Raw genomic sequence first — 57,032 nt, forward strand, 5'->3', positions numbered from 1 at the left:
TGTGGACATTCGGGGCACCGGATCCTCGGGCGGTCAGTGGAGCATCCTGCAGCCGCAGGAGCGGGAGGACTCCAAGCGGGTAATCCATTGGGCCGCTGGATTACCCAACTCGACCGGCGAGATCGGCCTCTGGGGCCTGTCGTATCTCGGGATGAGCGAACTGCTCACCGCCGGTGTGCTGGAACCGGATTCGCCGGTGAAGGCGCTCTTTCCGCTGATGCCCGGTAACCATGCGTTCCAGGATCTGCTCGACCACGACGGCTTCTACAACATCGCCTTCCTGGCCTCCATGCTGCAGTTCCCGATCACCCTGCTGCCGCAGCTCGATCCGATCCTCGGGCTGTATCGGGAGCCGGACAAGCTGGCCAGCGTCTTCGTCGACCACCTGATCTCGCACTTCCGGGCCGATGGCACCTGGCACTCGGTATTCAACGCGCTGCTCGACGGCGACAAGGCCTACAACAGCCCGTACTGGGAGTCGCGCGCGATCGACAATGTGGTGGAACAGATTGCGGCGAACGACATTCCGACCTACCTGATCGGCGGTCAGTACGACCTGCTGCAGGACGGAACGCCGCGCACCTTCGCCGGACTGCAGAACGCCTACGCCGGACGCTCGCGCAACGGTCCGATGCCCGCGGACGCGCCGTCCAGCGGCCGCTTCCAAATGCTCACCGGCCCTTGGTTCCACGTGCAGCCCGGCGTGCAGCGCAACACCGATATCGACATGCACGCCATTCAGCTCGCCTGGTTCGACCGGTGGTTGAAGAACGACCGCAACGGCATCGACGAGACGAAGACGCCGCTGCACGCCATCGATGTCAACGGCAATGTGCTCGAGAGTGCCACCTATCCGATGCGGGAAACTCCCACGCAGAACCTGTATCTCGAAGCCGGAGGCCGCCTGTCGCCGGATCGTCCGGTGGCGCAGTCGGGTTCGGACCGGGTGACCTTCAGCCCGGTCAACGGCGGCACCATCTGCAACTCCTCGTTCTCCCGCAACTTCTCCGGGGTGTACGAGCTGCTCACCACGATGGCCGGCCTCGACGATCCCTGCGGGCAGGTTCCCGCGCACCCGGATGTGCCTGGGCTGCTGGACAATCCGCAGTACACGACCGACGCGTTCACCGAGCCGACCGTGCTGGGCGGGCCGATCGGCGCCACGCTCTTCGCTACCTCCAGCACGCCCGCCTCGGCGTTCAGTGTGACGGTGCAGGACATCGCGCCGGACGGCACGGCCACCGCATTGACCGATGGTCAGCTCGCCGGAAACTTCCGCGCGTTGGACGAAGACCGGACGTGGCGGGCACCGGACGGCAGTGTGCTCGGCGCGTTCCATCCCGGCACGCGAGAGTCGATGCTGCCGGTGGTCCCGGGCCAGGTGACCGAGTACAACGTCAAGGTCCGTCCGGCCTTCCATGTGTTCCAGCCCGGCCACCGCTTGCAGGTGACCATCGGCTCCGGCGACGCGCCGACCCACATCTTCAACCCGAAGGACTATCCGGCGCTGCTGGGTGGCGTCTACGACATCCAGCGCACCGAAGGCGCGGCCTCGTTCCTCACGTTGCCGCTGGCAAGCGCCTCGGCGCCGCACCGCTGAGGCGGCGCCCGCTTGGCATTGCCGCACCGGAATCTCTACGGTCGGCAGCGTGCCTGTGATCAGATGGTTCGCGTGCCAAGAAAAACAGCAGGTCGGGTCCGGGACGGTGTGAGATGACCGGACCGACCGACCGCCCCCAGCGGTGGAACCGGCTGCTCGAACTGCTTGCCGAATCCGGGCGGCTCTCCGTGGAGGAGGCCGCCGAGCGCCTCGGCGTGTCCTCGGCGACGGTCCGCCGCGACTTCACCGCCCTGGCCGAACAACAGCTGGCGACCAGAACGCACGGCGGTGTCGTGGCGACCTCGGTCGCCTACGACCTGCCCGCCCGCTACCGGCAGACCGGCGGCGAAGCCAAGCAGCGGATCGCGGAACACGCTGCGTCACTGGTGGATCCACGCGCGGTCATCGCGATGAACGGCGGCACCACCACCACGGCGGTAGCTCGGGCACTGGCCGGTCGCACCGACCTCGGCATGACCGGCGACGAACAACTGACCATCGTCACCAATGCCCTGAACATCGCGGGCGAGATGGTGCTGCGCCCGCACATGCGCACCGTCGTGCTCGGCGGCGTCGCCCGCCGCGAGTCCTACGAACTGCACGGCCCGCTCGCGGAACGCGCCCTCGCCGAACTCCGCCTGGACGAGCTGATCCTCGGCGTGAACGCCATCTCCGCCGAGGGCGGCGCGCAATGCAGGCACATCGACGAGGCCGGCGTCACCACCGAAATGGTCCGCCGCTCCGGCCATGTCATGGTCGTCGCCACCGCCGACAAACTGGAACGCACCGCCCTGGCCCGAATCTGCAGCATCGAACAGGTCCACGTCCTGGTCACCGACACCGACGCGGATCCGGTCGCAGTGGCGGCGATCCGCGCGACGGGCGTGCGCGTCGACGTCGTGTAGACACGCCCAACGCGCAGTCGCCCACGCCGGTTTGAAGATGGTCGCGCCGGGCATGCACCTGGCCATGACCACTGAACCCGGTACCGACCGTTCCGATGACACCGAAGTGGACCGCGACGACATCGATCAGCCGGATGCGACCGACGACGCTGCGGCGACCACGGAAGATCAGGCGGCGGATATGGACTACGAGGGCGATACACCCAACTGACATTTCCACCTCCCCGATCCCCGAACACACGCTGATCGAGGGCGGCTGGACGACGGCCCGACCCATCCATGACGCCGCTGGATACGAAATAGTGTTGATCGAACCCTGATGAAGATTGAGCCGGATGCCAGGCCGCCCTTTCCGGCGGCCGCACGTCAACCACGGTCCAGCGGTTCATCTTTCAGAGAATGGGGACGATATGGCTACGAATGCCATTTCCAGGATGGCAACTCTCGCGGTGTCCTGCTTGATCACCGCCGCAGGTTTGGCCGCGCTGGCACCGGCGGCCCAGGCTGCCGCGAATCCGGAGTACACCTGCGACACTCTCACCGGCGAAAGCGATTGGGGGCCGGCCAAGGCCACCGGTCATTGCAAACTGAGTGATGGCAAAGGACCGAAGTCAGGGAAGATCATGTCGGCGTTCACCGTCGTCAACGCGGTCGGCGGCGAACAGTTGACCTGCAGATACGACGGAAAGAACGCGGCCGGTACCGCCGACCTGCCCAAGGAGGTAGTCGGCACCAGGTGCAGGTTCCAGCAGGCGCCCGGCTAGTCGCGCCGACGGGGCAGTTCGTCGGATCTGTGCTTCACCAGCAGCCCGGTAGGCCATCTACGGCCTACCGGGCTGTGCTGTTTTCGGCTAGGTCAAGCGATGGTGTTCACCCATTGACCGAGTCACCGTGTCTCACTAGTCTGAGTGGGACAGCACGTCCCATGTAAGTGTGTAGGCAAGGTGAGCCCGCTATGGCCGATGTTGATTCCGTTGAACCTGTCATTGATTCGAAGTTGCATCCGCCCCGTTGGGCGCCGACGTTCATCCGATGGCACAACACCCCGGTGACCTGGTGGGAGTCGGTGAAGTTGTCGGTGGGGATTCTGCCGAGGGTGCGCGATCACACGGTGTTGGATTACGTGACGAACTTTCCGGGGCAGGATGACGTGCTCGTTGCCCGGGTGCCGTTCGCGAAGTTCGTCATCGTGCGTAGCCCTGAGTTGGCCCGGCATGTGCTGGTGACCAATCAGAACAACTACACGAAGAGCCCGGATTACGACATGCTCGCGGTGGCGTTCGGGCGCGGGCTGGTGACCGATCTGAATGATGAACTGTGGCAGCGTAATCGGCGGCTGGTACAGCCGATCTTCGCCAAGCGCAACGTGGATGGGTTCGCGCCGGTGATGGTGGAGGCGGCGCGCGATGCCGTCGCGCGGATCCGGGAGCTCTCGGCGAGCGATGGCGTGGTCGATGTCAATGCCGAAATGAACCGGCTCACTTTGGATGTCACGTCGCGGACGATGTTCGGCACCGACATCACCGGACCGATGTCGGAGGTGGTGCTGTATCGGCTGCTGCGGTTCTTCGGCCGCGGGTTCATGACCAACCTCAGTCATCCGCTGCACCACATCGCGACCTGGCTGCACAAGCGTGGGCGGCACCGCGACGATGCCGGGAATTCGCGGTTGCCGATGCGAGTGATGCGGGCCGCGGGCTGGGTGATCGAACCGCGCAGCATGCGCGACCTGCGGCACGCCGAGGGCGTGGTCGACGGCTTGATCGCCGATCATCGCGCGGGCCGGATCACCCGCAAGGACAACCTGCTCGCCGCGCTGATCGACGCGTCCGATCCGGAAACCGGCTACCAGTACACCGATCAGGAGATCCACGACGAGCTGATGACGTTCATCGGCGCGGGCATGGAGACCACCGCGACCGCGCTGGCCTGGGTGTGGCAGATGCTCGCCGAGCACCCCGAGGCCCGCGATCGGCTGCGCGACGAGGTCACCTCGGTGCTCGGCTCGCGCCCGGCCACCGCCGCCGATCTCGATCGGCTGCCGTGGACGCAGGCCGTTGTCGCCGAGACCATGCGGGTGCTGCCGCCGGTGGTCGGGCTGGCCAGGACGGCGAAAGCGGCTGACGCACTGGGCGGTTACCGGATCAAGCCGGGTACCACGGTGATCACGCTGATCCACGGCTCGCATCACAACCATCGGGTGTGGGATCGGCCGGACGAGTTCGATCCGAGCCGCTACCTGCCGGAAAACGTTGAGCGCGAACACAAGCGGGCCACCATGCCGTTCGGTGCGGGTAAAAGGATGTGTGTCGCTTCGGGCTTCGCGAGCATGGAGGCCGCGCTGGTGGTCGCCACCTTCGCGCAGCAGCTGCAATTCGACGCGGTGTCGAATCAGCGCGTGCGACGGCAGATCTCGTTCACCGGCGGTCCGGACGGCCCGCTGCCGATGCGGCCTCGGTTCCTGCCGGAACTGGAGCGCGCGGACACCGCCGTATAGTCGGATCCGTGAAACCGCCCGCCCACATGCGCAGCCATCGCAGGCGCTCGGGCGGTCAGCGCTGGGACGAACACAATTCGACCAGGCAGGCGCAGATCCTGTCGGCGGCCGTCGCGCTGATCGAGGAGCACGGCCCGACCGCCGAGGTGTCGATCCAGCAGATCGCCGAGCGCGCCGGACTGGCCCGCTCGGTGGTCTACCGGCAGTTCGACAATCGGGAAGACCTGGACGCCCGGGTGCGCGAGTACATCCTGGATCACTATGTGGCCGAGGTGGAGTCGCTGTTCGTGCTCGACCCGACCAAGACCGCGGAGGAGATGTTCCTCGAGATCATGCGCCGAGTGGTGAGCTGGGCCGCGGAGCATCCGAACATCTATCACTTCGGCCAGAACGGGCCGGTGCACGGGCACTCGACGGGCGAGACCACCCTCACCATCGGCAGGCACCGGGTCGCCGAGACGCTGTGGCAACAGTTTTCGTCGTGGACCGGCATGCTCGCCATTGATGTCGAACCGTATCGACCGCTCGTCTACGGGCTGGTCGGACTGGTGGAAGGCATTGTCACGCAGTACATCGGCACGCCGGAGGCCGAGCGTCCCGAGCAGGAAGCCATCTCCCGCATGCTCACCGCTTCGGCCTGGCACCTCTTCGCGGGTCATGCTGCCGACCGCGGCTATCACTTCGACCGGTCCGCCAATATCGCGGAGACGCTCGCCAAGCTGTTCGCCGAGGCCGCGGCGCCGCGAGACTGACAGTGGTCGAAACTCACCCCGAGGCGGTCGATCGGGTCGCCGACATCATGCTCGACGGGCTGCGCGCCCGCTAGTGCGTCGCGGCCAGCGACACGGTGTCGGGTGTGGTCGCCGGGCGAATGCTGCGCATCCAGACCACGAAGCCCCAGGCCACGAAGCCCGCGTAGACGAAGTACAGCGTCGCCGACGGGTAGTAGCCCGCTTTTACCAACAGCGGGATGCCGACGATATCGACGGCGACCCAGATGAGCCAGAACTCGGCGAGCCCGCGCGCCATCCCGTAGGTCGCCAGCACCGAGCCGGTGAAGATCCAGGCCTCGGCCCACGGGCCATAGGAACCGATCAGCGCGAAGATCTGCGCGAAGGCCACGGTGCCGACGAGCATCGCGGCGACCAGAACGAGGCGTTCACGATTGCTTGCCCAGCGCGGATCGACGCCGCGATGTTCGAGACCGGTTTCGTTGGCGTGGCGATGCCAGCTCCACCAGCCGTAGACGCTGACCGCGACGAACATCAGCTGGCGTCCGGCCTGGCCCGCCATGTTCAGATGCTGCGGGGTATTGAAGACCCCGCCGACGAAAACGGTGAACAGCAGGGCGTTCCCGGCGATGCCGATCGGCCACGCCCAGACGCGCCGCCGCATGCCGCCGAGCGCGGAGGCGAGGCCGAAACCGTTGCCGATCACCTCGCGCCAGAGGATCTCCGAGCCTGCGATGTGCAGCTTGGCGTCGAGCAGCGAGATGATCGGGTTCACCTGTGGTGCAACCAGCGCGCCGGCCGATGTCATCCACCGGCCGGATATCGGCTCGGGCTGATCGAAAAACCGGCGGGCACGCGGGTTCGCGTAACGATTGCGAAATCTGGGGTCGCGATTCGCAATATCTGTGCAACGGACCCCTTCTAGGGTGACGTTCATGAGTGCGGAAAGCAGTACCGGGGGGACCGGAATCCACATCAGTGGGTTGACCAAAACCTTCAGAGTCGGTCGCAAGACGGTGGAGGCGCTGGACTCCGTTGACCTGCACACCGAACAAGGAACGTTCCTGTCGCTGCTCGGCCCGTCCGGCTGCGGCAAGTCGACCGTCCTGCGCATCCTCGCGGGACTGGAAACACCGAGCGCGGGCAAGACGCTCATCGACGGTCAGACGCCCGCCGAGCTGATCCGCAGGCACGAACTCGGCATCGCGTTCCAGGACTCGGCGCTGCTGCCGTGGCGTTCGGTCGAGTCGAACATCAAGCTGCCGTTGCAGGTGGCCGGCCTCACGCCGGATCCGGCGCTGATTGCGGACCTGATCCAGCTGGTCGGGCTGGAGGGATTCGAGAAGGCTAAGCCCGCGCAGCTCTCGGGCGGTATGCGCCAGCGCGTCTCGATCGCCAGGGCGCTGGTGGTGAAGCCCACCGTGCTGCTGCTCGACGAGCCGTTCGGCGCGCTGGACGACATGACCAGGCAGCGGCTCAATCTGGAGCTGCTGCGGATCTGGACGGAGAAGCCGGCGACCACGCTGATGGTCACCCACGGCATCGCCGAGGCGGTGTTCCTCTCCGATGTGGTCGCGGTGATGAGCCCGCGACCAGGCCGGGTGCTCGAACTGGTGGAGATCGATCTGCCGCGCCCGCGCACCCCGGAGATGATGCGCACCCCGGAGTTTCACAAGCTGCACGACTATCTGTCGGAGCTGCTGTTCGGCAAGTCCGGCACCGGCGGCGCCCTTGGCACCGCCGCGGGGAAGTCGAGCACGGGCGCGGTGCAGGCATGAACGGACAACGACCGGCGCGCTGTCAGTGGCAGGCGCGACCGGGTTGGCAGCGGATGCGGCCCCATGGACAGTCGATGCGGTCGGTCGCGATCTGCGTGCGGCGTGGCCGGGGAGGTCGGGCATGAAGCGAATCGGCGGCTTGCTCGGCGTCGCCGGGTTGATCGGGGTGTGGTGGCTGCTCGCGGCGCTCGGTGTCGCGGGTGGCACCGTGCCGAGCCCGTGGACGGTGCTGCACACCATGTACACCGACGGGTGGGGTCTCTACGGGCCGAACTTCCGGATCACGGCGCTCGGCGCGCTGAAGGGATTCCTCTGGGGCAATGGGATGGCGATCGCGTTGGCGATCCTCATCATGCTGATCCCGCAGATCGAATCGTTGGCGACGCAGTTGGCGATTCTCAGCTACTGCACGCCGTTGCTCGCCCTGGGGCCGATCATCCTCGTCGTGTTCGGCGGCCGCACCCCGACGGTGTTCCTTGCCGCGATGTACTGCTTCTTCACCACCATGGTCGGCACCGTGACCGGATTGCGCTCGGCCGATCGAACAAGTCTCGACCTGGTGCGCGCCTACGGCGGCGGGCGCTGGCAGCAGCTGTACCGGGTGCAGTTGATCTCGGCGCTGCCGAATACGTTCGCGGCGTTGAAGATCGCGGCCCCCTCGGCGGTGCTCGGCGCGATCATCGGCGAATACCTCGGCGGCGTGGACAGCGGCATCGGTGTCGCACTGACCGCCGCCCAGACGGCCTACAACGTGCCACGCACCTGGGGTATGGCCCTCGCCGCCGCCGCGCTGGCCGGCCTCGGCTACGCAATCGTCGCCCTAGCCGCCCGCGTCGTCGCCCCCTGGACCACCCAGGCGGCGCGATGACCACCGCACCCCCGCGTCCCCGCGCACGAATTCGCATGGTGCGCACGAATTCGCCAACGAATTCATGCGCGGCTGGACGAGATGCGCACGACGCACCAATCCGTGCGCGGCGGGTGCGCTGCGCACGGATTGGTGTGGCGCGTAAGGATTTGCCGACGGATTTGTGCGCAGCGGGACGAGATGTGCGCGGCGGCGCGGAGGAGGGGCGATGAAGGTTGTCTGGCGGATCGGGAAGTTTTTGTTCCCGTTGTTCACTTCGCTGTTGTTGATGTTGGTGATCTGGTATGTCTTTTTGAAGGCGTTTCCGCAGGTTGGGCCGCGGGTGGGGAAGTCGCCGGAAGACGTCTGGCGCTATTTGGTGACCTCGCCCGGGGCGAGTGCCGCGCGTGAGGTGATCATGGACGACTTGCAGATCACGTTGCGGGACGCGGCAATCGGGTTCGGCCTCGGCATGGTGGCGGCGCTGGTGGTGGCGGCGCTGTTCGTGTCGTTCGCTGCGGTGGAGCAGACCTTCCTGCCGGTGGCGATGCTGCTGCGGTCGGTGCCGCTGGTGGTGCTCGCCCCGATCATCGTGCTGGTGTTCGGCCGCGGACTCGGCGGCGTCGCGGTGCTGGCCGCGATCGTGGTGTTCTTCCCGGCGCTGGTGATGATCATGGCCGGGTTGCGCAACGCGCCGCGGGAGGCGCTGGACCTGGTGGCCGCGTACGGCGGGTCCACATGGACCGGCTTGCGGATGGTCGCGGTGCCCGCCGCGCTGCCCTCGGTGTTCGCGGCGGCGCGGATCTCGGTGCCGGGCGCGCTGATCGGCGCGCTGCTCGGCGAATGGCTCGGCAGCGGAACGGGGCTCGGCGCCAGCCTGATTCGGGCCATCCCGACGTTCCAGTACAACCAGCTGTGGTCGTCGATCGTCATCGTCACCATCGTTTCAGTGCTGCTCTACGCGATCGTGGGCGTGATCGAGAATCTGGTGCTCGCCCGCTTCGGGGCCGAGGCCGGTAGGTCGTGAGCCCCCGTCTTCTGCCCGGAAAACGCGGTGAAATTCGAGCAAATCAATATCCGGAACGTCAAAGTAAAGAAAATGAAACGCAATCGACCTAGATTCGGCGCATGACACCCGTGCAACGCTCTTCGTTCGGGCCGACACTGAACCGACGGTCTCTCCTTCGTTACTCCGCGCTGGCCGGCGCCGCCCTCGGCGGTACCGGCCTGCTCGCCGCGTGCGGCGGCAGCTCCACCGACGCCTCGGGCGGTTCCACCGCGGACGGCTCGAAATACGGCACCGTGGCGGTGCAGCTGTCCTGGCTGAAGAACATCGAATTCGCCGGTGAGTACTTCGCGGACAGTAAGGGCTATTTCAAGGAAGCCGGTTTCGGCTCGGTCAACCTCATCGCGGGCGGTGCGGCCAGCACCTCGGTGGAGGCCGGGCTGGACACCGGAAAGATCTGGCTCGGCCTGTCCGCCCCGCAGACCACCGCCAAGGCGGTGCTGGAGGGACTGCCGGGCAAGATCATCGCCACCACCTATCAGAAGAACCCCTTCGCGATCGTCAGCTCGGCCGCCAAGCCGATCAAGACGCCCGAGGACATGAAGGGCAAGAAGATCGGGGTGCAGGACACCAACCAGCTGATCTTCAACGCCCTGCTCACCGCGAACGGCCTGAAGCCCAGCGATGTCACCATCGTGCCCGCGCAGTTCGACCCGTCCCCGCTGGCCAACGGCGAGGTCGACGGCTGGGTCAGCTACGTGACCAACGAGCCGATCACCTTGACCGCCAAGGGATTCGCCAATACCCACTTCCTGTTCGCCGACTACAACCTGCCGCTGACGGCCGAGACGCTCACCGTCAAGCAGTCCACCATCGACAAGGAGCGGGACAAGCTGAAGGCGTTCCTCGTCGCGGAGATCAAGGGCTGGAAGGACGCGGTGGCCAACCCGGCCGAATCGGCCAGGCTCGCGGTCGAGGTGTACGGCAAAGATCAGAAGCTCGATCTGGCCGAGCAGACGAAGGAGGCGCAGGCGCAGAACGATCTGGTCACCTCCGCGGACGCGACCGCCAACGGGCTGCTGACCATGACCGACACGCTGATCGAGCAGAACATCACCGCGTTGAAGGCGGCCAAGCTCGATATCAAGGCCGATCAGCTGTTCGATCTGTCGGTACTGCGTGAGGTATACGCGGAGAACCCGGGCCTGAAAGCTTAGTTATTCAGTCCGACAACGGTTTTCAGTGGGGGCTGAGTGCTGTTGTGCAGCGAGTGCCGCCCGGACTGTTCGGTCTTGGCGGCAATCAGCTCGGCGGCGATCGCGACGGCCATCTCAGTGGCGGTCCGTGCGCCGAGGTCGAGTCCGGCGGGGGAGTGCAGGCGGGCGAGGGTCGCTTCGGTGAAGCCGCCCGCGCGTAGGTCTTCCATGCGCTGGGTGTGCACGGTGCGCGCACCCATGGCGCCTAAGTAGCCGAGCTCGGGTAGTCGCAGCGCGACGGTGAGCAGCGGGATCTCGAACTTCGGATCGTGCGAGGTGACGACAATGCCTGTGCTGCCGTCGATTTCGCCCGCCGCGGACAGCGTGTTCAGGTACCGGTGCGGCCAGTCGACGACTACCTCGGCGCCGGGGAACTTCTCCGGTATCGCGAAGTTCTCGCGCGAGTCGCAGATGGTGACGCGGTAGCCGAGCAGCCTGGCCTGCACGGTCAGCGCCGCGGCAAAAGAGTTGGCGCCGAAGATGATCAGCCGTGGCGGCGGGGCGAACGACGCGACGAACACATCCGAATCCGGCAGCGCGAGCAGCTCGGTGCCGTGCTTCTTGTCGGTGACCAGGTGCTGGCCGATCAGGTCCGCGTCGGAGTTCCACACGACGGTGAACACGGTGATCCGCCGGTGCGCCGCGATCTCCGCGGCGACGAGGGGAAACTCGGGAAAGTGCCTGCGCGAGAACGGTTCGGTGAACACGTCCATGGTGCCGTCGCGGTCCGTCGCGCCTTCCGCACCGGTAGCCACACCGTAGCGGTGCATCGCGCGCCGACCCGTGCGCGCGGCCTGCAGCACGGCCTCGTAGGCGATCTCCTCGAGCCCGCCGTCGGTCACCGCGCCGTAGACGCCACCGTCCGGATCGACCAGCATCGCCGAGCCGATCGGTAAGGACGCGGAGCCCATCGTGCGCACTATGGTGGCCAGCCCACCGGTCCGCCCGGAATGCCAAACCCGCAGTAGGTCATCGACGATGTCCCGCATCAGCTCGCTCCGATCAGCGTGCGGACGAGGCCGGGTAATCACGATCGACGCCCGTCGCCAAATCGTCGCACGTGACGCACACCATATCTGTCTTGCGTGACAAATAGTTGCGCGCGCCCGAATCTCCTACGGCCTCCTGACATATCGAGGTCCAGTGCTTGTGAGCGAGCACAACGGGGTGCCCCGGTGTGCTGTGGAACACAGCGCGGGCGAGGCCGCTGGACGAGTCGAAGGCCGCGGCGGTGACCCGGGCGACCACATCGGCGCCGACGTCCGGGGTATCCACGGGCATGATCGCGGCGTAGCGCGCCGGGGTGCGCGCGGCGGCGATGAGCCCGGCCCGGACGGACGCGCCGAGCCCGGTGGCCCAGTCCGCCGCCCAGACGTGGTGGACGCCGGCCGGGAGGTCGAGCAGGGCCGGATCGGGCCCGGTGGCGCCGAGCACCACGATCACCGGATCGCACCCGCCGTCGCGCAGCGCGGCCACCGCGCCGCGCAGCCAGGAACCGCCCTCGGCCAGGGCTTTGGGCCGTCCGTAGCGTGTTCCGGCGCCCGCCGCGAGCACGATGCCCGCGCAGACGGGCGGGACGGCCGGGCGATCGGGTACAGCCATGGTGACGACGGTAGTCCGGAACCGTTGTCCGCGCGTGTCGGAAGAGTGCCGCTCGCGGACCTGCGCGGCCGCTTTCGTTGCGGCGACACGCCGGGGGTGATCTATCTCTTTCGGGTGGCGGCCGGGCGGGTCGTATTCGATGCTGGTCCGATGACAGACGACCGGGCGGGCCTGGTGGGGTTCGACGCGATGTCCGACGGCGCGGCCACCGAGGCATTGCTCGCGTGTTGCTCTTCGCCCGAGTGGGCGCGGGTGCTGGTGGCGGGGCGGCCCTACCCGAGCGTCGACGCGCTGCTGGACGCGGCCGACACCGTGCTGGCCGGGCTGCCGGAGTCCGAGATCGACCGAGCGCTGGCCGGGCATCCGCGGATCGGCGAGCGACCGGACACGGCGGCCTCGGCGCGGGAGCAAGCCGGGGTCGCCACGGCCGAAGACGCGGTACGGTCGGCGCTCGCGGCCGGAAACCGGGCCTACGAGGCGCGGTTCGGTCATATCTATCTGGTGTGCGCGAGCGGTAGATCGGGCAGCGAGCTGCTCGCGATCCTCGAGGAACGACTCGGCAACGAGGCCGAGACCGAAAGGCGGGTCATGCGAACAGAACTGGCGAAGATCAATCGAATCCGGTTGCGCGCGTTGCTGGCGGCGGCCCGATGAGCTCACTGAGCACGCACGTGCTGGACGCGGTGCGTGGCGCGCCCGCGCAACACGTCGCGGTGACGTTGTATCGCGGTGCCGAGCAGCTGGATTCGGGTACGACCGACACGGACGGCCGGATCGGCGCGCTGGGCGGCGCGCTCCCGGCGGGGACCTATCGGCTGGTGTTCGCCACCGGAGCCTACTTCGCCGGACAACAGGTCGACACCTTCTACCCCGAGGTCTCGGTCTCGTTCGCGGTCACCGAGGAGCGGCACTACCACGTCCCGTTGTTGCTGTCGCCCTTTGCCTTTTCCACCTATCGAGGGAGCTGAACCAAGCATGGAACTGACCGGGCCGATCGTGCTGTCCGACCACCGATACGGCAAGGCCGAGAACCGGATCGTCCGGATCTGGCGACAGCGCGCGCGCCATGAGATCCGCGACGTGAACGTGTCCACCGTGCTGCGCGGCGACTTCGCCGACGCCTACGTCGCCGGTGATCAGCGCAAGGTGCTACCCACCGATACGCAGAAGCAAACCGCGTACGCCTACGCGAAACAGCCTGGGCTACAAACAATCGAGGACTACGCGCTGGCGCTGGCGGGTCATTTCGTCGACGACGTCGAACCGGTGACCAGCGCCCGGATCGAGATCGACGAGTATGCCTGGCAACGGGTTTCGGTCGACGGCCGCGAACATGACCACACCTGGGTCCGGCAAGGCCCCGAGGTGCGTACCGCGGCGGTCACCGTGGCGGGTAAGGGCGCCGACCGGCAGGCCTGGGTGATCGGCGGGGTGAAGGACCTGACGATCCTGAAGTCGACCGGCTCGGAGTTCGCCGACTTCCTGACCGACGAATTCACCGTGCTGGCACCGACGCACGACCGGATGCTGGCCACCTCGCTTGTCGTGGCATGGCGTTTCGCGGGCAGCACCGACATCGCCTGGGACGAGGTGTACGCGGGTGTCCGGACGCGGTTGGTCGAGACGTTCGCGACGCAGCACTCGAAGGCGTTGCAGCAGACGCTGTTCGAGATGGGCAAGGCCGCGCTGGAGGCGTACCCGGTGCTCGCCGAGATCCGGCTGGCCGCGCCGAACAAGCACCACTTCGACTACGACCTGGCGCGCTTCGGCATCGAGAACAACGGCGAGGTATACCACGCCGCCGACCGCCCGTACGGCCTGATCCACGCGACCGTGCAGCGGGCCGACGCACCGGAGGCAGGGCCCGCATGGACACAGTGACAGTCATCGAGGGCTGTGCCGTCGCGACGGTCGACGCGGCAGGCACCGAATATCGTGACGGCTATGTGGTGTTGCGCGGCAACAGGATCGAGGCCGTCGGCGCCGGCGCGGCACCCGCCGTCGACGGCCAGGTACACCGCATCGACGGCCGTGGTTGTCTGCTGACCCCCGGTTTGGTGAACACGCACCATCACCTCTACCAGTGGATCACCCGGGGTCTTGCCGCGGACAACACGCTGTTCGAATGGCTTACCACGCTCTATCCCATCTGGGCAGGCATCGACGAAGAAGCGGTCCGGATCGCGGCAACCGGCGGGCTGGCCGCATTGGCCAGGACCGGCTGCACCACTACGACCGACCACCACTATGTGTTCCCGCGCGAGGGCGGCGACCTGCTCGGCGCCGAGATCGCCGCGGCGGCCGAGGTGGGGTTGCGCTTCCATCCGTGCCGCGGCTCGATGGATCTCGGCGCCAGCGCGGGCGGACTGCCGCCCGATCACGTGGTGCAGACGCTGGACGACATCCTGGCCGACAGCGCGGCGGCCATTGCCCGGCACCATGATTCGTCGTTCGACTCGATGCTGCGGATCGCGCTGGCCCCCTGCTCGCCGTTCTCGGTGACGCCGGAGCTGCTGCGGGAGTCGGCCGTGCTGGCGCGCGAGTCGGGCGTGCGGCTGCATACCCATGTCGCCGAGACGATCGACGAACAGGACTACTGCGCTGAAACATTCGGCTGCACGCCGGCGCAGTACATGGAGCAGCTCGGCTGGGTCGGCTCGGACGTCTGGTGGGCGCACGCGATCCACCTGGACGACTCCGCGATCGAAACCATGGCGAAAACCGGTACCGGAGTGGCACATTGCCCCACCTCGAACGCGCGGATCGGCGCGGGTATCGCGCGCACCGCGGATCTGGTGCACGCCGGTGTGCCGGTCGGTCTCGGGGTGGACGGCGCGGCGAGCAACGAGTCCAGCTCGATGATCGAGGAACCGCGCAATGCCCTGTTCTTCGCGCGCAACAAGGGCGGTCCGCGGGCGATGACCGTGCGAACGTCGTTGGCGCTGGCCACCATCGGCGGCGCGCGGGTGCTCGGCCGCGCCGCCGAGATCGGTTCGATCGAGCCGGGCAAGCTCGCCGACCTGGCGTTGTGGCGGCTGGACACCCCGGCGCACGCGGGCATCGACGATCCGGTGACCGCGCTCGTACTCGGCTCGGCGCCACCCCTCGCGGCGCTGATCGTGCACGGGCGCGAGGTCGTTCGCGACGGTCGGCTGCGCACCGTCGACGAGGACGTCGTCGGGACGCAGGTGGCCAGGGCGCAGGCCGCACTGGTGGCCAAGGCGGGTTAGCGCGTGGTCGAAAACCGCACTCGGGCAGCCTGATCGGGCCTATGCGGCGAACGATGACGCGCCGTGTATCAGCGCCCAGGTGGACCTGAGTCGATCGTCGGAAAGTTCGCAAGGTGCGTCCGGTTCGGACGCCTCAGGCGCCCGCAAGGCCAGCAGGATCATGATGTCGTGCAGGGTGCAGCCCAATTCCATCGCGTGCACGTGCGCGATCTCCTGATCGAAACCGGCCGGGTGCGGCTGGTCGAGCAGGATCATTTCGGCGAGCACCATACCGGTCAAGGCCTGGTTCCTGGTCAGTCGCCGATTGGTCGGCAGATAGGACAGTACCCATTTGCCCCGGTCCGCCTCGGGCAGATCGACCCGGAATGCCGCCTCGTGCGCGATATCGCTGGTGATCAGCCAGTCGGTGGCCCTGATCGCCATCGCGGGACCCCCTTTCGTCCGCAGCGCCTGGTCACATTGTCCAGGCGACTCCCTTGATGGTGCCAGTTCGTTTCGGCGCGGCGCGATCCCAGCGGGCGTAGCGTTTTATCGGGTCGGCCCAATTACTTGACCTGGGAAAACGGCACTGCTACCAAGGAATTAATCACAATCAGCGTCTCGATTCTCCGGTTCCGGCGCACCGCTTCGCCGGACACATCGCGCGCGGGAGGGTGGCGGGATGGATCGATCCGGCCGAACCGACCGATGGCGTCCCGGCGGCAATCTGACCGCTGAGCAACGACGGCGGCTGCGTGATCGGTTGGCCGACTTGGGATTAACCGAGCTGCAGTTGCTCGAACCGCTGGCGGCGGAACTGCGCCAGCGCGGCTACCGGCCGCGGGCGGCCTGGCGCTACGCGAACGGACTGACCCAGGCCGCCGTCGCGGAGCGCTACAACGAGGTGACCGACAGCGCGCGGGCGGCGATGAAGGCCAGCCGGATCTCCGAGTACGAGGCGTGGCCGTTCGCCAGGGACGGCGCCGATCCCGACGACGAGCACCATCGCCCGAGCGGTGCCCGGCCGACCATCCGGGTGCTGAAAAACCTTGCCGCCATTTACGGCACGGCCTGGGATCAGCTGGTCGACGTCGCGGATCTGGCGTACATGCCGCACCGCGAGCGGATGGAATATCACGAGGCGGTGGCCAGGCGATCCATCGGCCGCCAGCCGGTGCGGGCCGGTCGCGACCTGCCTGCGGAGGTACCGCATTTCACCGGCCGCGAGGGTCCGAAAGCGCAACTGCGCGAACGTGTTACCGCGCATCTGCGCAACACGACGGCGGCCGTGCACGTGATCGTCGGGCTCACCGGGATCGGCAAGACCGCACTGGCCAGGTACGCGGTCGCGGTGTTCGGCAAGCACTATCCCGACGGCACCCTCTGGATCGACCTGCACGGCTACACCCTCGGGCGCGAGCCACGCGAACCGGTCGACGTGCTCGAGCAACTGCTGCTGCAGATCGGGGTGCCCAGGGAGACCATCGACACCGACCTGGCCGGGCGGGCCGACCGCTGGCGCACCGCGACGCGACCGCGTCGCATGCTGATCGTGTTCGACAACGCGCTCGACAGCGCCCAGGTGAAACACCTACTGCCGCAGGCGCCCGGCTGCTTCGTGCTGATCACCAGCCGCAGCAAGCTCACCGGCCTGGCCGAGGCGTCACCGCTGCGCCTCGACGTGATGGAGTGGGACGAAGCCGAGGAACTGCTGGTCAAGTTGGGCAACCTGCGGCCGGGTTACGACCGCGGCGCGGTCCGTCAGATCCTGCGGACCGCGGGGCGGCTGCCGTTGGCTATCCGGTTGATCGGCGGGCAGATCGCGCACCACGGCGAGGCCATGCTGGCCGACAGCGCGGCCGATATCGCGCAGCTGACCGAGCGGATCAAGCGCGCACCCGCGGACCACACCAACGGTTCGGCGGCCGAACATCTACTCGACCGGTTCGCGGCCGAGGACGAATCGCTGCGGGCCGCGTTCGAGATGTCGTATCAGCGCCTGCCCGATGCCGGGCAGCAGCGGGCCGTTCGGCTGCTCGGCTGGTTCCCCGGGCCGGAGATCACCGCCGAGGCGATGGCAACGATGGCCGCGGTGCCGCTGCGCGACGGGAAGATGTTGGTGCGCAGGCTGTTCGAAGCGGGGTTCCTGGATCCGTCGCCCGGTGGCCCCGGCGGTCCGCGCTACCGAATGCACGACCTGACCCGATTATGCGCGCGCCTGCACGCCGAGCGGGAGGAATCGGCGCTGGAGTACGCGGCGGTGATCGACCGCCTCGTCAACGACAGCCTGACGGTGGCCCGCCGAGCCAGCACCCACCAGCTCTTCGATCCCGCAGGCAGCGAACACCTTTCGAATCCGTCCGCCGACACGGCGCGGGCCAGGGCCTGGCTGACCAGGGAACGCGAGCTGCTGGTCGGCTGCCTGCGCGACGCCGAACCCAGCGCGGCGGCAGCGGAATTGGCGACCCGGCTGGCCTCGCACCTGTCCGGTACCGGTCACTGGTCGCTGGCGTTGCGGCTCTACGCAAGGGCATTGGAGATCGCCACCGAAGTCGGCGATCGGCGAGCCCAGGCCTGGGTGTTGGTGGGCCAGGGCCGGGTCGATCGGCTGATCGGGCGCCATGAGCAGGCGTGCACCGGTTTTCGGCTGGCCCGCAAGATCGCCGTCGAGCTGGGCGATCAGCAATGTCACGCGGCCGTGCTGTGCGAGCTGGGGCAGACGGCGCGGGTCACCGGCGACCACCGGGCGGCACGGCGCTACTTCAGCGAAGCCCTCGGTATCGCGCGGGATATCGACTATCAGCCGATCGAATGCGACGCACTGGACGGCCTCGCGCACGTCGAGCGCGCCTCGTCCGAATACCGCGCCGCCTGGAATTGTTCGGCGCAGGCCCTCGCCATCGCGGAGGCCATCGACGATCCGGTGCGGATCGCCAGCTCGCAGTGGGGGTTCGCGGAGGTGATCCGGCGGCTCGGCGACGCCGAGGGGGCCGAACGCCGGTACGCCGAGGCCCTGGACATCGCCAGGGGGCTCAACCATCAGAAGCTGGAGGGCGATGCGCTGCGCGGGCTCGGCCACATCGAACGGCTGGTCGGCGACCACGAGACCGCGCGGCGCAACTTCGACGACGCGCTGGAGATCGCGCGCCGGATTCACGATCGCTACGGCGAGGGCTGGACCCTCTGGGGGCTCGGCAATCTCGCGCGCAAAGCGGGGGACTACGTCGAAGCGCGCGAGATGTTCCAGCGGGCCTATGACATCGCGGTCGAGATCAACGATCCGCTCGGACAGGTCGACGCGCTGCGTGGGCTGGGGCATATCGACCGGCAGTTCGGTCGATTCGATGCCGCGCGACGGTATTATCTCGAGTCGATGGACGTGGCGCATCGCATCTGCGACCCGCTGGGGCAGGCCGACGCGTTGCGCAGTCTGGCCGGCGTCGAGACGGTTACCGGTTCCGAAGCGCAGGGCGAGGCGCTGTTGACGCGGGCGCTCGCGTTGTACGACGGCATCGGGCTGCAGCTCGCGGCCCAGGTGCGGGCCGAACTACGCACTCGCGGACGGTAATTCACCCACAGCGGCGGGCCGCGAGCAGTGCGAGAGTATCCGCGCAGGCGCGCATTTCGCTGATCAGCACATGGTGTTCGGTGTCAGGTGTATCGCCGCGGGGTCCGAACAGGCAGCACTCGATGCCCGCCCGGCTCAGGTGGGTGGTGTCGTTGCCGCAGTAGGAGTAGGGCAGCGCCAGGCCGGTCTCCTCGACCTGGAAATCCGAGACCCGGGGCAGTAATTCGGCGATATCGCGGACCACCGAGCAGTCGGCGGGCATGTCCATCGGCGGCATATCGGTGCCGCCGACCCGGAACTGCGGATCGACCGGATGCTCCATGGTGATCTGCGCTTGCCGGAAAGTGTCCCTGGCGCGGTCCAACACCTCGTCGATGGCCTTGCCGACCTGGTGCGGCTCGTAGGGCGGCGGGTAGCGCAGATCGATGAGCGCGGTGGCCTTGTCCGAGCAGTAGCTGACCCCGGACAGGTCGTGTCCCTCGCCACGTCCGGCGATCAGGCTGGCCACCTGAAGCCTTGGTAGCGGCGGGAATTCGGGGTTGTGCAGGCCGAGGTCGGCGGTGTCGAGCAGGTCGAGCACGCGGCGCAGGATCGCGACCGCGTCGACGCCCTCGTGGTGCCTGCTGGTGTGCGCGGTGGCACCGCGCACCACGATGGCGAACTTGTGCACGCCCGCGGTGCGGGTGATCACCCTGCGCACCGAATACGGTTCGGGGACAACGGCGGCGTCCGCGGTGAGGCCGCTGCGCAAGGCGTGGCGGGTGCCGACCCCGCCTTGTAGCTCGCCGACGACGAACTCCAGCAGCAGCGGTCGGTGCAGCGCGATCCCGCTGCGGCGCACCGCGATCGCCGCGCCGAGGATGGCCGCGAGACCGCTCTTCATGTTGTGCAGGCCCGCCCCGTACAGCCGGTCGCCGTCGCGTCGGGCGCTGAACGGCTCGCCGGGGTAGTCCCGGCCGAGCGGATCCATGTCGAGGTGGCCGTTGAGCAGCAGCGCGGGGGTGCCGTGCTCTGGGCCGAGGCGCGCGATCGTCTGTAATCGGCCCGGCTGAACCTCTTGGTGGTACGAGTGAATATCGTTGCGGGCGAGGGTATTTCGGACGTGAAAGGCCAGCGGCGTCTCCTGTCCGGTGAAGGAGGGTACCGCGGTGAGCCCGGCGGCGAGCTGCACGAGTTCGTCGTCGGGCAGCAGCCGGGGCAGCTGGTCGACAAAGGTCGTTGTGGAACTATTCACGCTTTCTGAATCCGATCAGCAGGACATCGCGTAACCCGGCGCCCTCGGCGGGATCGGTCACCGTGATTGTCGTCGTGTAGTGCAGGACCCGCTCGTCGTCGAAGACGTAGGAATCGAGTGGCCGCTCGAGGACGAAGCTGCACAGCTCCCGTTCCGGGTCGTAGCGATCGTAGAGGGCGGAGCTGCCGCCGGTGACGTTGGTCCGCTGGATCAGGTGCGCCGAGCCCGCGATCAGGCCGTCGCGGTGCTTGCCCTCCGGAGCCGGATGGCCCGGCGCGATGAGCCGCATGTAGTGGGCATCGACGAGGCAGTGCGGGGTATCGGCCGCGGACAGCACGCCGTTGGCCGCGAGCAGCCGGGCGACCGCGGTGGCGATCTGCCTGGTCGGTTCGGTCGCCGGGTGGTCGGGCGGGATCAGCTTGAAGGCGCGTTCGATATCGCCCGCCACCGTGTTGACCTGCTTCGACTGCAGGTACGGCGGCGGCTCGCCGATGGCGATGAGCGCGTTCGGTCCGTCCGCGGCCAAGCGGGCCGTCTCCAGGTCGAAGCACTGGTACGCGCGGCGCCGGTACTGCTCGCCGCCCGGCAGCCAGTGGTCGAGTTCGGTGTAGTCCCGAAAGGTGCGACGTAAGACGTGCAGGTCGCGGTCGGTGAGTGGGAAATCGTTCGCCGTCATCATCCAGGAGGCCGGTCGGTCCTCGGAGCTGGGCGCTGGCAACTTTTGGTCGGCAGTCGCCGCCCGCTGGTTGGCGTTTATCGGTAACCCTTCCGCGTCGGGACATGGGCCGCCGACGGGACGGCCGACGGTGGCGCACATCAGTAAGAGATGGCCCGCGTATGCGTGGGAAATGTCACACAGGGCGGGCCGCGATGGACATTAATCCGGCAGCCGCCCGGTTGTCGAGTGTGTGACGTGCTCGATATCGCGTGTCGAGAGCAAGCTGTGGACCGGGGGCTCGAGGTGTTGCGTCCGCAGTGGGTCGCGGCACTGATTTCGGGGCCGATGCCGCGGCCGAGGCATAAATAGACCGGCAGGTATTGAATCGGCGTCGGGCCAGTTCAGGGCCTGTGCGGGATACTGGAACAGTGCCGCCTCTGACCGGGCGACGGGCGGAACCAACGTCGGGTGTCACGAGGGCGCGCGGGGCGATTCGAGGGAGTGGGATAGGCCGGTCGGGTAACGGTCGCGAAATCTGGGGCGGTTGTTGTGCAACATTGCGGCAACTCCCCGCTCCTAGGGTGGCCGCAGAGGCTGCGGAGTGAGGTGAGACGTGGACCTGGACACGATCCGGGAAGTGGTGCTGGCGCGGGAGCGGGCGGACCTGGGTGCGATCGGTGATTCGTGCGCGGTGCTCGCGGGGGGAACCTTTCTGTTCTCCGAGCCGCAGAACCACCTGGACCGGTTGGTCGATATCACCGCCCTCGGCTGGCCCGCGTTCACCGCTGGAACCGACGGGCTGGAGATCGCGGCCACCTGCACGCTGGCCGAATTCGCCGGTGCCGCGTCGGGGCGTGAGCTCGGTGCGCCGGTGCTGCGCGAAGAGTGGCCGGGGACAAGGTTATTCGCGCAGGGGTGTCGCGCATTGCTTGCGTCGCACAAGATCTGGCGAACGGCGACGGTGGGCGGCAACGTCTGTCTGTCCCTACCTGCCGGTGCGGTGCTCGCGGCGCTGACCGCGCTAGACGGTGTCGCGCTGGTGTGGGGGCCGGAGGGGGTGGATCGTCGGATTCCATTGCGGGAGTTCGTGCTCGGACCTGGTCTGAATGTATTGCTGCCTGGCGAGGTACTGCGCTCGATCACCGTGCCGACCTCGAGTCTGCTGGCGCACACGAGCTTTCGGAAGGTCGCGCTCGCGCCGCTCGGCCGGTCCGGATCCGTGGTGATGGGGCGGCGCGATCCGGATGGTCGCTGCGTGGTCACCATTACCGCCGCCACCGACCGGCCCGTCGTGCTGGATTTCGGTGCGGTGCCCAGCGATCCCGAGATCGATGCGGTGGTTGCCGAGATAGATCCGCTGCTGTGGTTCGACGACCCGCACGGCACACCCGACTGGCGCCGACACGTCACCGGCGTACTCGCTCGTGCGGTAGCCGCCGAGCTACGTGGGCTGGAGCGACTATGAAGTTCGAAGTCGACGGCCGTCCCATCGAAGCCGAACCGCGCGCCGGCCAGTGCCTGCGCACCCTGCTCCGTGAACAAGGCACGTTGTCTGTCAAAAAGGGCTGCGACACAGGCGATTGCGGAGCCTGTTCGGTACAGCTCGACGGAATGACCGTGCACTCCTGCCTCATCCCGGCCCACCGCGCGGCCGACCGCGCGATCACCACCGCAGCGGGCCTCGGTACCGCCGATGAGCCACACCCGATCCAGCGCCGATTCGTCGAGAACGCCGCCTTCCAGTGCGGGTTCTGCACTGCTGGAATGGTCGTGACCGCCGCAGGTCTGGGCTGCGGGACATCCGTGCGCGGATCGGCGACCGCGCCATGCGGGGATGCTGCCAACGGCGCGCACCTGTCGGGCGAGGTGTCGGGTTCTGAACGTTCCGACGCCGAGTTGGCGGAGCTGATGAAGGGAAACCTGTGTCGCTGCACGGGTTATCGGTCGATCGCCGAGGCACTGGCCGGTGGACGAGCCGACGCCGACGACCAGGGCGGTGCGCCCCGGAGGCCTGCCTCCCCCGAAACCGGCTCGGGCAGTGGCGGGTTGGGTCACGCTGTCGCCGGACGAGCCGGCAGTGGAGTAGGTGCCCCTGCGGGTCCGCGGATCGTGCGCGGGATGGAGCCGTTCACCTTTGATATCCGACCAGGTGCTGCGCGAGCGGACGCGGACGGTGTGATTGAAACCCCGGCGAGTTCGCCTGGGGAACCGGAGGTTTCGCCACCTACCGCACCGCTGCACCTCGCGGTGCTGCCCAGTCCGCACGCACACGCGCGCATCGTGTCCATCGATACGACAGCCGCCGAGGCGCTACCCGGCGTGCACGCGGTACTCACCTACCGGGACGCGCCGGACGTGGCGTTTTCCACCGCGCGGCACGAGTTGCGGGCGGACGATCCGGACGACACCTATGTGCTGGATCGGACGATGCGCTTCGTAGGACAGCGTGTCGCCGCGGTGGTCGCGGAGAGTTCAGCGGCCGCTCGTGCGGGTTGCCGGGCTCTGCGGGTCGAGTACGAAGTGTTGCCCGCCGTGTTCGATCCGGCCGCGGCGTTGGCGCCGGAGGCACCGAAACTGCATGGGGAGAAACCGGATTCGGCGCGGATCGCGGACGTCGAGCGCAATCTGATCGCCGAGGTGCACGGCGAGGTCGGCGATGTGCCTGCGGGTCTCGCGGCGGCGGCGAAAGTGGTGCGCGGCGTATGGCATTCGCCGCGCGGACAGCACGTGCATCTGGAGACGCACGGCGGCATCGGCTGGCTCGACACGGACGGCAGGCTGGTCATCCGGTGCAGCACGCAGGTGCCGTTCCTGGTGCGGGACGAGCTGTGTCAGGTGTTCGGGCTGCGACGCGAGCAGGTGCGGGTGTTCGCCACCCGGGTCGGCGGCGGGTTCGGTGCCAAGCAGGAGATGCTGGCCGAGGATCTGATCGCGCTGGCGGTGCTGCGGACCGGGCGGCCGGTGCAGTACGAATTCACCAGGGCCGACGAATTCGTCTCCGCCACTTGCCGTCACCCGATGCGGGTCGCGGTGACCGCGGGCGCCGACGCGAACGGCGTGCTGACCGCGCTGGCGGTCGACGTGCTCGCCGACGCGGGCGCGTATGGCAATCACAGCGCGGGCGTGATGTTCCACGGCGTCGGGGAATCGGTCGGCGTCTACCGCTGCGCCAACAAGCGGGTCGACGCGCAAGCGGTGTACACCAACAACATTCCCTCCGGCGCGTTCCGCGGCTACGGGCTCGGGCAGGTCATCTTCGGCATCGAGTCCGCGCTGGACGATCTCGCGCGCGAGCTCGGCCTCGACCCGTTCGAATTCCGGCGCCGCAACGTGGTGGTCCCCGGCGACGAGTTCGTCGGCGCCGAGGTGGACGAGAGTGACTTGTCGTTCGGCAGCTACGGCCTCGACCAGTGCATCGACCTGGCCGAACGAGCACTGTTGCGGGGCAACGGGGTACCGGCGCCTGGACCCGAATGGCGGGTCGGCACGGGCATGGCGGTGGCGATGATCGCGACCATCCCGCCGCGCGGGCACGCGGCCGACGCCACCATCGCCCTGCGGCCCGACGGCCGGTACGAGCTCCGGGTCGGCACCGCGGAATTCGGCAACGGCACCACCACGGTGCATGCCCAGCTCGCAGCGTCGGCGTTGGAGACCGATGCGGCGCGCATCGTGGTCCGGCAATCCGATACTGATCTGGTCGGGCACGACACGGGCGCGTTCGGCTCCACCGGAATCGTGGTGGCGGGCAAGGCAGCCTACGCGGCGGCGCTCGAATTGCGCAGGCTGTTGCTGGCCAGGGCGGCGAAGCTGGCCGGGCTGCCCGAGCGTGACTGTGTGCTCGAGTCCAACGGAGTCCGTTGCGGCGACCAGGTATTCGGCGTCGGCGAATTGCTGGCCGACGGCGACCTGATCGCGCACGGCGAGCACTCGGGCACCCCGCGTTCGGTGAGCTTCAACGTGCACGCCTTCCGGGTCGCCGTGCATCAGGACACCGGCGCGCTGCGCATCCTGCAGTCGATCCAAGCCGCCGACGCAGGCACCGTGCTCAATCCGGTGCAGTGTCGCGGCCAGGTGGAGGGCGGCGTCGCACAGGCCATCGGCACGGCGCTGTACGAGGACATGCGCAGCGAACTCGGCGTCGTCACCACCCAGTCGCTGCGGCACTACCACATTCCGCAGTTCGCCGACGTCCCGCGCACCGAGGTGTACTTCGCCGACACCGCCGACGAGTTCGGCCCGCTCGGCGCCAAGTCGATGAGTGAATCCCCGTACAACCCGGTCGCCCCCGCCTTGGCGAACGCGATACGGGATGCTGTCGGGGTGCGGCCGGATCGGCTGCCGATGACCGCCGATCGGATCTGGCGGTCCATGCAGGAAGGAGACCAGCGGTGACACGGTTGCCGGAGGACGTCCGGGTCAGCATCGACGCGATGCTGGACGCCGTCGATGCCGAGCTGCGCACGCGCTACCCGGGACCGGACGGACGAGCACAGCCGATTCACACGGCCTATGTCCCGGCCGACCGGATTCGCGAGGACACGCCAGCCGTCTGGGGTGCCGCCGCGATCGAGCTGCTCGACCGGCATGACGACCTGCTGTCCGAGCTGGATTCGACCGGCTCGCTGCCCGATGTGCGCAAGCGCCTCGAGCAGGATCCGATTCAAGATCTGCGCATCGACTTCGAGGACGGCTACGGGTTCCGCTCCGACTCGGAGGAGGACGAGGCGGCCACCGCGGCGGGTGCCGTGCTGGCCACCTGGGCGTACACGCCGTACCGCCCGCAGAGCTATGGCATCAGGACCAAGGGCCTCGCGATCGGCGAGCGAAACCGTACGCTGCGCACGCTCGAACTGGTGCTGGCGGCCATGGTCGACGTGCCAACCGGTTTCGTGTTCACTGTCCCCAAGATCCGTGCGGCGGAGCAGGTTCCAGCACTGGTCGCGTTGTGTGAAGGGCTGGAGAGCGGCTACGGCCTCGCCGCGGGCACGCTCCGCTTCGAGCTGCAGATCGAGAGTCCGCAGGCGATCATCGCCGCCGACGGCACCGCGCCGATCGCGCGCATGATCGGGCTGGCCGACGGACGCTGCAGCGCATTGCATTTCGGTACCTATGATTACACCGCCGCGTGCGGGGTCGCCGCGCCGGATCAGGCTCTCGATCACCCGGCCGCGGATTACGCGAAGGCGGTCATGCAGGTCGCCGCCGCGCAGACCGGCGTGTGGGTGTGCGACGGCTCCACCCAGATCGTGCCCGACACCGAACCGGAAGCGGCGCTGCGCAATCACCATCGCCTGGTCAGCCGGTCGCTGAAACACGGCTACTACCAGGGGTGGGATATGCATCCCGGCCATCTGATCACCCGCTGGCTGGCCACCTACGACTTCTTCCGGCAGGCGATCGACGTGGCCGTGCCGCGACTGCAGGCTTACCTGGACCGCCGATCGGGCGGCGTCATGGACGAACCCGCCACCGCGGAAGCCTTGGCGTCCACCGTTTTACGCGGCGTGGAGTGCGGCGCACGCACCGCCGAGGACCTGGCCGCCCGAGCGCCCGAATTGTCACCGGCGGTGTTGCGTGCGCTGGTCACGCGTTCGCCGATTCCCCAGGAGGTGCGGTCGTGACCGACCCGCAAGAGTTCACCCTGCTCCCCGACCTCGCGGTTCGCCCGCTCGGCGGTTCGGTGATCTGGGCCGACGACGAATTCTTCGCGGAGAAGGAGAATTTGATCAACCCGGACCCGGCCGAGTATCAGCCGTCGACCTTCGGGCACAAGGGGCAGGTCTACGACGGCTGGGAAACCCGCAGGCACCGTGGCCGACCCGGCGACGACTCCGCCATCGTGCGGCTCGGCGTGCCCGGCGTGATCCGCGGCATCGTGGTCGATACCGCATGGTTCAAGGGCAACTACCCGCCCGCGGTCTCGGTGGCCGCGCTGGAGGTAGTCGACTATCCGACCGCGGAAAGCATTGCCGCACGCGACGATTGGGAGACCCTGATCGATCACGCGCCGGTCGCCGGGGACAGCCGGAACCCGTTCGCCGTCGAGAGCGAACGGCGATGGACCCACCTCAAACTCACCATGCACCCCGACGGTGGTGTGGCGCGGCTTCGAGTGCACGGCGAGGGCAGCCCCGATCCGCGCCTGCTCGGCCTCGGACCGCTCGACCTGGCCGCGCTGGAAAACGGTGCGCTGGTGCTGGATTGCTCCAACCGCTTCTACAGTTCGCCGAATCAGCTGCTGTATCCCGGGCTGGCCCGGCGGATGGGCGACGGCTGGGAGACCGCCCGCCGCCGTGACGACGGCAACGACTGGGTGCGGATCCGGCTCGCCGGCCCCGGCCTGATCCGGCTCGCCGAGATCGACACCTCCTACTTCCTCGGCAACAGTCCGGGCGCCGCCCGGCTGACCGGCCGCACCAACGATGGCACCGAGCTCGAATTGCTTCCGCGCACCGAGCTTTTGCCCGACACCAGGCATCAGTTCGCCGTCGCGCCGATGGCGGCCTCGGTGGAGGAGGTACGCCTGGACATCTATCCCGACGGTGGCCTGGCCCGGCTGCGGCTCTACGGGGAGCTCGGCGGATGAGGGAACCTTATGAGCCCGCTCGCGAATTCATCGGCTACGGCCAGCATCCGCCCGACCCACAGTGGCCCGGTGGCGCGCGGATCGCCGTGCAATTCGTGCTGAACTACGAGGAGGGCGGCGAGAACAACGTCCTCGACGGCGACCCGGCTTCGGAGACCTTCCTCTCGGAAATGACACCGGCGCAGGCCTTTCCGAACCGTCACATGAGCATGGAGTCGCTCTACGAGTACGGTTCCCGCGCCGGACTCTGGCGGGTCCTGCGCGCCTTCGAACGCCGCGGCCTGCCATTGACCATTTTCGCTGTCGCGCACGCCATGCAGCGAAACCCGGAGGCGGTAGCGGCTTTTCGCGAACTCGGCCACGAGATCGCCAGCCACGGCCTGCGTTGGAAGTCCTACCAGCTCACCGACCGCGACACCGAACGCGCGGACATGGCCGAAGCGGTCCGCCTGCTCACCGAGCTCACCGGCGCCGCGCCACTGGGCTGGTACACCGGCCGCGACTCACCGAACACCCGCGAACTGGTGGTCGAGCACGGCGGCTTCGTCTACGACTCCGACTCCTATGCCGACGACCTGCCCTACTGGGTCACCGTGCGCGGCCACGACCACCTGGTGGTGCCCTACACGCTCGACACCAACGACATGCGCTTCGCCTCGTCCGCCGGATTTCCCACCGGCGAGCAGTTCTTCGCCCACCTGCGCGACGCCTTCGACGTGCTGTATCGCGAAGGGGCGGAAGGCAGTCCGAAGATGCTGTCGATCGGCCTGCACTGCCGCATCGTCGGCCGCCCGGCCAGAGTCGCGGCGCTGGAACGCTTCCTCGACCATGTCCAATCCCACGATCAGGTGTGGATAACCCGCCGCATCGATATCGCCGAGCACTGGCGCAAGGTCCATCCGGCCAAGGGGTAGTCGATCCCGTTCAGCGACAACACAATTCGGGGCATGCAACGCGAGGGCTCGCCGACTAGTGTTCGGCCGTCTACCCGAAGCTCGAGGAGTCGTGAATGTTCGCAGTACGTGGATTTGTCATCGCCGCCCTGATCGGCGGTGCAACCCTGGTCGGTAGCGGCGCGGCCATGGCCGCCGGTCCGCTTCCGCTCGAGCCGAGCACTGCGGCACCGGCGGATTCGATCGCCAACAACTGTGCGGGCGTCATCCACCCCATCGGCCAGCTGGTCTGCACCATCAGCAGCCTGTCCGGCTAGCCGTGACGCGCGGCCGGTCACGAGGACCGGCCGCGCACGCTCGCGGGATCAGCCGAAGAGACCACGCACGAAGGGCACCGAGTCCGGCAACGACGCGTTGACCGTCCCGCTGTGATCCTCGGCGTAGGTGTGCAGCTGCACCGGCTGTCCGTTCGCCCGTAGCACCGCGGCGAACCGCAGCGTCTCGGGGGTGATGACGTCGGTGTCGCGCAGTCCTTGGCCCATGAACAGCGGCTTGTCGTAGCCGGATTCGGGCAGCCCGAGATAGCGGGTGAGCAGTCCGTGCAGGTCGGGGATCTGCGCCAGCGGCTTACTGAACAGGTTGCCCACCACCACGCCTGCCGCGCCGAGCTCGTCGCCGAGCGGAACGAGGCACTCCTCGCGCGCCTTGGCCAGCCACGAGCGGCCCGCGTCGGTGAGGAACGAGTCGATGTTCAGCTCCGGGTAGGTGGTGCGCAGCCCGTTGAGGATGTAGAGCACATAGCCCGTGGTGTGCGGACTGAGCTTCACCGGCGGCATATTCGGGCCCAATGGCACCAGAATGTCCTCGATATAGGCCGGTACGCCGGTGCCGACCGCGCCGCGGTAGTCGAGTTCCGGACCACCGAATTCGGTGGCGTAGCGCGCGGTATAGACGGCAGCGCCGCCGCCCTGCGATTGACCGACCACCACCCATTTCTTCGCCAGCGACGAATACTGCCGGGTCGCCGCCTTTACAGCGTCCACCACGTTGTGCGCTTCGACGATCCCATTGAGATAGGGATGTTCACCCGGCGTGCCGAGCCCGGCGTAATCGGCGGCCACGATCGCATAACCCTGCTGTAGCCAGGTGCCGAGGTAAGCCCAGTCGCGTTCGACCGCGCCCGGCCCGGCGATGCTGTACGCGCAGTCGTCGCCGAGGCCGACGGTGCCGTGCGCCCACGCGATGACCGGCCAGCCACCGGGCGGCGGCGCGCCCGGCGGGAAGTAGACCGCCGCGCTCGCGGTGGTCGGCACGTCGTCGGCCGTGGTCGAGCTGTACAGAATGCGGGTCGAATCCACCGCGCCCGGCGGCGTGGCGGCCGGTGCCAGCGGCGCGATCGATTCGACCGTGCCCACGGGCGCGGCCGTCGCGACGGGCAGATTCAGCAGGCCTGCGGTGCAGGCGAGGGTGAACGCGGCGGCGATGACCGATTTCCGCATGGGATCTCCTGTCCAGGTGCACGGGGGTGCCGTGGCTTCCGCGGGGAAGCCGGACGTATGTCCAAGTTCAGATTCGACCCAGTCTGCCCGAACCGGTGTCCGCCGCCCACGCGCGGGTGGCGTAGGCCACACGGGCGGCACCTGCCCGGACTTGTGAACGTCCTCACAACCCGGAATGCATGGCCGCGCGGCGGGCGGATACGCCGCCGATCTCTAACAGTACGAGCGTTACGCTAAAACCGCATGTCAGGGCTACTTGCCGGTAGGTTCCATGTTTGCAATTTGCTCGCAAATTTCGCAGAGTTAGCAAACAGGGATCGAAACCTAGCTTAGATTCACATTAGCAACAGGTAGACGGCCATTTCGCATTGTGCAATCGTGTGGAAGTACACCCCATGGGCCTAGCAAGCCTGCAAATTGCCGCTCCAGCAGTTCGAGCTGTTTCACCGCTCGGCCGTGGGGCAATCGACTTAAAACGAGGAAGTGGAGTCAGAGATGTCGAACGCCGGCACCCCGAAGACCGCTGCGGAAATCCAGCAGGACTGGGACACCAACCCCCGCTGGAAGGGCGTCACCCGTAACTACACCGCCGAGCAGGTGTCGAAGCTCCAGGGCACCGTCGTCGAAGAGGCCACTCTTGCTCGTCGCGGTTCGGAGATCCTCTGGGATCTCGTGAACAACGAGGACTACATCAACTCGCTGGGCGCCCTCACCGGCAACCAGGCGGTCCAGCAGGTCCGCGCCGGCCTGAAGGCCATCTACCTGTCCGGTTGGCAGGTCGCCGGTGACGCGAACCTGTCCGGCCACACCTACCCGGACCAGAGCCTCTACCCGGCCAACTCGGTCCCGAGCGTGGTGCGTCGCATCAACAACGCGCTGCTGCGTGCCGACGAGATCGCCAAGGTCGAGGGCGACGATTCGGTCAAGAACTGGCTCGCCCCGATCGTCGCCGACGCCGAGGCCGGCTTCGGTGGCGCGCTGAACGCCTACGAGCTGCAGAAGGCCATGATCGCGGCCGGCGCCGCTGGCGTGCACTGGGAAGACCAGCTCGCCTCGGAGAAGAAGTGCGGCCACCTCGGTGGCAAGGTGCTGATCCCCACCCAGCAGCACATCCGCACGCTGACCTCCGCGCGTCTGGCCGCCGACGTCGCCGACGTGCCGTCGGTGATCATCGCCCGCACCGACGCCGAGGCCGCCACCCTGATCACCTCCGACGTGGACGAGCGCGACCGGGAGTTCCTGGACGGCACCCGTACCGCCGAGGGCTTCTACGGTGTGAAGAACGGCATCGACCCCTGCATCGCGCGGGCCAAGGCCTACGCCCCGTACTCCGACCTCATCTGGATGGAGACCGGCGTGCCGGACCTCGAGGTCGCGCGCAAGTTCGCCGAGGCCGTCCGTGGCGAGTTCCCGGACCAGCTGCTGGCCTACAACTGCTCGCCGTCCTTCAACTGGAAGGCCCACCTGGACGACGCGACCATCGCGAAGTTCCAGCGTGAGCTCGGCGCGATGGGCTTCAAGTTCCAGTTCATCACGCTGGCCGGCTTCCACTCGCTCAACTACGGCATGTTCGACCTGGCCTACGGCTACGCCCGTGAGGGCATGACGGCCTTCGTCGACCTGCAGGAGCGCGAGTTCAAGGCCGCTTCCGAGCGTGGCTTCACCGCCGTCAAGCACCAGCGTGAGGTCGGTGCCGGTTACTTCGACACCATCGCCACCACCGTCGACCCGAACACGTCCACCGCGGCGCTGAAGGGCTCGACCGAAGAAGGTCAGTTCCACTGATCGGGAGTTGATTGAGTTGACCACAGCGTCGACCACAATCCACCACCCACGCGCGAGTCTTACGAGCGCCGTTCGCGGCCCGTCTCGCGTCCGAGTGGCCGAAGCGCATGCGCCGCAGGCGCGCGTCTCGGCCGCTCGAACGCGAGACACAAAGGGGCCGCGAACACGCGGTGCCGCAGGCGCCGCAGTAGGACAGAGCCCTCCCTGCTGAACAGCCCCAGCAGGGAGGGCATCCCTATACCTTGGACCATCGAGGGGTCGCTCACACCAGAGCACACCCCCTCCAGCCACCGACTAGCCAGACCAACAGCAGGAGCGGGACGTGAGCAGCGAGAAGATTCAACGCGTCGGCATCATCGGTGCCGGACAGATGGGTGCCGGAATCGCGGAGGTGTGTGCCAGGGCGCACGTCGACGTGCTCGTCTTCGAACAGACCAGGGAATTGGCCGCCGCGGGTCGCTCTCGCATCCTGCGCTCGCTCGACCGCGGCGTCAGCAGCGGCAAGATCACCGAGCGCGAGCGCGAGCAGGCCGCATGGCGACTGCGCTTCACCTCCGACCTCAGCGACTTCGCCGACCGCCAGCTGGTGGTCGAGGCGGTGCTCGAGGACGAGAAGGTCAAGACCGCCATCTTCGCCGAGCTGGACAAGGTCGTCACCGACCCGTCCGCCGTGCTGGCCTCCAACACCTCGTCCATCCCGATCATGAAGATCGCGGTCGCCACCACCCAGCCCGAGCGCGTGGTCGGCATGCACTTCTTCAACCCGGTGCCGGTGCTGCCGCTGGTCGAGCTGGTCACCACGCTGAAGACCAGCGAAGAGGTGTCCAAGCGGGCCGAGGCGTTCGCCGGTGACGTGCTGGACAAGCAGGTCGTCCGCTCGGCCGACCGCTCCGGTTTCGTGGTGAACGCGCTGCTGGTGCCGTACCTGCTCTCGGCCATCCGGATGGTCGAGTCCGGCTTCGCTACCAAGGACGACGTGGACAAGGCGATGGTCCTGGGCTGCGCGCATCCCATGGGTCCGCTGGCACTGACCGACCTGGTCGGCCTGGATACCGTCAAGTCGATCGCCGACTCGATGTACCAGGAATTCAAGGAGCCGCTGTACTCCGCGCCGCCGCTGCTCATGCGTATGGTCGAGGCCGGGTTGCTCGGCAAGAAGACCGGCGCGGGTTTCTACCAGTACAACCGGGCCTGAGCTCGTTTCGATTCAACCCAGGCGCTTCAGCGTGCGGCGTCCATTGTTCCCAGTGGGCGCCGCACAGCCATCGAAGGGAGCAGCGCGCTCATGGTGAACGTGACCGACGGCTACGGGTCGAGCATCCTCGGCTATCCGCGAATCGGGCCGCATCGAGAACTCAAGCGGGCACTCGAGGCCTATTGGCGCGGTGCGATTCCCCGCGCCGAATTGCTCGCGGTGGGCCGTGATATTCAGGAGCGGCAGTTCAACGAACTCGCCGCCACCGGGCTGACCCAGGTCCCCGGCAACACCTTCTCGTTCTACGACCATGTGCTGGACAACGCTCTGTTGTTCGGCGCCGTGCCCAAGCGGTTCGAGCAGTATCGCGACGAACTGGACCCGCTGGACTTCTATTTCCTGATGGCGCGCGGCAATCCGGACGTGCCGCCGCTGGAACTGGTGCGGTTCTTCGGCACGAACTATCACTACCGGCAGCCGGAATTGGATGCCGACACCGAATTCTCGCTGCACCCCGAGGCGCTGCTGGACGAATTCGATCGGGCCAAGGAGCGCGGTATCGAGCTGCGGCCGGTCGTGCTCGGCCCGCTGTCGCTGCTGCTGCTCTCCAAGGCGGGCCAGACTCCTGGTCAGGACGAGTTCGACACGCTGAAGCTGCTGGACAAGCTGCTCCCGGCGTACGAGCAGCTGTTCGAGATCCTGGCCAAGCGCGGCTCGACCTGCGTGCAGCTGGACGAGCCCGCGTTCACCAGCGAGCGCACCCCCGCCGAGCTGGCCGCGTTCGAGGCTGCCTACCAACGACTTTCGAAGGCGCCGCTGCGCCCGCGGATGTTGGTCACCGGGCAGTACGGCGATTTCGGTGAGGCGCTGCGGATTCTGGCGGCCAGCAATGTGGAGGCCATCGGGCTGGACCTGTCCAGCTACCGGATCACCCCGGAGGACCTCGCGGAGATCCCCGGCATTCGCCGTAAGCGTTTGTACGCCGGTGTGATCAGCGGTCAAAACGTCTGGCGGGCTGATCGTTACGTCACGCTCGAGTATCTGAACCGGCTCGCGCAGGTGTGCCCGGACCTGGTCGTGTCGACCGGGACGACGCTGCTGCACGTGCCGTACGACCTGCTCATCGAGTACGACATCCCCGGCAACGTGGCAGACCGGCTCGCCTTCGCGAAACAGAAGGTGGGCGAGGTGGTTTCGCTCGCCAAGGCGCTCACCGACGGACCCTCGGAGAGCTGGCGCAAGCGGCCGACCGAGGTGCATTTCAAGCAGAAGCACGCGGTGCGGCAACGGGTTTACGCGGTCACGCCGGAAATGCGTACGCGCGAGCCCTATTCGGTGCGCCGGACGGCGCAGCAGGCCAAGCTGAACCTGCCGCCGGTGCCCGCGACCACGCTCGGTTCGTTCCCGCAGACCAACAAGATTCGGCAGGCACGCTACGAGCTCGGCCAGGGGCGACTGTCCTTCGACGACTACAAGAAGCGGATCGAAGCCGAGATCGAGGCGACGATCCGGCTGCAGGAGGACATCGGACTCGACGTGCTGGTGCACGGCGAGCACGAGCGCAACGACATGATCCAGTACTTCGCCGAGCTGCTGGACGGCTTCGCGACCACCCACTTCGGCTGGGTGCAGGTGTACGGATCCCGGTGCGTGCGACCGCCGATCATCTACGGCGACGTGTCGCGGCCCGCGCCGATGTCGGTGGAGTGGATCAGCTACGCCCAGTCGTTGACCGACAAGCCGGTCAAGGGCATGGTCACCGGGCCGGTCACCATGCTGGCCCGCTCGTTCGTCCGGCAGGACCTGCCGCTGCACGAGACCGCGGACCAGGTGGCCCTGGCCATCCGTGACGAGGTGGTCGACCTGGAGAAGGCGGGCATCGCGATCATCCAGGTGGACGAGCCTGCGCTGCGCGAGATGCTGCCGCTGCGGCCGGACGGCCGGGCGGAGTACCTGCGCTGGGCGGTCGGCGCGTTCCGGCTGGCCACCTCCGGGGTCAAGCCGGAAACCCAGATCCACACGCACATCGGGTATTCCGGCCGGGCCGAGGTGGTCGAGGCGATCGAGGAACTCGACTGCGACGTCACCGCGATCGTGGCGACCCGCTCGATCGAGTGGGTGGTCAAGGCGCTCAAGGCGGACAGCGGCACCGATCACGGGCTGAGCCACGGCGTCGGCCCCGGTGTCTACGAGAGCCGCTCGGCGCGGATCCCGGACATCGACGAGCTGGACGAATTGCTCACCGCCGCAGCGGAAGCCATCACACCGGATCGACTATGGGCGAATCCGGACGGTGGGCTGAAGACGCGGCACTACTGGCAGTTGGAGCCGTCGTTGCGCAATCTGGTCGCGGCGGCGCGCCGGGTGCGCAGGCGCGCGCTCGAGAACGAGTAGGCGAACTACGTTGACCGCCCCCTGTTTTCGCAGGGGGCGGTTTTCGTTCGAGCCGTGTGTTCGGTCGTCGGCGGTGTGGCCCGCGCTACCGCGGCGGTCATGCCTTGCGTGCGGCGTCGTGATGTAACCCACTACCGACCTCGCGGTCTGAAGGCGAGGAATACGCGAGGTTGCGGTAGAGTTACCAAAGGCAAGCGTTGATCTTCACGCTCCCTCTCGATCCGTCGTGGATGTCTTACCTTTCGCGTCGGCGCCTCAGCTGGGTGTCATAACACCGAACGCACGGACCACCGTCCTGCGCAGCGCTGGGGTACACCCCGATGCCTGGAAGGCACACCCAACACATATGACGACCCCTGTTTCGAGCCCTGCCCCCACCACGACGTTCGCCGCTCTCGGAGTCGGCGCGAAGCTGGTCGGCGCCCTCACGGCGAGTGGCATCACCGCTCCTTTCCCCATTCAGGCGGCCACGCTGCCCGACACCCTGGCCGGTCGCGACGTGCTCGCCCGCGGCAAGACGGGTAGCGGCAAGACGCTCGCCTTCTCCATCCCGATGGTCGACCGTCTCGCCGGCGGCGACCAGCGTCCCGGTCGTCGGCCGCGCGGCCTGATCCTCGCGCCGACCCGTGAGCTGGCGACCCAGATCGCCGCCGCGCTCGAACCGATGGCCACCGCCGCCGGGCTGAAGGTGACCACCATCATGGGTGGCGTTTCCCAGCATCGGCAGGCCAAGGCGTTCTCGGCCGGTGTCGATATCGTCGTCGCCTGCCCCGGCCGGCTCGAAGACCTGATGCGCCAGCGCGTGGTCTCCCTGCAGGACGTGCAGATCACCGTGCTCGACGAGGCCGACCACATGGCCGACCTCGGCTTCCTGCCCGCGGTGACCCGCATCCTGGCCGCCACCCCGAGCGGCGGACAGCGGCTGCTGTTCTCCGCGACGCTGGACAACGGCGTCAACAAGCTGGTCAAGCAGTTCATGCGCAATCCGGCCAACCACTCCGTCGACACGGCGGACTCCCCGGTGCCCGCGATGACCCACCACGTCTTCGAGGTCGGTGGCGTCGAAGCCAAGCGCATTCTGGTGGAGACCCTCGCCGCCGGATCCGGGCGCCGGATCCTGTTCATGCGCACCAAGCACCAGGCCCGCAAGCTCGCCAAGCAGCTGACCACCGTGGGCATTCCCGCGACGGACCTGCACGGCAACCTGTCGCAGGTGGCCCGCGACCGCAACCTGGCCGCCTTCACCAACGGCTCGGCCCGGGTGCTCGTCGCGACCGATATCGCGGCGCGCGGCGTGCACGTCGACGATGTCGAGCTGGTCGTGCACGTCGATCCGCCCGCCGAGCACAAGGCTTACCTGCATCGTTCCGGGCGTACCGCCCGCGCGGGCAGCTCCGGTGACGTCGTCACTGTCGTGCTGCCCGAGCAGCGCCGGGATGTCGCGGCGTTGCTGCGCAAGGCCAACATCAACGTTGCCTCCCAGCGGGTGACCGCTGATTCGGCACCGGTGACGGCGCTGGTCGGCACCGTCGCGCCGCGGGTCGCGCCGAGCGCGGTGCCGGTGACCTCGAACGCCGATACCCAAGGCAACCGCAACCGTCGTGGCGGTGGCGATCGTCGCTACAGCGCGCCTGCCGGGCAGGCTCGTAGTCGTGGCGAGCGTGGTCCGCGGGACGGCGCCGCTGCCGGTGGCCAGCCGCGTAGCCGCAATGCGCGTGGCACGGACGATGCCGCCTCGCGCGGTGCCGCCGGTGGCCAGTCGCGTGGTCGCGGTGGACGTGGTGCCGGTGACGCCGCACCGTTCGCCGGCGGTGGACAGCCGCGCAGCCGGAATGGTCGCGGCGGCAACGGTGCCGCGGCCCATGGCATCGACGGCGCAGGCCGGCCCGCGAGCCGTTCCGCGCGCAGCGGAGCGCCGCGCACCCGCACCGTCGCGACCCGTGAGCAGGCGCCTGCCGCTCGCGCCGGACGGTAGTAGTTCCATAGCTTGAAAGACCAAGGCCGTCTTCCCATTACGGGGAGGCGGCCTTGGCCGTTCAGTGGTTGAGTGCGGCGACGCCCAGCATGAGTGCCGCGCCCGCGACGGTGCAGGCGAGGGTGAGGCGGGACGGGTGCACGGCGTGCGCCTCGGGCAGGATGTCGGCGGTGGCCAGGTACAGCAGGAACCCGGCGAAGTAGCCGAGGTAGAGGCCGACCACGCCCGGCGGGACGTGGATCAGCGTGCCGAGTATCGCGCCGGCGACGGGGGCGATGGCGTCGAGGGCGAGCAGCGTCAGTGCTCGTTTGCGCGCGTTGCCGTAGAGGGTCGAGATGGTGAAAGTGTTGAAGCCGTCGGCGAAGTCGTGCGAGATGACCGCGATGGCCACCGCGGCGCCGACGGTGGCGCCTGCCTGGTAGCCGAGGCCGATGCCGAAACCGTCCAGCAGGCTGTGAAAGATCAAGCCCGCCGCGGCAAGTAGGCCGACGGACTCGAAACCGTGTGTGTGCGTGCCGAATTCCTGCTCGTGCCCGGTGTGGATGGCGACCGCGCGCTCGATGACGTGGATGGTGAGGAATCCGACCACCGCGGTGATCAACGCGGCGGGCACCCCGAGCACGCGTTGGCTGGACTGATCCAGCGCCTCGGGCAGCAGATCGAAGAAGACCACGCCGAGCATCACACCGGCGGCCAGGCCGAGCACCAGATGTTTGCGGTCGCCGATGCGCACCGCGACGTAGCCACCGACCAGTGTGGCGCACATCGACACCAGCGCCAGCAGAATCGCCATCGTTCCAGCATGGGTGATCGGCACGGGCGGGAACGTTAGCACGGGCCGACGAGTTCGCCGGGCGGTCGCCCGGTGCCGGTCAGGCGGCGGCGAGCCCGGCGGCCAGCGCGCGCAGGCCCGCGACGATGGTCTCGGCGGAGGGTGCGTCGGCCGGGTCGACCAGCCATTGGACGAGCAGTCCGCCGATCATGGTCTGCAGCACCGCGCCGATGGCGGGATCGGGCGTTGCGTTATCGAAGACGTGCGAAAGTGCTTCGCGCGCTTGGGCTTGCGCGGTGCCGAGCTCGGTGCGCAGCTCGGGGGAGTGCAGCGCCTGCACGAAACTCTCGATATTGGCCGACCAGAGCAGCCGATCCTCGGTGAACGAGGCGGTCAACCGCTGGAGGAAGGCGCGCAGGCGCGCGGCCGGATCGGCGGTGTCGTCGGCGGGCAGCGAGTCCAGGATCGCCTGTACCGCAGTCGCGCTCGACTCCATCATGGCCTGGCTGAGCAGCTTGTCGCGGGTGCCGAAGTGGTAGTTGATCGCCGCCAGGTTGGTGCCGGAGGCGGCCACGATGTCGCGCACGGTGGTGCGTGCGTAGCCGCGTTCGGCCAGGCACTGCTTGGCGGCGGCGAGGAGGTCGTCTCGGGTTCCCACCTCCGCACGATAGCAGCCTGGCATACGTGTGTTTGTGACGACCGTTTCATGCATATGTTTGTGACAAATGTTTGAAACGTGCGTATGGTCGGGGTGTGACCGCACAGCGCCCCATTTCCCCCTTCGAAACCACGTTCTTCGGCACCGGCACCAAGCTGGGCAGCGTGCCGACCGGTGGCATGCCGCTGTTCATCGGCTCCACCGTGCACGGCGAGCTCGATCCCGAGATCCTGCGTCGAGTTCTCGGCGAACTGGCCGCCATCCACCCCTTGCTGCGCAGCAAGGTGGTGACCGCGGCCGACGGCACGATGCACCTGCGCCGCGACGACGACTATCGCCCGCGCCTGGACATCGCGGACGGCGACGAGGCCGACTATCTGCGGCTGGTGAACGGTCCGCGGGACTGGACCGGCGGGTTGTTCCGCGCCCAGCTGCTGCGGGCCGGTGGGCGTCAGCAGCTCGTGTTGATCATTCATCACGGAATCTCCGATGGCCGATCGGCTTTCGCGCTGCTCGCGGAGTTCTGGCGGCGCTACGCCGCGCACCTCGCGGGAAAGCCGCTGCCGGTGGATGATTCGGACCAGTCGTTGCCCCCGGCGATGGATACCCTTCTCGCCGAAGTGTTTTCCGAGGCCGAGGTGGCCGAGTTCCTGGAACTCGTCCGCGCGGGTGTGACGATGATCGACCCGGCGGCGGCGCCGCGGCAGCTCCCCGACGACGGGGACGGCAGCGGTGACGATCCGCTCGGGCGATTCGCGGTGCGCCGCATCGAGTTGGATGCCGCCGAAACCGGGGCGCTGGTGGACTCTGCTCGCGCGCAAGGCATCTCGGTCAACAGCTTGCTCACCGGCGCGGCGCTGGTCGCGTTCCGTACCGAGATCGACCCGGCCACCGGTGCGCTGCCGATGATCTGCGGGCACGCGGTGGACGTCCGCGGCGAGCTGACGCCGCCGGTGCCCGCCAGCACGATGGTGAATTTCGCGTCAGGCGTCGGCACTGCGGCGGCGGTCGAGCCGGACCACAGCCCGATCGGCCTCGGTCTACTGGTGGCGGCGGACATGCAGGCCGCAGCCGAACGGCACGACGCGGGCCGATTCCCATTGGCCGCGCAGCGCGTCACGGACCCCGCGACGGCCGCCGCGTTTGCCGCCGCGCCCACCATGGCCATGTCCAATATCGGCCGCCTGCCCGCACATTCGACACCGGCGGGTGTCCGGCACGTGCGCGACGAAGTCTTCGCGATGGGGCCTGGCATGCCGCCGAAGCTCACCGTCTTCACCGTCGGCGACCGGCTCACCATTCAGGTCGAGCACGACACCGCGCAGCACAGTCGCGCACAGCTGGGCCAGGTCACGCTGGCACTGATCGAGCAGATCCGCCGGTGCGCGACTACGCGCCCGTCGGCCGATCTGCGCCGGTGAACCGAATGGTCAACTGGCGAGCCCATTTTCGATGGGGCTTCGGCGGTGGCGGCGGCGCGTCGGGGTCGACATCGGTCTGCACCTCGTAGCGCCGGACGTAGGCCCCGGCGAAGGCCTGCACGGTCGCGGTGACCGGAATGGCAAGCAGCGCACCGGTGGCGCCGAGTAAGGCCGCACCCGCCAGTACCGCGCCGAACGCGACCGCCGGGTGCATGTCCAGGGTGGTCGCGGTGATTCTCGGTTGCAGCACATAGTTTTCGAACTGCTGGTACACCACGATGAAGCCGAGGATCCACAGCGCGTCCGAGGGGCTGTGCACCAGCGCGACGATGACCGGCAGCGCGCCGGCCAGGTAGGTGCCGACCGTCGGGATGAACTGCGAGACGACGCCGACCCACAGCGCGAGCGCGAAGGCCGACGGCACATCGATTACCCGCAACGCGACATAGTGCGCGATTGTCGAAGCGAGCGCGAGCAAGCCGCGCGAGTAAATGTAGCCGCCGGTCTTCTCCACCGCGATATCCCAGGCGCGCAACACATGTCGCTGCTTGCGTGGCGGCAGCAGCGAGCACACGGCGTTGCGGAAACGCGGGCCGTCGGCGGCGAAGTAATAGGTGAACAGCAGCACGCCGAGGGACTGGAAGACCGCTCCGACGGTCCTGGTGCCGATGTCCCAGGCGTTTCCGGCCGCGCCCTCGACGTACTTGCTCCAGTTACTGGTGTACTTCTCGATGTCGGTGCCGGACAGGTTCGTCTTGAAGGTGCGGTTGATCCAGTCGATGCCCTGGTCGGCATATTGCGGCGCGTTGTTGACCAGGGTGGTGACCTGATCGATCAGCAGCGAGCCGAGCGCCCAGAAGAAGCCGATGACGACGGTGGCCAGGACGAGAAAGACCACCCCCGTGGCGAGTCCGCGCTTCATTCCGCGGCGCGCGAGCGCGTTCACCGCCGGCTCGATGGCGAAGGCCAGGAACAGCGAGACCAGCAGGATGGTCAGCAAGCCCTGCAGCCGGGTCAGCGCCCAGAAGCCCGCGAACAGCCCGGCCACCGTCGCCGCGGCGAGCAGGAACGCCCGCAGCAACCACGGCGGCGGACCGGTGGTCATCTCCGCGGTGACCACGGCGTCGCCGGTGGACGCCGCCGGTGCATCGGTGGGCCGTGTCGCGCTGTCGTCTTCATCGGAGGCCACATCGCCAAACGTACCCACGCCGGGACGGGTCCACCGGTCGACCCGCCCCACGCTTACATCGTCGAGACGTCGATGACGAACCGGTAGCGGACGTCGCTGGCCACCACGCGGTCGTAGGCGCCGTCGATCTCGTCGGCCGAGATCACCTCGATCTCCGCGCCGATGCCGTGCTGGGCGCAGAAGTTCAGCATCTCCTGGGTTTGGGCGATGCCGCCGATCGATGAACCGGCCAGCGAGCGCCGGTAGCCCACGAGGGTGAACGGCTTGATGCTGATCGGGTTTTCCGGAAGCCCGAGGATCACCAGGGTGCCGTCGAGATTCAGCAGCTTCATGTAGTGATCGATCGGCAGATCGGCCGAGACGGTGTTGAGGATGAGGTCGAACTTGCCGCGCAGCTCGCGGAAGGTCTCCCGGTCGCTGGTCGCGTAGTAGTGGCTCGCGCCGAACAGCTTGCCGTCCTCCTGCTTGCTCAGCGAGTGGCTGAGCACGGTGACCTCGGCGCCGAGCGCCGCCGCGATCTTCACCCCGACGTGCCCGAGCCCGCCCATGCCGATGATGGCGACCTTCTTGCCCGGCCCGGCGTTCCAGTGCCGCAGCGGGGAGAACAGGGTGACGCCCGCGCACAGCAGCGGCGCGGCCTGGTCGAGCCCGATCCCCTCGGGGATGCCGACGACGAAGTTCTCGGTCACCACGATCTGGGTGGAGTAGCCGCCCATCGTGTATCCGTTGGCCTGGACCGCCGGGTCCACCGGGGTGTTGTAGGTCATGGTGGCGCCGCGAGTGCAGTACTGCTCCTCGTTGGCCAGGCACGGCCCACATTTCCCACAGGAATTCACCATGCAGCCGACGCCGACGCGATCGCCGACCTGATATTTGCTCACTTCGGCACCGACCGCGGCGACCAGGCCCGCGATCTCGTGACCGGGCACCACCGGATATTTGGTGCCACCCCACTCGTCGCGGGCGGTGTGAATGTCGGAATGGCAGATGCCCGCGTATTTGATGTCGATCAAGACATCGCGCGGACCGAGGTCCCTGCGCTCGATCGTCACCTTCTCGAACGCGCCGTCGGAACTGGATAGGGCGTACGCGGCAGCAGTAGTCATGCATACATGCCTACCGCCGCATGCCGTGAGTTGCCAAACACGACACATAACGGGCATGGCTGAAATACGGACACGCGGGTATTTCGGCGGTGATCGGCCGCCATCCGGACCGTTTTCTGATCTACGGTGAAGATCTCCGGCCACAATGGAATTCGCAGGCATCGAGGCGGAGAACAATGAATGAGCAACGGTTTGGTGGCCGCGCGCTGGCGTTGATCGTCGCCGCGCTGCTTGCCGTGGCCGGATTCCTCGGTTATCGGGGTGAGCTGCCCGGGTGGCATAGCGGGGCGAGCGAGGTGGCCGCGCCGATCGTGGAGCCCGCGCCGCCGCCGCTCGATCCGGTGACCGTCGCCGCCGTCGTGGACCCGGCGCTGGTGGATGTCAGCGCCTCGACCAAGCCGTTCGGGCTCGGCGCGGCCGGGTCGGGCATCGTGCTCACCGCGGACGGTCAGGTGCTGACCAGCCATCACGTGGTCAAGGGCGCGGACACGGTGACCGTCACCGATGTCGGCAACGGGCGCGAGTACGACGCCGTCGTGCTCGGCTACGACTCCGACGCCGATATCGCGTTGCTCGCGCTGTCCGGCGCGGCGGGGCTGTCGACCGCCCGCATCGGCAGCTCGGCGGAAGCTCGGGTGCGCGACCAGGTGCTGGCGATCGGCAATGCGGGCGGGGTCGGCGGCACGCCGACGGCGATCCAGGGCACCCTCACCGATCTGGACAGCACCATCGTCGCGCTGAATTCCGCCGACCTGTCCCGCAAGCCGCTCACCGGAATGCTCGAGGTCGCCGCGGCGGTCACCTCCGGGCAGTCGGGCGGGGCGCTCGCCGACCGCGAGGGTGCGGTGATCGGGGTGATCGCCGCCGCGTCGGGCGATCCGGCGCGCGCGGTGAGCAGGCCGCCGAACGGCTATGCGGTGCCGATCGATACCGCGATGCGGGTGGTCCGGCAGATCCGCTCCGGGACGCCGACCGAGACCGTGCACATCGGGCCGACCGCGACCCTCGGCGTGCTGACCACCGACGCGAAAACCGGTGGGGCACGGATCGATATGGCGATCTACGGACAACCCGCCTACGCGGCCGGGCTGACCCACGGCGAGGTGATCGTGTCCGTGGACGGGCGCCCGATCACCTCGGCCTGCACCCTGCACGCCGCGATCAACGTGCACAAGCCCGACGACACGATCCAGCTCGAAATCCTCGACCCCGCGGGTGCTCGGCGCACGGTGACCGTCGTGCTCGCGCTCGGCACGCCGAACTAGCGCACCGCAGGTGCGAACTAGACCAGCGACAGCCAGTAATCCTGGAACCGCAGGAAGATCAGCAGCAGCACCACCGCGTAGAACACCGCGACGATCGTCCACCGCCACTCCGCGAGGATCCGCAGCGGACCGCGTGACCCGCCCCAGAGCTGATCGATGACCACCGCGAGCAGCGGGGTGATGATCGCCCACACCACCATGCAATACGGGCACAGCGCGTTGATCCGGTACAGGCTCTGGAAGATCAGCCAGCCGACGAACCCGACCCCGAGCAGCAGGCCGAGGAACAGCCCGCCCCAGATCCAGCGCGGGAACCCCACCCCGGCCACGGACAGCACCGCGAGGGTGACCAGCACGGAGAAGCCGACGATGCCGATGAGCGGGTTCGGGAATCCGAAGACCGCGGCCTGCTTGGTCACCATCACCGAGCCACAGGACAGGATCGGATTGATGCTGCACGAGGGGGTGTAGCCCGGGTCGGTGAACAGCTTGAACCGTTCGATGGTCAGCGCCACCGCGGCCAGCCAACCCGCCAGGCCGCCGAGAAGCAATATCCAGGCGGCCCGGGGCGGGGCGGCGACGATCACTGCGCCGCGGCGGCGGCGATCACCGGTGCGAGGCCGCCGGGGCCCATGAGCTCCTGGCTCGACTGGATCTGCTTGCCGTTGACGAAGACCGACGGGGTCGACTTGATGCCGCTGTTGAGCACCTCATCGGTGCGGGCCTGGATGTACTTGTCGTACTTCACATCCGTGATGCAGCTCGCCACCGCATCCGGGTAGCCCGCGTCCTTCGCGATCTGGGCCAGCTTGTCGTTGGTCAGGCCGGCGCCGCCCTCGGCGGGCTGCTGGGCGAACATCGAGGTCAGCCAGGCCATGTACTTGGTCGGGTCCGCCTCGGCGACGCAGTAGGAGGCGTTCGCCGCGCGGGTCGAGTAGCGGGTGGTCGACGCCTTGTCCAGGAACGCGATCACGTTGTATTCGACCGCGATGGTGCCGTTCTTCACGTTGTCGTCGAGCACTTGGGAGTTGGCGGCCTCGAAGCCCTTGCACGCGGGGCACTGCAGGTCGGCGACGACCCGGACGGTGGTCTTCGCGCCGGGCTTGCCGATGCGGATCGAACCGTTGTCGGTGATCGTGCCGGTGATGCCCGAGGCGTTCTGGTTCACCTCGGCCGGAATCGCCGGGCTGGCGCCGGGGTCGTCCTTGCGGGCCTTCTTCACCGCGACACCGATGCCGATCGCCGCGATGAGCGCGATCAGCACGGCCGCCACGGCGACCTGGATGAAGATCTTGCGGTTGCGCTCGCTGCGATCCGCCGCCAGCAGCGGGTTCTTCTTCCCACCCGGGTTCTTGCTCACCGTGCGTTCACCACGCCTTTCGCTCGCCTGCCGGTACCTGCCGCCACGATGGTAGAGCCGGAAACCGAACTCCGCGTGGGCGGCCTCGCGCATGCGTGACTCGCAAGCGCTCTAATCGGGCCACGGCCACATCATCGTGGGTCAACCTGAGAGATTCCGAAATATCGGACACAGACGCGGTCGTGGGGATCGCCAGGATGTCGTACCCGCCGGGTAGGAATGGTCGGGTGACTGTTCTCGGCGCCGTATTTCGTCCACAGAATCCACCCGAGCGGCTGCGTGCCGCGGTCCGTGTCGCGGAGGAGGCGGGGCTAGAGCAGTTGTGGCTCTGGGAAGACTGCTTCCTGGAGAGTGGAATAGCCAGTGCCGCAGCGGCTTTGGCGTGGAGCGAGCGGCTGCGGGTCGGCATCGGGCTGTTGCCGGTGCCGCTGCGGAACGTGGCGTTGACCGCGATGGAGGCCGCCACCCTCGACCGGCTGTTTCCCGATCGGGTGCTGCTCGGCGTCGGGCACGGCGTGCAGGACTGGATGGGACAGGTCGGTGCGCGGGTCGATTCCCCAGTGACGTTGCTCGGCGAGTATCTGGATGCGTTGCGTGCGTTGCTCGCCGGCACACGGGTCAGCACCAACGGCCGCTATGTGCGGCTCGATGACGTGGCGCTCGACTGGCCGCCGCTCGCGCCGCCGCGGATTTATGCCGGTGCGCGGGGGCCCCGCTCGATTCGTCTGTGTGGTTCGCATGCCGATGGGACGCTGCTGGATTCGATCACCGACGCGGACGGTGTGCGTGCCGCGCGGGTGCTGATCGACGAGGGACGCGCTGCGGCCGGGCGTACCGACGAGCACGTGCTCGTCGCGAATCTGCTTGCGGTCACCGGTCCGGACGCCGAGGCGCGGCTTGCCGCGGAGCGGACGCCGCAGCACGCGCCTGGAGCGGGCGTCGCGGGTGACGCGCACGCCGTGGCCGACGCCGTCCGCAAGTTGGTCGAAGCCGGCGCGAATACCGTGATCATCCAGCCGACCGCAGCCGAGCCGGATCCGGCCGCCTTCATCCGCTTCGTCGCCGAGCAGGTTCGTCCGCTGGTGTAAAAGGCTCGCGCCCAACGGAAATCGGTGGCGGCTGGTGCGCCGCCACCGAGCTCAGGCGTCGGCGAGGCGGCGCTTCTGCTCCTCGACGTCGAATTTCGGCGCCGGCCACTCGAGGTCGAGTCGTTCCAGCGCGTCGATGAGTAGTTCGGTGATCGCGAGGCGGGAGAACCACTTCCGGTCGGTCGGGATCACGTGCCACGGGGCGTAATCGGTGTTGGTGCGGTCGAGCATGGCCTGGTAGGCGTCTTGATAGTCGGGCCAGTAGCCGCGCTCGTCGATGTCGGCCGGATTGAACTTCCAGTACTTGTCCGGCCGTTCCAGCCGCTCCATCAGCCGCTTCTTCTGTTCGTCGAGCGAGACGAACATGGCCACCTTCACCACCGTGGTGCCCTCGTCGACGAGTTCGCGCTCGAAGGCGTTGATCTCGTCGTAGCGCGGCTCCCACTCTTGTTCGGGGACCAGATTGTGTACCCGCACCACCAGCACGTCCTCGTAGTGCGAGCGGTCGAACACGCCGAGCTGGCCGCCGCGCGGCAACGCCTTGCGGATGCGCCACAGGTAGTGGTGGCGCTTCTCCTCGTCGGTCGGCACCCCGAACGCGTGGTGATCGACGCCCTGCGGGTCGACCGAGCCGATGACATGCCGCACGATGCCGCCCTTGCCCGCGGTGTCCATGCCTTGCAACACCAGCAGCACGCTGCGCGAATCACCGGATCGCCCATTGGCATAGAGCCGCTCCTGCAGCGCCGACAGCACCTCGGTGCGCTCGGCGAGCAGCTCCTGGCCTGCCGCCTTGTCGCCCTTGAAGCCGGGCGTGCCGGAGGTGTCCAGGTCGGCGATCCGCACGCCATCGGCTTTCAGGGCCTCGGTGGCCGGAACGGACCAGCGCTTCTTCGCCATCTCCCACAACTACCACAGCGGGCGGCCCGCTCAGCGGATGTGCGCGAGACTGATCAGCTGGGCCGCGAAGTCGTCGTCGGAGACCGGGGTGAGGATGAGGTCCTGGGACGTGGTCAACAGGTAGCGCCCGTCGCCGGTGAAATCGAGCCAGGTGCGGTGGCGGGTGGGCGGTGACATCGGGTTGTCGGGTTCCACCGTGACGGTCAGGAAGCCGCGCCCGTCGACCGGCTTGCGCAGCGTCTGCCGGAAGCGGGCGGCGCCGCGCTGCCCGTTGGTGCCGAACGGCTCGGTGCGTTCCTGGCTGAGCACCGCGTCCTGCGGTTCCCGCATGGCGCCGAGCTTGCCCGCCGGGGCCGGGCCGATGATCTGCACCAGGCGCTCGCCGACCTGACGGGCATGGCACATCAGCACGGTCACCTTTTCCGGAGTGGCGACCAGGATGCCCGCGTGATTGTGCACCACCGCGGCGTAGGCCAGGATGCGCTCGGTGTCGGGACCGGAACCGTTGCGCGGCGGCGTATTTCGGTCACCGGAGACGGTGATGGTGGTCGCGTCGGAGCGGCCGCACAGCATGAGCGCGGCGGCCAGGTCGGGGTCGGCCTGGCGGGCGAAGCGTTGCGGCAAACGCAGTGCGGCGTACTCGGATTCGGTGCGCACGGTGGCGGCGGGCACCATGTTGACCGGGTAGGGCCTGCGGTCGAGGCTGGTTTCGTTTTCCCAGACGTGCGAGAACTCGTCCGGGGTGAGCACCCATTTCACTGTGCGGCGCCCCCGTCGCCCGCGGGCTGTGGTCCGTCGGGTGGTGGGGTGAAGCGGGGCACGTGGTTGCCGGTGGCGGGCATGGTCGGGAGGTAGACGTAGGTCATGGTGTCGCGGACATCGGCTTCGATATCGGCCGCGGCGCTGTCGTGCGCCATCCGCCGTTTGCCGCCGTAGACCGCCTCGGCCGCCGGGTCGTCCAGCGGCCGGTAGGGTAGCGGCGGCGGGATGGCGCCCCGGATCGTTTGCGCGGCATCGCCATTCAACTCCATCAAGCGCGCGACGGCGCGGCAGACCTCGTGTGCGGCGGTACCGGCGAGGACGAATTCCCTGGTGGCACGCAACGCGGCGTCGGCGGTGCGGCCGGACCAGTGCGCGAATTCCCGGTTGGCGACGTCCGAAAAGGCTTGGAACGCCTCGGCGAGCGCGTCCGCGTTGGCCTGCCACGTCGCCGCCGCCTGGCCGAGCGCGGACGGGTCGAGTGCCTCGTGGACGAGGTCCCAGATCTCCTGGTGACTGTAGGAACCGAAGCGTTCGCGATCCGGCGCGTAGGCGGGATCGGTTGCGCCGGTGCGTAATCCGGCCAGTTCCTGTCGGATGGTCTCGGCGGCCGCGCGGGCCGCGGAATCTGCCATGGCTGCCCCCCTCAGCCGTCGCCGTGCGGAATCATCGGGCCGCTAGGTGCTCGGCGACGAGGTCGATCGCGGCCTTGTTCGCGGCGTCGGCGTCGGCGAATCGCTTGCCCGCGGCCAGATATGCCGCCTTGAACAGCAGCGCGGTCTCCTGGAAGGCCGCCAGGGTGTCCAGGTATTGCCTGCCCTTGTCGTCGAAGCCGCGGGTAAGGCCCTGTCCGCTGGGCAGATTCGGGAATCCGGTCACGTCGGTGACGAGATGTCCGGTGGCCATTGCCTGATGCAGATCCTCGACCAGCTTGTCGCAAGCGGCAGCGAGGTTTTCGGCGACGTCGGGCGCCAGCTCGAAGGGCTGGCCGGGGCCCGCGCCGGTGGCCGCCGCGTACAGTTGTCTTGCCGTCCCCTGCCCGGTGTCCGGTACCGCCATCTGGAAACCCCCTCTGCTGGTCCAGTCCGTAGCGCCGTACTCGGTTGGGCACTCTACCGGGCGGTAAGGCTCGCCGGGACCTGGATGGCCGCGCTCTCCCGCTGTGATGTGAGGCACGATTGTTACACTGACCAGTGGCCTGAGCGGTACGCGCAGAGAGGCGACCGGTGCCCGAATTCGACGAAGTGCTGCCGAAATATCTGCGGATATCGGGGTACATCCGCGATCGGATCGAGCGCGGTGAGCTGGCGCCCGGCGACGAGGTCCCGTCCGAGCGCGAGCTCGCCACGCAATGGAAGGTGGCCCGGCCGACCGCGGCCAAGGCGCTGAATACGTTGCGGCAGCAGGGAATTGTGGAATCGCGGCGTGGCTCCGGAACCTATGTGGCCGATCGGGCCGATGGTCCGGCCATGCGCGATCAGGTGCCGAAGTACGGTTCGGCCTTTGCCGAGGGTGCGTCGGTGACCGTGCTCGAAGCTGCGATCGTCGCCGCGCCCGACCAGGTCGCCGAGGTACTCGGCCTGCCGAAGGGGAGCGCGGCGCTGATGCGGAAGTGGTTGACCGGCAACGGGTCTCGTGCCACCGAACTGGGTACGTCCTGGTTCGCGAGCGAGCTCGCCGAGCGCGCGCCCCGGCTGTCGCGCGCCGAGCGCCTGTCCGACGGAACGCTGCGCTACCTCGAATCGGTGACCGACCGCCGGGTGGCCTATCTGCGCGAGCGGGTCGGCGCCCGCCTCGCCAACGCCGACGAGCGGCGCCGGCTCGCGCTGGCCAGGCCGGCCGCCGTGCTGGTCCATCAGCTCACGCTGCACGCCGCGGACGGCACGGTGATCCAGCTCGACGAGATCGTCCACCCGCCGGATAAATGGATGTTCCAAAAGGAACATTCCAGCAGGTCATAGCCACTTTTTCCGCATTGACACCCGTGTGCGAAGGGTGGCATAGTCCGCACATCGACAGTGGCATAGGCCAACAGGGTGGGAGGCGCGATGTTCGATCAATTGACCATCGGTAGCTGGGTGATCGTCGACGAGCATTGCTCGGTCCGACGCGCACCCGTTCATCAAGACGAGTACCTGACTTTCGTCTTCGACAGCGGCGGAAACGAATTCGAATTCGCCGTGGCGCCGGCGATGTTGCGGCGCATGGTCGAGCTCGCCGCGGCGCCGTCCGTGCCGGACGATCCGGACGAGCCCGACTGATGCTGAGCGTTGCGAGCGCCCGCTCGCCGCGGACCGAGTCCGCGGCGAGCAGGCCTTTCTCTCATCCTGATCTCAGATCGAGGCCGATATGCTGGGCAAATGAGCACACTCCCGAGCACGTTGGTGACGGTTGCCGAGGACGTGGACTCGGTGACGACGATCGGCGCCGAGGACGATCCGGTCGCGGCCGGGGTGTCGGCGCGCGAGGTCGAGGCGCTGTGGGAGTCGGTGCGGGACTGGTACCGGATGGGGACGACGCCCGCGATCCAGGTGTGTCTGCGGCGCAACGGGCAGATCGTGCTGAACCGGGCCATCGGGCACGGCTGGGGGAATGCGCCGGGCGACGGGGCGGATGCGGCGAAGGTGCTCGCGACGCCGGAGACGCCGTTCTGTGGGTTCTCCACCGCCAAGGGCGTTGCGGCGGCGCTGATGTTCATGCTGATCGAGCAGGGTGCGTTTCAGCTCGACGATCCGGTGTGCCAGTACATTCCGGAATTCGCCGCCAATGGCAAAGAACGGATCACCATCGGCCATGTGCTGTCGCATTCGGCGGGCGTGCCGTTTGTGACACCACCCTATAAAGGGTTCGAATTGGTGGTCGACGAGGAATTGGCCGTGCGGGGATTGGCCGACCTGGTCCCTAGTTGGCCGCCGGGCCGGTTCCGTATTTATCACGCGATGACGAGCGGGCTGATTCAACGGCTGCTGGTGCAGCGGGCTACCGGAAAACGGATGCGCGAGCACCTCGCCGAGCAGGTGCTCGAGCCATTGGGGTTCCGCTGGAACAACTTCGGGGTGCGCGCCGAGGAGGCCGACCAGGTGGTGGCCGGGGTGAAGACCGGGCCGGGGCCGTCGCGCATCTCGAAGTTCCTGGCGCGCAAGGCCCTCGGCGGCGGGATGGGCGGGGCGATCTCCGATGCCGCGACCCGGAGCTTCCTCACCGCCGAACTTCCGTCCGGCAATCTCGTCACCACGGCAGCCGAGTTGTCGCGCTTCTACGAAATCCTCAGCCGCGGTGGGGAACTGGACGGCGTGCGGATCATGCGGGCCAGCACGTTGCGCGACGCGATGCAACCGGCGAATCGCATACCCGGCCTGGCCGGACGGGTGAGTCGAGCAGGCTTCGAACTCGGCGGACGCCGATCGAAATTCGGGCGCAACACTCAGACACACTTCGGCCGCAGCGGACTGACCACCCAGTACGGCTGGGCCGACCCGGCCCGCGGCCTGTCCGGCGCCATCCTGACCAGCGGCAAGGCGACCACCGACATGCAGCGACCATGGCAACTCGTCGGGCAGATCTCCGGCACCATGGCGCCCACCGCCCAGCCGACCTGGCTGTGAATCACCGGTGGTCGCGCACGGTTTATGTGAGCACACATAAACGGTGCCCAACTGTGTGATCGGGTCCTTAGTCGTATCCGGCTATTCTTTCAAGCCCCGGAAAGTAGGGAAGTCGGGAAAGCCACTGTCGTGTATCGAAATTGGACATTCAACCGATAGGGGACTCGAGTGCGGTGAGCGCGCTCATTTCTCGATGGAGGTCGAAGATGTCCCAGTGGAGGACAAGACCGCGCACGGTGCGGCAGTCGGTCCTACTGGCCGCTGTGGCCGCGACGATGGTGCTCGGTCCCGCGGCAATTGTCATACCGGCATTCGCAACCCCTGATCAGAGCCCTGCCACGCCCGCTACCGTCGCGCCGGTAACCACCGCGCCGCCGATCACCACCGCGCCGCCGATCACTACCGCGCCGCCGGTGACCACGGCGCCCCCGATGACTACCGCGCCCCCGGTGACCACCCCACCCGTCACCACCGAACCGCCTGTCACCACTCCGCCGGTGACCACCGAGCCACCCGTCACCACTCCGCCGGTAACTACCCCCAACTTCCCGACCCCCGACGACGAATATGGTCCCGACGGCTTCGACAGCTGGGGCTACGACCGATGGGGTTATGACCGCGCCGGTTTCGACAAATGGGGCTATGACCGATCCGGCTACAACAGCCGCGGATACGACAAATGGGGCTACGACCGACAGGGCTATAACTGGGAGGGCTACACCTCGCAGGGTTGCGCCCGGTCCGGCGAGGACCGTCCGGACGCCGACCACGCGGCCTGCGCACTGCGTAGGGCGCGCCCATCGACCGGCAGCGCAGGCAGCTGAACACCTAATACCTGACCGGCCCGCATCCGGCCGAGCCTCTCGCACACCGGCTCGTCACCGCGCTCGAAAAGTCGCGCGACGAGCCGGTGTGCGAAGCCGGTTCACGAGGCGCAGAGGGCGGCGTCGGCGACTGCGTTCATATCGCCCTGATGCATGATCGTGGTGATCGGGTCGGGCAACTGATTCATGCTGATGGTGACCGCGCGACCCGGGGTGGCGGCGTTGATGACGACGAAGCCGTTCATCGCACCGCCGTGGCTCCAGACCTCGAGGCCGCAGGCGTTGATCCGGTGGAACAGGCCGAGCCCGAAATCGTTGCCGCGCAGCGGGTCGCCGGACGGGACGGTGCGTTGCATATCGGCCAATTGCGCGGGCGGTAGCAGCTCGCCGGACAGCAGCGCCATGAAGAACCGATCCAGGTCGGCGCCGGTCGACACCATCGCGCCGTCGGACAGACCCCAGCCCGGATCGATGTCGGTGATATCGACCAGCGTGCCGTCGAAATCGTGATAGCCACGGGGGTGCGGCAGCCGAATGACGTGCTCCAGTGGGAACAATGGCCAGTAGGTATCGCGCAGACCGAGCGGGAGAATGATCCGGCGCGTCACCTCGAGCCCCACCGGCTGACCCGTCACTCGCTGGATCAACTCGCCCGCCAGCAGGAAGTCGGTATTGGAATAGCCGGTACTCGTGCCGGGCGCGAATTCGGACGGCTGGTCGAGACCGAGCCGGATCAGCTCGGCCGCCGACCGGGGTGTCTGCAACCCGGCGACGGACGCAAGGTTCAGGTAAGGCAGGTAATCCGGTATTCCGCTGCTGTGCTGCAACAGGTTTCGCACCGTGATCGCATTGCCGTCGCCCCCGGGCCCGGTGACGATGCCCGGAAGATACTGCTCCACTGGGGCATCCAGGTTCACCCGCTGCTCCGCGACCAATTGCAGCACGACCGTCGCCACGAAAGTCTTGGTGTTACTGGCGATCCGCACCTGCGCGTCGTCCGGAAAGGCGGCGCCGGTGACCAGATCTCCGACGCCACTGTCGAGTTGGGCGTTCAGGCCGTCCCCGGTGACCACGAGTTGCGCGCCGGGAACGCCGACGATCTGCACCAATTGATCGAGGTCCGCTTGCAACCGCGAGGTAGGAGCGTCCGGTTCGGCGATCGATATCGGCGGCTCGGAAATCAGCGAAACCGCCACGGTCACAACAAGGATCGCAGTCATCAATAATTGCCGCACCAGGTTCTCCATTTTCGTCGCCTGCTCTCCGCGCGCCCCCGAATTCGGTGAAAGGGCAGGCGAGGGTGACACCACGGCGAATGTTGGTGGCACAAGTACGGTCTGGATGGACACTAGAGGTATCCCCGGCCAGACAAAGATCGTTTCCGATCCGAGCGATCTCATCGCGCGGCAACAGATGAAAATCGCTGCGATACACCGCAGCTACCGCGGCGGTCCAGTGCTACTCGGGACGGGTGGCGCTGACGTATTGCAAAAGGCGGTGCACGTCCTGCTCGATATCGACCAGGCCCGCCTCCTCGAAGAGATCGGGAAATGTCCTGGTATCGAAGACGCGCAGCCCACTCCACCCGCCGACCACCCGGCTGACATCCCCGAACGGATTGTCCGCGCGGTAACTGGTGGTGATGGCGATCCGCCCGCCCGGCGCGAGCACCCGGAGCATTTCGCGGGTGGCCGCGATCGGATCGGGGATCAGGTATAGCGCGCCGAAGCAGCACACCGCGTCGAACGTGCCGTCTGCGAACGGGAGGACGCGGGCGTCGCCGCGCAGGTAGCCGACGCGCGGGCCCGCGTTGTCGGCGACGGCGCGGGCGAGCATCGGTTCGGAGTAGTCGAGGCCGATGGCGATGCCGTCGCCGGTCAGCGCGGTGCTCAGGTGACGGGTGAAATTGCCGGGCCCGCAAGCGATGTCGAGCACCTTCTGGGCGCCACCGAGGCGCAGCGTGCTGACCGCGTCGCGTCGATCGGACTCGGTGGTGCGCCCGCTGGCCAGGTAGAACAGCGCGGGCCGCCATGCCCGCTCGTAGACCGCGGCCAGCGCGGGATGGTTCATGGTGCGTCGCGCCAGGTTCATCGGGGCTCCTCGTGGTTCACCATCGCGAGCGGGCGGGTTCGGCGACTCGCACCGAAACCCGCCCGCCGCATCGTCTTTCAGGCCCGCGCGACCTCGATGGTCATCCCCGCCGCCCGCAGCCGCTCGGTGAGCGCATCGCCCATCGCCGCGGCGGGAGTGAGGATGCCCGCCAGCTCGGGCTGCTTGTCGATGTCGAAGGCCAGCGACAGGCCGCTCTCGCCGAGCAGCACCGCGGTCGCCTTGTAGCCGGGGTCGCCCTGGCCCGAGAAGGTCGCCACGTACTTGGCGCCCGACGAGGTTCGGGTGAACGTCTTCATGGCGAACCACCCACTGTCGCGGGCCTTTTCACTCGGTCCGGTGCCCGGCTTCGGCAGCACCCGGTCGAGCAGCTTGCGGCCGACCGCCACCCGGGACAGCACCGCGCCCGTCGCCATTCCCGCGACGAGACCGCCCGCGATACCCGCGGCCACCAGCGGCGCGGCGGGCGACTTGCCCGCGCTCATCACCTCGCGATAGCGGAAGTTCTTGCCGTACACCCAGCCGAGCAGGCCGTTGGTCCGGCGCACGATCTTTGTGTTGTGCTGCGCCATGACGAACGTGCTCACCCAGCCGTCCAGACTCGGGTCGATGGCGTTGGCGCGTGACAACGCCTGGTCGGACTGCCGGCCGACGTCCGGGTCCATCGATCGGTCCGGGCTCAGCGAATACGGGTGCGACAGCACCGATCCCCGGCTCGGATCGGCGGCGATCGCCTCCATCATCGCCCGGCCCGAGTCGATGGTGCCGCCGCTGACGCCACCCTTGAGCGACGCGACCAGCGTGGTCTCCTCCAGCTCGCCGGTGTTGTCCTCGAGCGACCGCTTGTACAGCTGGTACACGCTCAGATCCGACGGAATCGAGTCGTACCCGGCGGAATTCACGATCTTGGCGCCGGTCTCGACGGCCTGCTCGTGGTACTGGTCGATGGCATCGCGGATGAACAGCGGCTCACCGGTGAGGTCGGCGTAGTGCGTGCCCGCCTTCGCACAGGCGCCGACCAGCGGCAACCCGTAGCGCAGGTACGGGCCGACCGTGGTGACCACGACCTTGGTCCGCGCGGCCAACGCGGCGAGCGCGGCGTCGTCGGTGGAATCGGCCACCACGAGTCCCCAGTTCGCGGCGGCCGGGCCGAGCTCGGCGCGCACCTTGGTGAGTTTGTCCAGCGAACGCCCGGCCAGCGCGATGCGCGCCGACTCCGGCGCGGCGGTGAGCAGGTACTGCGCGGTCAGCTTGCCTACGAAACCCGTTGCGCCGAAAAGAATGAGGTCGAACTCGCGATTGTCTGCCATGGTCTTCCGTTTCTGCGGTTACGCATCGGGGCTGGATTTGGGGACCTTCTTGGCCCTGGTGCGCGGCTTCTTCGGCGCGACAGGCGGGTGCTCGGCCAGCCACGCGTGGTGTGTCTTACCGAGCTCGGTGACGGGCGGCTCGTCGTAGAGCCATTCCCGGGAGATCTGATGCCAGTTCGCGGTGCAGCCGAGCTGACCGAGCATGCCGAAGGTGAGGAAGTCGGCGCGGCGGGAGAACAGATGCTCCGGCGGCAGATTCTGCTGCTTCATGCCGGCGAACTCGCTGGCCCTCGGGTCCACCGCGAGCAGGAACGCGCCGCTGGCCAGCTCCGGGGTGATCGTCAAATCCTCGTCGATCAAACACCATTCGGACGCGGCGAGCACGTATTCCAGGCACTCCTCGGCGCCGATCTCCTCCGGCGAGTCGATCACGCCGCGCTGGATCATCAAGTCCCGCAGGTCTTCGGCCCGGTCCTCGGCGGCCGCGCGCAGGCAGGTCAGCTCGAACTGGACGTGGTCGGGGTCCATCCGGTTGAACAGCCCGAAGTCGAGGAAGGCGACCTTGCCGTCCTCGGCCAGCAGCACATTGCCCGGATGCGGGTCGCCGCAGAATTCGTTGAAGGTGAACAGCGAACCGACGTAGAAGCGGTAGATGATTTCGCCGATCCGATTGCGCTCGGCGTCGGGCAGCTGCCGGATGTCCTCGAAGCCCTGGCCTGCCACGTATTCGCTGACGAGCACCCTGGTGGTGCTGAGTTCCGGCATCGAGCGCGGCACCACGATGAACGGATGTCCGGCGTAGAGCTCGGCGATCTGTAGCTGGGTGTTCGCCTCGGCCTGGTAGTCGAGTTCGCTTTCCATATTGAGGCGTAGCTCGTCGAGCACAGCGGGGGTCACCCAGGGCATCGCCGATTGCAGCACCCGGCGAAACATGGCCAGGTTCTTCAGGTCCGCGCGCACCGCGGCATCGATGCCCGGGTACTGCACCTTGACCGCGACCCGCCTGCCGTCGTGCAGCGTGCCCCGATAGACCTGCCCGATGGAGGCGGCCGCGATCGGCTCGGCCTCGAACTCGGCGAAGATCGCACTCAGTGGCTGGCCGAAATCGTCCTCGATCACCTGGCGCATCGACTCGAACGACACCGAGGGGGCGGCGTTGCGCAACACCGCGAGTCGCTTCTGGAACCGTTCCCGATGAGCTTCCGGCACCAGATCCATGTCCAGCACGGACATCATCTGCCCGAGCTTCATGGCCACGCCCTTCATGGTGCCGAGCACCATCACCACCTGCTCGGTGGTGCGAATCATGGACTCCTCGGCCATTTTCGCGCGCACGGCCTCGGAGCGACCCCGCATCGACAGCCGAGCGCGTTGCGTGCGGATAACCGAGCCGGCTGCGACGGCACCGAGCTTGGTGCCACGAGCAAGCCGGGAGGTCGGTACTT

At 67.8% G+C, this 57,032-nt stretch carries 53 protein-coding genes (2 of these 53 running past the window's edge); 32 read left to right on the top strand and 21 right to left on the bottom strand.

The window, feature by feature from the left end; translation table 11 throughout:
- From ABZ942_RS23355 to ABZ942_RS23380, 6 genes are all read left to right on the top strand, one after another.
- On the top strand, positions 1-1,600 hold the 3' portion of the coding sequence (locus ABZ942_RS23355; protein ID WP_357385263.1) for a CocE/NonD family hydrolase. It extends 515 nt beyond the left edge of the window; the window shows 1,600 of its 2,115 coding nt (coding positions 516-2,115); its start codon lies beyond the left edge, outside the window; it ends in the stop codon at positions 1,598-1,600.
- 113 nt (positions 1,601-1,713) lie between these two features.
- Complete coding sequence (locus tag ABZ942_RS23360; protein WP_357385265.1) at positions 1,714-2,505, top strand: DeoR/GlpR family DNA-binding transcription regulator; 792 nt, start codon at positions 1,714-1,716, stop codon at positions 2,503-2,505.
- A gap of 64 nt (positions 2,506-2,569) precedes the next feature.
- On the top strand, positions 2,570-2,716 hold the full coding sequence (locus ABZ942_RS23365; RefSeq protein ID WP_357385267.1) for a hypothetical protein: 147 nt from the start codon (positions 2,570-2,572) through the stop codon (positions 2,714-2,716).
- A 223-nt stretch (positions 2,717-2,939) separates the two neighbouring features.
- On the top strand, positions 2,940-3,269 hold the full coding sequence (locus tag ABZ942_RS23370) for a hypothetical protein (protein WP_357385269.1): 330 nt from the start codon (positions 2,940-2,942) through the stop codon (positions 3,267-3,269).
- Between the two features lie 191 nt (positions 3,270-3,460).
- Positions 3,461-5,002, top strand: a complete 1,542-nt coding sequence (locus ABZ942_RS23375) for a cytochrome P450 (RefSeq protein WP_357385271.1) — start codon at positions 3,461-3,463, stop codon at positions 5,000-5,002.
- Between the two features lie 8 nt (positions 5,003-5,010).
- A complete protein-coding gene (locus ABZ942_RS23380) occupies positions 5,011-5,754 on the top strand; it encodes a TetR/AcrR family transcriptional regulator (protein WP_357385273.1) in 744 nt (247 codons plus the stop codon).
- Positions 5,755-5,824: 70 nt separating this feature from the next.
- Here ABZ942_RS23380 and pnuC read toward each other — a convergent pair whose 3' ends face one another.
- Entirely contained in the window at positions 5,825-6,541 is a 717-nt protein-coding gene (gene pnuC / locus ABZ942_RS23385; protein ID WP_357385275.1) for a nicotinamide riboside transporter PnuC, read from the bottom strand.
- A gap of 127 nt (positions 6,542-6,668) precedes the next feature.
- On the opposite strand from pnuC, the gene ABZ942_RS23390 reads away from it, so the two are divergent.
- The 4 genes from ABZ942_RS23390 (at position 6,669) to ABZ942_RS23405 (ending at position 10,581) form a co-directional block, all read left to right on the top strand.
- Entirely contained in the window at positions 6,669-7,511 is an 843-nt protein-coding gene (locus ABZ942_RS23390; protein WP_357385277.1) for an ABC transporter ATP-binding protein, read from the top strand.
- A gap of 121 nt (positions 7,512-7,632) precedes the next feature.
- Positions 7,633-8,379: an ABC transporter permease subunit gene (locus ABZ942_RS23395; protein WP_357385279.1), complete on the top strand. Its 747-nt coding sequence runs from the start codon at positions 7,633-7,635 to the stop codon at positions 8,377-8,379.
- Positions 8,380-8,587: 208 nt separating this feature from the next.
- Positions 8,588-9,385: an ABC transporter permease subunit gene (locus ABZ942_RS23400; protein WP_357385281.1), complete on the top strand. Its 798-nt coding sequence runs from the start codon at positions 8,588-8,590 to the stop codon at positions 9,383-9,385.
- A gap of 101 nt (positions 9,386-9,486) precedes the next feature.
- Positions 9,487-10,581: an ABC transporter substrate-binding protein gene (locus ABZ942_RS23405; RefSeq protein ID WP_357385283.1), complete on the top strand. Its 1,095-nt coding sequence runs from the start codon at positions 9,487-9,489 to the stop codon at positions 10,579-10,581.
- On the opposite strand, the gene ABZ942_RS23410 is transcribed toward ABZ942_RS23405, so the two are convergent.
- Together ABZ942_RS23410 and ABZ942_RS23415 are read right to left on the bottom strand one after the other, a co-directional pair.
- Complete coding sequence (locus ABZ942_RS23410; protein ID WP_357385285.1) at positions 10,578-11,609, bottom strand: XdhC family protein; 1,032 nt, start codon at positions 11,607-11,609, stop codon at positions 10,578-10,580. The two genes, ABZ942_RS23405 and ABZ942_RS23410, sit on opposite strands and share 4 nt — an antisense overlap.
- A gap of 13 nt (positions 11,610-11,622) precedes the next feature.
- A complete protein-coding gene (locus ABZ942_RS23415; protein WP_357385287.1) occupies positions 11,623-12,222 on the bottom strand; it encodes a nucleotidyltransferase family protein in 600 nt (199 codons plus the stop codon).
- Positions 12,223-12,372: 150 nt separating this feature from the next.
- Here ABZ942_RS23415 and uraD point away from each other — a divergent pair, with 150 nt between their 5' ends.
- The 4 genes from uraD to ABZ942_RS23435 are packed head-to-tail and all read left to right on the top strand — an operon-like array spanning position 12,373 to position 15,452.
- Positions 12,373-12,876, top strand: coding sequence for a 2-oxo-4-hydroxy-4-carboxy-5-ureidoimidazoline decarboxylase (gene uraD, locus ABZ942_RS23420; RefSeq protein WP_357385289.1), 504 nt, complete (start codon positions 12,373-12,375; stop codon positions 12,874-12,876).
- Complete coding sequence (uraH, locus tag ABZ942_RS23425) at positions 12,873-13,190, top strand: hydroxyisourate hydrolase (protein ID WP_357385291.1); 318 nt, start codon at positions 12,873-12,875, stop codon at positions 13,188-13,190. Before uraD ends, uraH begins: the two co-directional genes overlap by 4 nt.
- A 7-nt stretch (positions 13,191-13,197) precedes the next feature.
- The gene (gene pucL, locus ABZ942_RS23430; RefSeq protein ID WP_357385293.1) at positions 13,198-14,103 is read left to right on the top strand and encodes a factor-independent urate hydroxylase; all 906 of its coding nucleotides are present in this window, start codon (positions 13,198-13,200) and stop codon (positions 14,101-14,103) included.
- The gene (locus ABZ942_RS23435) at positions 14,091-15,452 is read left to right on the top strand and encodes an 8-oxoguanine deaminase (RefSeq protein ID WP_357385295.1); all 1,362 of its coding nucleotides are present in this window, start codon (positions 14,091-14,093) and stop codon (positions 15,450-15,452) included. Before pucL ends, ABZ942_RS23435 begins: the two co-directional genes overlap by 13 nt.
- A 39-nt stretch (positions 15,453-15,491) precedes the next feature.
- Here the strand turns inward: ABZ942_RS23435 and ABZ942_RS23440 are convergent, their stop codons facing one another.
- Entirely contained in the window at positions 15,492-15,875 is a 384-nt protein-coding gene (locus ABZ942_RS23440) for a hypothetical protein (protein ID WP_357385297.1), read from the bottom strand.
- A 238-nt stretch (positions 15,876-16,113) separates the two neighbouring features.
- Here ABZ942_RS23440 and ABZ942_RS23445 point away from each other — a divergent pair, with 238 nt between their 5' ends.
- Entirely contained in the window at positions 16,114-18,999 is a 2,886-nt protein-coding gene (locus tag ABZ942_RS23445) for a tetratricopeptide repeat protein (RefSeq protein ID WP_357385299.1), read from the top strand.
- Position 19,000: 1 nt separating this feature from the next.
- Here ABZ942_RS23445 and ABZ942_RS23450 read toward each other — a convergent pair whose 3' ends face one another.
- Positions 19,001-20,233 (bottom strand): M20/M25/M40 family metallo-hydrolase, encoded by a 1,233-nt coding sequence (locus ABZ942_RS23450; RefSeq protein ID WP_357385301.1) that lies wholly within the window; start codon positions 20,231-20,233, stop codon positions 19,001-19,003.
- On the bottom strand, positions 20,226-20,909 hold the full coding sequence (locus tag ABZ942_RS23455) for a 2OG-Fe dioxygenase family protein (RefSeq protein WP_357385303.1): 684 nt from the start codon (positions 20,907-20,909) through the stop codon (positions 20,226-20,228). The genes ABZ942_RS23450 and ABZ942_RS23455 overlap by 8 nt, the downstream gene beginning before the upstream one ends.
- Positions 20,910-21,504: 595 nt before the next feature.
- On the opposite strand from ABZ942_RS23455, the gene ABZ942_RS23460 reads away from it, so the two are divergent.
- The 6 genes from ABZ942_RS23460 (at position 21,505) to ABZ942_RS23485 (ending at position 28,690) form a co-directional block, all read left to right on the top strand.
- Positions 21,505-22,356, top strand: a complete 852-nt coding sequence (locus ABZ942_RS23460) for an FAD binding domain-containing protein (RefSeq protein ID WP_357385305.1) — start codon at positions 21,505-21,507, stop codon at positions 22,354-22,356.
- Positions 22,353-25,286 (top strand): molybdopterin cofactor-binding domain-containing protein, encoded by a 2,934-nt coding sequence (locus tag ABZ942_RS23465; RefSeq protein WP_357385307.1) that lies wholly within the window; start codon positions 22,353-22,355, stop codon positions 25,284-25,286. The genes ABZ942_RS23460 and ABZ942_RS23465 overlap by 4 nt, the downstream gene beginning before the upstream one ends.
- Before the next feature lie 38 nt (positions 25,287-25,324).
- Entirely contained in the window at positions 25,325-26,515 is a 1,191-nt protein-coding gene (locus tag ABZ942_RS23470) for an aldolase/citrate lyase family protein (protein WP_357385878.1), read from the top strand.
- Positions 26,512-27,480: an allantoicase gene (gene alc / locus ABZ942_RS23475; RefSeq protein WP_357385309.1), complete on the top strand. Its 969-nt coding sequence runs from the start codon at positions 26,512-26,514 to the stop codon at positions 27,478-27,480. The genes ABZ942_RS23470 and alc overlap by 4 nt, the downstream gene beginning before the upstream one ends.
- Positions 27,477-28,394 carry an allantoinase PuuE gene (gene puuE / locus ABZ942_RS23480; protein ID WP_357385311.1) on the top strand — a complete coding sequence of 306 codons (918 nt, stop codon included), beginning with the start codon at positions 27,477-27,479 and terminating at the stop codon, positions 28,392-28,394. The genes alc and puuE overlap by 4 nt, the downstream gene beginning before the upstream one ends.
- Positions 28,395-28,489: 95 nt before the next feature.
- Positions 28,490-28,690, top strand: a complete 201-nt coding sequence (locus tag ABZ942_RS23485; protein WP_357385313.1) for a hypothetical protein — start codon at positions 28,490-28,492, stop codon at positions 28,688-28,690.
- Positions 28,691-28,738: 48 nt separating this feature from the next.
- Here the strand turns inward: ABZ942_RS23485 and ABZ942_RS23490 are convergent, their stop codons facing one another.
- Positions 28,739-29,872 (bottom strand): lipase family protein, encoded by a 1,134-nt coding sequence (locus ABZ942_RS23490; RefSeq protein ID WP_357385315.1) that lies wholly within the window; start codon positions 29,870-29,872, stop codon positions 28,739-28,741.
- 495 nt (positions 29,873-30,367) lie between these two features.
- On the opposite strand from ABZ942_RS23490, the gene aceA reads away from it, so the two are divergent.
- The 4 genes from aceA (at position 30,368) to ABZ942_RS23510 (ending at position 37,221) form a co-directional block, all read left to right on the top strand.
- On the top strand, positions 30,368-31,657 hold the full coding sequence (aceA, locus tag ABZ942_RS23495) for an isocitrate lyase (RefSeq protein ID WP_357385317.1): 1,290 nt from the start codon (positions 30,368-30,370) through the stop codon (positions 31,655-31,657).
- 322 nt (positions 31,658-31,979) lie between these two features.
- Positions 31,980-32,852 carry a 3-hydroxybutyryl-CoA dehydrogenase gene (locus tag ABZ942_RS23500; protein WP_357385319.1) on the top strand — a complete coding sequence of 291 codons (873 nt, stop codon included), beginning with the start codon at positions 31,980-31,982 and terminating at the stop codon, positions 32,850-32,852.
- Positions 32,853-32,942: 90 nt separating this feature from the next.
- Positions 32,943-35,246 (top strand): 5-methyltetrahydropteroyltriglutamate--homocysteine S-methyltransferase, encoded by a 2,304-nt coding sequence (gene metE, locus ABZ942_RS23505; RefSeq protein WP_357385321.1) that lies wholly within the window; start codon positions 32,943-32,945, stop codon positions 35,244-35,246.
- 346 nt (positions 35,247-35,592) lie between these two features.
- Entirely contained in the window at positions 35,593-37,221 is a 1,629-nt protein-coding gene (locus ABZ942_RS23510) for a DEAD/DEAH box helicase (RefSeq protein ID WP_357385323.1), read from the top strand.
- A gap of 61 nt (positions 37,222-37,282) precedes the next feature.
- Here the strand turns inward: ABZ942_RS23510 and ABZ942_RS23515 are convergent, their stop codons facing one another.
- Together ABZ942_RS23515 and ABZ942_RS23520 are read right to left on the bottom strand one after the other, a co-directional pair.
- Positions 37,283-38,014, bottom strand: a complete 732-nt coding sequence (locus ABZ942_RS23515; protein ID WP_357385325.1) for a ZIP family metal transporter — start codon at positions 38,012-38,014, stop codon at positions 37,283-37,285.
- 79 nt (positions 38,015-38,093) lie between these two features.
- On the bottom strand, positions 38,094-38,651 hold the full coding sequence (locus ABZ942_RS23520; RefSeq protein ID WP_357385327.1) for a TetR/AcrR family transcriptional regulator: 558 nt from the start codon (positions 38,649-38,651) through the stop codon (positions 38,094-38,096).
- Positions 38,652-38,746: 95 nt separating this feature from the next.
- Between ABZ942_RS23520 and ABZ942_RS23525 the strand changes: the two genes are divergently transcribed.
- Complete coding sequence (locus ABZ942_RS23525) at positions 38,747-40,072, top strand: condensation domain-containing protein (protein WP_357385329.1); 1,326 nt, start codon at positions 38,747-38,749, stop codon at positions 40,070-40,072.
- On the opposite strand, the gene ABZ942_RS23530 is transcribed toward ABZ942_RS23525, so the two are convergent.
- Together ABZ942_RS23530 and ABZ942_RS23535 are read right to left on the bottom strand one after the other, a co-directional pair.
- Positions 40,041-41,261: an AI-2E family transporter gene (locus ABZ942_RS23530; protein ID WP_357385331.1), complete on the bottom strand. Its 1,221-nt coding sequence runs from the start codon at positions 41,259-41,261 to the stop codon at positions 40,041-40,043. The genes ABZ942_RS23525 and ABZ942_RS23530 overlap by 32 nt on opposite strands.
- A 53-nt stretch (positions 41,262-41,314) precedes the next feature.
- Complete coding sequence (locus ABZ942_RS23535; RefSeq protein ID WP_357385333.1) at positions 41,315-42,367, bottom strand: NAD(P)-dependent alcohol dehydrogenase; 1,053 nt, start codon at positions 42,365-42,367, stop codon at positions 41,315-41,317.
- Positions 42,368-42,543: 176 nt separating this feature from the next.
- On the opposite strand from ABZ942_RS23535, the gene ABZ942_RS23540 reads away from it, so the two are divergent.
- Entirely contained in the window at positions 42,544-43,632 is a 1,089-nt protein-coding gene (locus ABZ942_RS23540; RefSeq protein ID WP_357385334.1) for a trypsin-like peptidase domain-containing protein, read from the top strand.
- 17 nt (positions 43,633-43,649) lie between these two features.
- On the opposite strand, the gene ABZ942_RS23545 is transcribed toward ABZ942_RS23540, so the two are convergent.
- On the bottom strand, positions 43,650-44,216 hold the full coding sequence (locus tag ABZ942_RS23545) for a vitamin K epoxide reductase family protein (protein WP_357385880.1): 567 nt from the start codon (positions 44,214-44,216) through the stop codon (positions 43,650-43,652).
- A complete protein-coding gene (locus ABZ942_RS23550) occupies positions 44,216-44,992 on the bottom strand; it encodes a DsbA family protein (protein WP_357385335.1) in 777 nt (258 codons plus the stop codon). Before ABZ942_RS23550 ends, ABZ942_RS23545 begins: the two co-directional genes overlap by 1 nt.
- 227 nt (positions 44,993-45,219) lie before the next feature.
- On the opposite strand from ABZ942_RS23550, the gene ABZ942_RS23555 reads away from it, so the two are divergent.
- Positions 45,220-46,080, top strand: a complete 861-nt coding sequence (locus ABZ942_RS23555) for an LLM class flavin-dependent oxidoreductase (protein ID WP_357385336.1) — start codon at positions 45,220-45,222, stop codon at positions 46,078-46,080.
- Between the two features lie 51 nt (positions 46,081-46,131).
- On the opposite strand, the gene ABZ942_RS23560 is transcribed toward ABZ942_RS23555, so the two are convergent.
- The 4 genes from ABZ942_RS23560 to ABZ942_RS23575 are packed head-to-tail and all read right to left on the bottom strand — an operon-like array spanning position 46,132 to position 48,798.
- The gene (locus ABZ942_RS23560; protein ID WP_357385338.1) at positions 46,132-46,980 is read right to left on the bottom strand and encodes a polyphosphate kinase 2 family protein; all 849 of its coding nucleotides are present in this window, start codon (positions 46,978-46,980) and stop codon (positions 46,132-46,134) included.
- A gap of 30 nt (positions 46,981-47,010) precedes the next feature.
- Positions 47,011-47,730 carry an ESX secretion-associated protein EspG gene (locus ABZ942_RS23565; RefSeq protein ID WP_357385340.1) on the bottom strand — a complete coding sequence of 240 codons (720 nt, stop codon included), beginning with the start codon at positions 47,728-47,730 and terminating at the stop codon, positions 47,011-47,013.
- A 5-nt stretch (positions 47,731-47,735) separates the two neighbouring features.
- Positions 47,736-48,374, bottom strand: a complete 639-nt coding sequence (locus tag ABZ942_RS23570) for a hypothetical protein (protein ID WP_357385342.1) — start codon at positions 48,372-48,374, stop codon at positions 47,736-47,738.
- A gap of 31 nt (positions 48,375-48,405) precedes the next feature.
- Positions 48,406-48,798 (bottom strand): hypothetical protein, encoded by a 393-nt coding sequence (locus ABZ942_RS23575; RefSeq protein ID WP_357385344.1) that lies wholly within the window; start codon positions 48,796-48,798, stop codon positions 48,406-48,408.
- 167 nt (positions 48,799-48,965) lie between these two features.
- Here ABZ942_RS23575 and ABZ942_RS23580 point away from each other — a divergent pair, with 167 nt between their 5' ends.
- From ABZ942_RS23580 to ABZ942_RS23595, 4 genes are all read left to right on the top strand, one after another.
- A complete protein-coding gene (locus ABZ942_RS23580) occupies positions 48,966-49,700 on the top strand; it encodes a GntR family transcriptional regulator (protein WP_357385346.1) in 735 nt (244 codons plus the stop codon).
- A gap of 87 nt (positions 49,701-49,787) precedes the next feature.
- Positions 49,788-50,000, top strand: coding sequence for a hypothetical protein (locus tag ABZ942_RS23585; protein WP_357385348.1), 213 nt, complete (start codon positions 49,788-49,790; stop codon positions 49,998-50,000).
- A gap of 99 nt (positions 50,001-50,099) precedes the next feature.
- Positions 50,100-51,344 carry a serine hydrolase gene (locus ABZ942_RS23590; RefSeq protein WP_357385350.1) on the top strand — a complete coding sequence of 415 codons (1,245 nt, stop codon included), beginning with the start codon at positions 50,100-50,102 and terminating at the stop codon, positions 51,342-51,344.
- 206 nt (positions 51,345-51,550) lie between these two features.
- Positions 51,551-52,168: a hypothetical protein gene (locus ABZ942_RS23595; protein ID WP_357385352.1), complete on the top strand. Its 618-nt coding sequence runs from the start codon at positions 51,551-51,553 to the stop codon at positions 52,166-52,168.
- Positions 52,169-52,269: 101 nt separating this feature from the next.
- Here the strand turns inward: ABZ942_RS23595 and ABZ942_RS23600 are convergent, their stop codons facing one another.
- The 4 genes from ABZ942_RS23600 to ABZ942_RS23615 form a co-directional block, all read right to left on the bottom strand.
- Positions 52,270-53,415, bottom strand: a complete 1,146-nt coding sequence (locus ABZ942_RS23600; RefSeq protein ID WP_357385354.1) for a serine hydrolase domain-containing protein — start codon at positions 53,413-53,415, stop codon at positions 52,270-52,272.
- 211 nt (positions 53,416-53,626) lie between these two features.
- A complete protein-coding gene (locus tag ABZ942_RS23605; protein ID WP_357385356.1) occupies positions 53,627-54,259 on the bottom strand; it encodes a methyltransferase domain-containing protein in 633 nt (210 codons plus the stop codon).
- Positions 54,260-54,336: 77 nt separating this feature from the next.
- Positions 54,337-55,587 (bottom strand): saccharopine dehydrogenase NADP-binding domain-containing protein, encoded by a 1,251-nt coding sequence (locus tag ABZ942_RS23610; RefSeq protein WP_357385358.1) that lies wholly within the window; start codon positions 55,585-55,587, stop codon positions 54,337-54,339.
- 18 nt (positions 55,588-55,605) lie between these two features.
- Positions 55,606-57,032 carry the 3' portion of an AarF/ABC1/UbiB kinase family protein gene (locus tag ABZ942_RS23615; protein ID WP_357385360.1) on the bottom strand. 10 nt of this gene lie beyond the right edge of the window, so only the last 1,427 of its 1,437 coding nucleotides appear in the window; its start codon lies beyond the right edge, outside the window; it ends in the stop codon at positions 55,606-55,608.

The sequence above is a fragment of the Nocardia sp. NPDC046473 genome (genome assembly GCF_040645995.1).
Lineage (GTDB): Bacteria > Actinomycetota > Actinomycetes > Mycobacteriales > Mycobacteriaceae > Nocardia.

Coding starts and splice junctions, on each gene's coding strand:
- ABZ942_RS23605 (WP_357385356.1), bottom strand. CDS start 54,259: ATGAACCTGGCGCGACGCACCATGAACCATCCCGCGCTGGCCGCGGTC.
- aceA (WP_357385317.1), top strand. CDS start 30,368: ATGTCGAACGCCGGCACCCCGAAGACCGCTGCGGAAATCCAGCAGGAC.
- ABZ942_RS23570 (WP_357385342.1), bottom strand. CDS start 48,374: ATGGCAGATTCCGCGGCCCGCGCGGCCGCCGAGACCATCCGACAGGAA.
- ABZ942_RS23485 (WP_357385313.1), top strand. CDS start 28,490: ATGTTCGCAGTACGTGGATTTGTCATCGCCGCCCTGATCGGCGGTGCA.
- pnuC (WP_357385275.1), bottom strand. CDS start 6,541: ATGACATCGGCCGGCGCGCTGGTTGCACCACAGGTGAACCCGATCATC.
- uraD (WP_357385289.1), top strand. CDS start 12,373: ATGACAGACGACCGGGCGGGCCTGGTGGGGTTCGACGCGATGTCCGAC.
- ABZ942_RS23510 (WP_357385323.1), top strand. CDS start 35,593: ATGACGACCCCTGTTTCGAGCCCTGCCCCCACCACGACGTTCGCCGCT.
- ABZ942_RS23465 (WP_357385307.1), top strand. CDS start 22,353: ATGAAGTTCGAAGTCGACGGCCGTCCCATCGAAGCCGAACCGCGCGCC.
- ABZ942_RS23440 (WP_357385297.1), bottom strand. CDS start 15,875: ATGGCGATCAGGGCCACCGACTGGCTGATCACCAGCGATATCGCGCAC.
- ABZ942_RS23540 (WP_357385334.1), top strand. CDS start 42,544: ATGAATGAGCAACGGTTTGGTGGCCGCGCGCTGGCGTTGATCGTCGCC.
- ABZ942_RS23535 (WP_357385333.1), bottom strand. CDS start 42,367: ATGACTACTGCTGCCGCGTACGCCCTATCCAGTTCCGACGGCGCGTTC.
- ABZ942_RS23600 (WP_357385354.1), bottom strand. CDS start 53,415: ATGGAGAACCTGGTGCGGCAATTATTGATGACTGCGATCCTTGTTGTG.
- ABZ942_RS23445 (WP_357385299.1), top strand. CDS start 16,114: ATGGATCGATCCGGCCGAACCGACCGATGGCGTCCCGGCGGCAATCTG.
- ABZ942_RS23575 (WP_357385344.1), bottom strand. CDS start 48,798: ATGGCGGTACCGGACACCGGGCAGGGGACGGCAAGACAACTGTACGCG.
- ABZ942_RS23610 (WP_357385358.1), bottom strand. CDS start 55,587: ATGGCAGACAATCGCGAGTTCGACCTCATTCTTTTCGGCGCAACGGGT.
- ABZ942_RS23470 (WP_357385878.1), top strand. CDS start 25,325: ATGCTGGACGCCGTCGATGCCGAGCTGCGCACGCGCTACCCGGGACCG.
- ABZ942_RS23410 (WP_357385285.1), bottom strand. CDS start 11,609: ATGCGGGACATCGTCGATGACCTACTGCGGGTTTGGCATTCCGGGCGG.
- ABZ942_RS23375 (WP_357385271.1), top strand. CDS start 3,461: ATGGCCGATGTTGATTCCGTTGAACCTGTCATTGATTCGAAGTTGCAT.
- ABZ942_RS23415 (WP_357385287.1), bottom strand. CDS start 12,222: ATGGCTGTACCCGATCGCCCGGCCGTCCCGCCCGTCTGCGCGGGCATC.
- ABZ942_RS23405 (WP_357385283.1), top strand. CDS start 9,487: ATGACACCCGTGCAACGCTCTTCGTTCGGGCCGACACTGAACCGACGG.
- puuE (WP_357385311.1), top strand. CDS start 27,477: ATGAGGGAACCTTATGAGCCCGCTCGCGAATTCATCGGCTACGGCCAG.
- ABZ942_RS23435 (WP_357385295.1), top strand. CDS start 14,091: ATGGACACAGTGACAGTCATCGAGGGCTGTGCCGTCGCGACGGTCGAC.
- ABZ942_RS23490 (WP_357385315.1), bottom strand. CDS start 29,872: ATGCGGAAATCGGTCATCGCCGCCGCGTTCACCCTCGCCTGCACCGCA.
- ABZ942_RS23400 (WP_357385281.1), top strand. CDS start 8,588: ATGAAGGTTGTCTGGCGGATCGGGAAGTTTTTGTTCCCGTTGTTCACT.
- ABZ942_RS23515 (WP_357385325.1), bottom strand. CDS start 38,014: ATGGCGATTCTGCTGGCGCTGGTGTCGATGTGCGCCACACTGGTCGGT.
- ABZ942_RS23370 (WP_357385269.1), top strand. CDS start 2,940: ATGGCAACTCTCGCGGTGTCCTGCTTGATCACCGCCGCAGGTTTGGCC.
- ABZ942_RS23595 (WP_357385352.1), top strand. CDS start 51,551: ATGTCCCAGTGGAGGACAAGACCGCGCACGGTGCGGCAGTCGGTCCTA.
- ABZ942_RS23455 (WP_357385303.1), bottom strand. CDS start 20,909: ATGACGGCGAACGATTTCCCACTCACCGACCGCGACCTGCACGTCTTA.
- uraH (WP_357385291.1), top strand. CDS start 12,873: ATGAGCTCACTGAGCACGCACGTGCTGGACGCGGTGCGTGGCGCGCCC.
- ABZ942_RS23560 (WP_357385338.1), bottom strand. CDS start 46,980: ATGGCGAAGAAGCGCTGGTCCGTTCCGGCCACCGAGGCCCTGAAAGCC.
- pucL (WP_357385293.1), top strand. CDS start 13,198: ATGGAACTGACCGGGCCGATCGTGCTGTCCGACCACCGATACGGCAAG.
- ABZ942_RS23360 (WP_357385265.1), top strand. CDS start 1,714: ATGACCGGACCGACCGACCGCCCCCAGCGGTGGAACCGGCTGCTCGAA.
- ABZ942_RS23590 (WP_357385350.1), top strand. CDS start 50,100: ATGAGCACACTCCCGAGCACGTTGGTGACGGTTGCCGAGGACGTGGAC.
- ABZ942_RS23390 (WP_357385277.1), top strand. CDS start 6,669: ATGAGTGCGGAAAGCAGTACCGGGGGGACCGGAATCCACATCAGTGGG.
- ABZ942_RS23585 (WP_357385348.1), top strand. CDS start 49,788: ATGTTCGATCAATTGACCATCGGTAGCTGGGTGATCGTCGACGAGCAT.
- ABZ942_RS23365 (WP_357385267.1), top strand. CDS start 2,570: ATGACCACTGAACCCGGTACCGACCGTTCCGATGACACCGAAGTGGAC.
- metE (WP_357385321.1), top strand. CDS start 32,943: ATGGTGAACGTGACCGACGGCTACGGGTCGAGCATCCTCGGCTATCCG.
- ABZ942_RS23395 (WP_357385279.1), top strand. CDS start 7,633: ATGAAGCGAATCGGCGGCTTGCTCGGCGTCGCCGGGTTGATCGGGGTG.